Source organism: Mycobacterium sp. (genome assembly GCF_032159565.1).
Taxonomy (GTDB): domain Bacteria; phylum Actinomycetota; class Actinomycetes; order Mycobacteriales; family Mycobacteriaceae; genus Mycobacterium.
On sequence record NZ_JAVHWR010000097.1, the window covers coordinates 1 to 40598 of the forward strand.

39 protein-coding genes and 2 pseudogenes are annotated in these 40598 nt (G+C 66.8%); 22 read left to right on the plus strand and 19 right to left on the minus strand.

Annotated features, from left to right (window positions below; genetic code table 11):
• The first annotated feature begins 45 nt into the window (after positions 1 to 45).
• From QOC76_RS11890 to QOC76_RS11900, 3 genes are all read left to right on the plus strand, one after another.
• A complete protein-coding gene (locus QOC76_RS11890; protein ID WP_526357036.1) occupies positions 46 to 1398 on the plus strand; it encodes an aromatic ring-hydroxylating oxygenase subunit alpha in 1353 nt (450 codons plus the stop codon).
• Entirely contained in the window at positions 1395 to 2015 is a 621-nt protein-coding gene (locus tag QOC76_RS11895) for a TetR/AcrR family transcriptional regulator (protein WP_526357037.1), read from the plus strand. Before QOC76_RS11890 ends, QOC76_RS11895 begins: the two co-directional genes overlap by 4 nt.
• Before the next feature lie 94 nt (positions 2016 to 2109).
• Positions 2110 to 3720: a methyltransferase regulatory domain-containing protein gene (locus tag QOC76_RS11900; RefSeq protein ID WP_526357038.1), complete on the plus strand. Its 1611-nt coding sequence runs from the start codon at positions 2110 to 2112 to the stop codon at positions 3718 to 3720.
• 205 nt (positions 3721 to 3925) lie between these two features.
• Here QOC76_RS11900 and QOC76_RS11905 read toward each other — a convergent pair whose 3' ends face one another.
• The 4 genes from QOC76_RS11905 to QOC76_RS11920 all read right to left on the minus strand — a co-directional run bounded on the left by QOC76_RS11905 (position 3926) and on the right by QOC76_RS11920 (position 8929).
• The gene (locus tag QOC76_RS11905; RefSeq protein ID WP_526357039.1) at positions 3926 to 4297 is read right to left on the minus strand and encodes a hypothetical protein; all 372 of its coding nucleotides are present in this window, start codon (positions 4295 to 4297) and stop codon (positions 3926 to 3928) included.
• Between the two features lie 125 nt (positions 4298 to 4422).
• Positions 4423 to 5799: a pyridoxal phosphate-dependent decarboxylase family protein gene (locus tag QOC76_RS11910; protein ID WP_526357040.1), complete on the minus strand. Its 1377-nt coding sequence runs from the start codon at positions 5797 to 5799 to the stop codon at positions 4423 to 4425.
• A 26-nt stretch (positions 5800 to 5825) separates the two neighbouring features.
• Positions 5826 to 7010 carry an acyl-CoA dehydrogenase family protein gene (locus tag QOC76_RS11915; protein ID WP_526357041.1) on the minus strand — a complete coding sequence of 395 codons (1185 nt, stop codon included), beginning with the start codon at positions 7008 to 7010 and terminating at the stop codon, positions 5826 to 5828.
• Positions 7011 to 7093: 83 nt separating this feature from the next.
• The gene (locus QOC76_RS11920; RefSeq protein WP_526357042.1) at positions 7094 to 8929 is read right to left on the minus strand and encodes a fatty acyl-AMP ligase; all 1836 of its coding nucleotides are present in this window, start codon (positions 8927 to 8929) and stop codon (positions 7094 to 7096) included.
• A gap of 83 nt (positions 8930 to 9012) precedes the next feature.
• Here QOC76_RS11920 and QOC76_RS11925 point away from each other — a divergent pair.
• Positions 9013 to 10577 (plus strand): annotated as a pseudogene (locus QOC76_RS11925) (class I adenylate-forming enzyme family protein).
• Here the strand turns inward: QOC76_RS11925 and proS are convergent.
• Together proS and ripD are read right to left on the minus strand one after the other, a co-directional pair.
• A complete protein-coding gene (proS, locus tag QOC76_RS11930; RefSeq protein WP_526357043.1) occupies positions 10571 to 11980 on the minus strand; it encodes a proline--tRNA ligase in 1410 nt (469 codons plus the stop codon). The pseudogene QOC76_RS11925 and the gene proS sit on opposite strands and share 7 nt — an antisense overlap.
• A gap of 162 nt (positions 11981 to 12142) precedes the next feature.
• Positions 12143 to 12682, minus strand: coding sequence for an NlpC/P60 family peptidoglycan-binding protein RipD (gene ripD / locus QOC76_RS11935; RefSeq protein WP_526357044.1), 540 nt, complete (start codon positions 12680 to 12682; stop codon positions 12143 to 12145).
• A 178-nt stretch (positions 12683 to 12860) separates the two neighbouring features.
• On the opposite strand from ripD, the gene QOC76_RS11940 reads away from it, so the two are divergent.
• The 5 genes from QOC76_RS11940 to QOC76_RS11960 all read left to right on the plus strand — a co-directional run bounded on the left by QOC76_RS11940 (position 12861) and on the right by QOC76_RS11960 (position 18052).
• On the plus strand, positions 12861 to 13247 hold the full coding sequence (locus tag QOC76_RS11940; protein WP_526357045.1) for a hypothetical protein: 387 nt from the start codon (positions 12861 to 12863) through the stop codon (positions 13245 to 13247).
• A gap of 55 nt (positions 13248 to 13302) precedes the next feature.
• Entirely contained in the window at positions 13303 to 14025 is a 723-nt protein-coding gene (locus QOC76_RS11945; RefSeq protein WP_526357046.1) for an SDR family NAD(P)-dependent oxidoreductase, read from the plus strand.
• 59 nt (positions 14026 to 14084) lie between these two features.
• Complete coding sequence (aceA, locus tag QOC76_RS11950) at positions 14085 to 16379, plus strand: isocitrate lyase ICL2 (RefSeq protein WP_526357047.1); 2295 nt, start codon at positions 14085 to 14087, stop codon at positions 16377 to 16379.
• 69 nt (positions 16380 to 16448) lie between these two features.
• On the plus strand, positions 16449 to 17276 hold the full coding sequence (locus tag QOC76_RS11955) for a hypothetical protein (protein ID WP_526357048.1): 828 nt from the start codon (positions 16449 to 16451) through the stop codon (positions 17274 to 17276).
• A 20-nt stretch (positions 17277 to 17296) separates the two neighbouring features.
• Entirely contained in the window at positions 17297 to 18052 is a 756-nt protein-coding gene (locus QOC76_RS11960; RefSeq protein ID WP_526357049.1) for a glutamine amidotransferase, read from the plus strand.
• 9 nt (positions 18053 to 18061) lie between these two features.
• Here QOC76_RS11960 and QOC76_RS11965 read toward each other — a convergent pair whose 3' ends face one another.
• The 3 genes from QOC76_RS11965 to QOC76_RS11975 form a co-directional block, all read right to left on the minus strand.
• Positions 18062 to 19744 carry an NAD-dependent malic enzyme gene (locus QOC76_RS11965; RefSeq protein WP_526357050.1) on the minus strand — a complete coding sequence of 561 codons (1683 nt, stop codon included), beginning with the start codon at positions 19742 to 19744 and terminating at the stop codon, positions 18062 to 18064.
• A 61-nt stretch (positions 19745 to 19805) separates the two neighbouring features.
• On the minus strand, positions 19806 to 21173 hold the full coding sequence (locus QOC76_RS11970; protein WP_526357051.1) for a phenylacetate--CoA ligase family protein: 1368 nt from the start codon (positions 21171 to 21173) through the stop codon (positions 19806 to 19808).
• Complete coding sequence (locus QOC76_RS11975; protein ID WP_526357052.1) at positions 21170 to 21721, minus strand: hypothetical protein; 552 nt, start codon at positions 21719 to 21721, stop codon at positions 21170 to 21172. The genes QOC76_RS11970 and QOC76_RS11975 overlap by 4 nt, the downstream gene beginning before the upstream one ends.
• 108 nt (positions 21722 to 21829) lie before the next feature.
• On the opposite strand from QOC76_RS11975, the gene QOC76_RS11980 reads away from it, so the two are divergent.
• Positions 21830 to 22504: an alpha/beta hydrolase gene (locus QOC76_RS11980; RefSeq protein ID WP_526357053.1), complete on the plus strand. Its 675-nt coding sequence runs from the start codon at positions 21830 to 21832 to the stop codon at positions 22502 to 22504.
• A gap of 6 nt (positions 22505 to 22510) precedes the next feature.
• On the opposite strand, the gene QOC76_RS11985 is transcribed toward QOC76_RS11980, so the two are convergent.
• Positions 22511 to 23095 (minus strand): M15 family metallopeptidase, encoded by a 585-nt coding sequence (locus QOC76_RS11985; RefSeq protein ID WP_526357054.1) that lies wholly within the window; start codon positions 23093 to 23095, stop codon positions 22511 to 22513.
• A 28-nt stretch (positions 23096 to 23123) separates the two neighbouring features.
• On the opposite strand from QOC76_RS11985, the gene QOC76_RS11990 reads away from it, so the two are divergent.
• Positions 23124 to 24260, plus strand: a complete 1137-nt coding sequence (locus tag QOC76_RS11990; RefSeq protein WP_526357055.1) for an alkaline phosphatase family protein — start codon at positions 23124 to 23126, stop codon at positions 24258 to 24260.
• Between the two features lie 50 nt (positions 24261 to 24310).
• Here QOC76_RS11990 and QOC76_RS11995 read toward each other — a convergent pair.
• A pseudogene (locus QOC76_RS11995) lies at positions 24311 to 24568 on the minus strand (ArsR/SmtB family transcription factor); the annotation flags it as partial.
• A 388-nt stretch (positions 24569 to 24956) separates the two neighbouring features.
• On the opposite strand from QOC76_RS11995, the gene QOC76_RS12000 reads away from it, so the two are divergent.
• Positions 24957 to 25601 carry a peptidoglycan endopeptidase gene (locus QOC76_RS12000; RefSeq protein ID WP_526357056.1) on the plus strand — a complete coding sequence of 215 codons (645 nt, stop codon included), beginning with the start codon at positions 24957 to 24959 and terminating at the stop codon, positions 25599 to 25601.
• A 48-nt stretch (positions 25602 to 25649) separates the two neighbouring features.
• On the opposite strand, the gene QOC76_RS12005 is transcribed toward QOC76_RS12000, so the two are convergent.
• Positions 25650 to 25940, minus strand: a complete 291-nt coding sequence (locus tag QOC76_RS12005) for a DUF4333 domain-containing protein (RefSeq protein ID WP_526357057.1) — start codon at positions 25938 to 25940, stop codon at positions 25650 to 25652.
• A gap of 62 nt (positions 25941 to 26002) precedes the next feature.
• Here QOC76_RS12005 and QOC76_RS12010 point away from each other — a divergent pair, with 62 nt between their 5' ends.
• Positions 26003 to 26197, plus strand: coding sequence for a hypothetical protein (locus tag QOC76_RS12010; protein WP_526357058.1), 195 nt, complete (start codon positions 26003 to 26005; stop codon positions 26195 to 26197).
• A gap of 30 nt (positions 26198 to 26227) precedes the next feature.
• The gene (locus tag QOC76_RS12015; protein ID WP_526357059.1) at positions 26228 to 26602 is read left to right on the plus strand and encodes an ACT domain-containing protein; all 375 of its coding nucleotides are present in this window, start codon (positions 26228 to 26230) and stop codon (positions 26600 to 26602) included.
• A 1-nt stretch (position 26603) separates the two neighbouring features.
• On the opposite strand, the gene QOC76_RS12020 is transcribed toward QOC76_RS12015, so the two are convergent.
• Positions 26604 to 27443 (minus strand): hypothetical protein, encoded by an 840-nt coding sequence (locus QOC76_RS12020; protein WP_526357060.1) that lies wholly within the window; start codon positions 27441 to 27443, stop codon positions 26604 to 26606.
• Positions 27444 to 27512: 69 nt separating this feature from the next.
• On the opposite strand from QOC76_RS12020, the gene QOC76_RS12025 reads away from it, so the two are divergent.
• Positions 27513 to 28430 (plus strand): alpha/beta fold hydrolase, encoded by a 918-nt coding sequence (locus QOC76_RS12025; RefSeq protein ID WP_526357061.1) that lies wholly within the window; start codon positions 27513 to 27515, stop codon positions 28428 to 28430.
• Between the two features lie 3 nt (positions 28431 to 28433).
• Positions 28434 to 28832 (plus strand): DUF6941 family protein, encoded by a 399-nt coding sequence (locus tag QOC76_RS12030; protein ID WP_526357062.1) that lies wholly within the window; start codon positions 28434 to 28436, stop codon positions 28830 to 28832.
• A gap of 2 nt (positions 28833 to 28834) precedes the next feature.
• Here the strand turns inward: QOC76_RS12030 and QOC76_RS12035 are convergent, their stop codons facing one another.
• Genes QOC76_RS12035 through QOC76_RS12050 form a run of 4 tightly spaced genes read right to left on the minus strand, consistent with a single transcriptional unit; the run spans position 28835 to position 32794 of the window.
• Positions 28835 to 30124, minus strand: a complete 1290-nt coding sequence (locus tag QOC76_RS12035; protein ID WP_526357063.1) for a competence/damage-inducible protein A — start codon at positions 30122 to 30124, stop codon at positions 28835 to 28837.
• Positions 30121 to 31494, minus strand: a complete 1374-nt coding sequence (locus QOC76_RS12040) for a cytochrome P450 (RefSeq protein ID WP_526357064.1) — start codon at positions 31492 to 31494, stop codon at positions 30121 to 30123. The genes QOC76_RS12035 and QOC76_RS12040 overlap by 4 nt, the downstream gene beginning before the upstream one ends.
• Before the next feature lie 39 nt (positions 31495 to 31533).
• The gene (locus QOC76_RS12045) at positions 31534 to 32013 is read right to left on the minus strand and encodes an MSMEG_6728 family protein (protein WP_526357065.1); all 480 of its coding nucleotides are present in this window, start codon (positions 32011 to 32013) and stop codon (positions 31534 to 31536) included.
• A gap of 55 nt (positions 32014 to 32068) precedes the next feature.
• Positions 32069 to 32794 (minus strand): 2OG-Fe dioxygenase family protein, encoded by a 726-nt coding sequence (locus tag QOC76_RS12050; protein WP_526357066.1) that lies wholly within the window; start codon positions 32792 to 32794, stop codon positions 32069 to 32071.
• 37 nt (positions 32795 to 32831) lie between these two features.
• Here QOC76_RS12050 and QOC76_RS12055 point away from each other — a divergent pair, with 37 nt between their 5' ends.
• A complete protein-coding gene (locus QOC76_RS12055) occupies positions 32832 to 33224 on the plus strand; it encodes a PaaI family thioesterase (protein WP_526357067.1) in 393 nt (130 codons plus the stop codon).
• A 27-nt stretch (positions 33225 to 33251) separates the two neighbouring features.
• Positions 33252 to 34118, plus strand: a complete 867-nt coding sequence (locus tag QOC76_RS12060) for an LLM class F420-dependent oxidoreductase (RefSeq protein WP_526357068.1) — start codon at positions 33252 to 33254, stop codon at positions 34116 to 34118.
• 4 nt (positions 34119 to 34122) lie between these two features.
• Here the strand turns inward: QOC76_RS12060 and QOC76_RS12065 are convergent, their stop codons facing one another.
• Positions 34123 to 35466, minus strand: a complete 1344-nt coding sequence (locus tag QOC76_RS12065) for a pyridoxal phosphate-dependent decarboxylase family protein (RefSeq protein ID WP_526357069.1) — start codon at positions 35464 to 35466, stop codon at positions 34123 to 34125.
• A 12-nt stretch (positions 35467 to 35478) separates the two neighbouring features.
• Entirely contained in the window at positions 35479 to 38094 is a 2616-nt protein-coding gene (locus QOC76_RS12070) for a glycoside hydrolase family 2 protein (RefSeq protein WP_526357070.1), read from the minus strand.
• Between the two features lie 236 nt (positions 38095 to 38330).
• Here QOC76_RS12070 and QOC76_RS12075 point away from each other — a divergent pair, with 236 nt between their 5' ends.
• The 4 genes from QOC76_RS12075 to QOC76_RS12090 all read left to right on the plus strand — a co-directional run bounded on the left by QOC76_RS12075 (position 38331) and on the right by QOC76_RS12090 (position 40482).
• On the plus strand, positions 38331 to 39047 hold the full coding sequence (locus QOC76_RS12075) for an HAD family hydrolase (RefSeq protein WP_526357071.1): 717 nt from the start codon (positions 38331 to 38333) through the stop codon (positions 39045 to 39047).
• Positions 39044 to 39505 carry a hypothetical protein gene (locus QOC76_RS12080; protein WP_526357072.1) on the plus strand — a complete coding sequence of 154 codons (462 nt, stop codon included), beginning with the start codon at positions 39044 to 39046 and terminating at the stop codon, positions 39503 to 39505. The genes QOC76_RS12075 and QOC76_RS12080 overlap by 4 nt, the downstream gene beginning before the upstream one ends.
• A gap of 91 nt (positions 39506 to 39596) precedes the next feature.
• The gene (locus QOC76_RS12085) at positions 39597 to 39929 is read left to right on the plus strand and encodes an aminopeptidase (protein WP_526357073.1); all 333 of its coding nucleotides are present in this window, start codon (positions 39597 to 39599) and stop codon (positions 39927 to 39929) included.
• 64 nt (positions 39930 to 39993) lie between these two features.
• Entirely contained in the window at positions 39994 to 40482 is a 489-nt protein-coding gene (locus QOC76_RS12090; RefSeq protein WP_526357074.1) for a hypothetical protein, read from the plus strand.
• Positions 40483 to 40598 lie beyond the last annotated feature (116 nt).

Consider the following 40598-nt stretch of genomic DNA (forward strand, 5'->3'; position numbering starts at 1 on the left):
TAACACCGTTACAGAGTCGTGGCGACGGATCAAAAGGGGTTGATCGTGACACACGCAGCGCAGGTGAAGCCCGCGGTCGCCGACCTCATCGACGCCAAGCAGGAAGACGCGATCGGCACACCTCCGAAGCGCCCCACCCTGGTGCCTGCGGAGCGGTACTACTCCGCGGCGTTCGCGCAGCTTGAGGCCGAACGGATGTGGCCGAAGGTGTGGCAAGTCGCCTGCACGGTCGACCACGTGGCCGAGCCCGGTGACTTCTTCGAGTACCGGTGCGGGCCGTACTCCGTGCTGGTTGTCCACGGCGACGACGGTGAGCTTCGCGCGTTCCAGAACGTGTGTCGTCACCGCGGCAACTCGTTGTGCTCCGGCGCCGGCTCCGAATTGCGCGAGCTGAAGTGCGGATATCACGGCTGGACGTGGGATCTCACCGGTGCGCTCAAGCGAGTGCCCAACCGCAAGGGGTTCGGCTCGCTTCGGATGTTTGAATTCCCGTTGATAGCGGCGAGATTGGAAACGTGGGAGCGGCTCGTATTCGTCAACCTCGACGCCGACGCGATGCCGCTGCGCGACTTCCTTGAAGCGGTGCCACGAGACATCGCATGGTGCGGGCTCGGCGACTTCCGTTGCTATGCCACCATCACCGTGGACGTGGACGCCAACTGGAAGACCGTCGCCGACGGCTTCAGCGAGACCTATCACATCCAGACGCTGCATCCAGAACTCCACAGGTGCATGGACGATGTGTATGCGCCGCAAATCATTTGGGGACACACCGGCAAGTCCGAACAGGTTTACGGTGTGCCGAGCCCGCAGATCAAGGAGCCGCTGACCGACGCCGACGTGTGGGACGCATACGCGACCACCCAAGGCGCGCTGATGGGTGTTGCCGACGGCACCCCTTTCCCGGCCGATCAACGGCGGCCGGACAAGTCGGTTTCCGATATGATCGCCGAGCGCACAAAGGCTTTCGCCGCCGAGCGCGGTGTGGATCTGGGCTGGGCGTCTACCGACCAGGTCATGCGGCTACACCAGTACAACGTCTTCCCCAACATGTCGCTTCTGGTCAACGCCGATCACCTGACGGTGCTGGCCTCACGTCCTGGGCCCGACCCCGACCACAGCGAGCTGGTGATGATCCTGTGGACGCGGATGAGTCCCGGTGCGCCACGGATCAAGCCTGCCGATATGCGCATGACAACCGATGAGGCACAACCCGGCCTGGTGTTGAGTCAAGACATCGCGGTGCTCGCCGGCCTGCAGCGCGGTCTGCACCAACCCGGCCTGACCCACCTGACACTCTCCAACGAGGAACGACGCGTCATCAACACCCACCGAAACCTGGAACGCTATCTGGACCTGCCGCAGCCCGAGCGGATGACAGGAGGTGAAACACCTTGAAAGAAGCGGTCGATGCCGAGGCGATCCTCGACGCCGCGGCTCGCTTGATCGAGCTGGACGGGGTGGATGCCTTCACCATGCGCGGTCTCGCCGAAAGCCTCGGCGTTGCGGTCACCTCGATCTACTGGCATATCGGAGGCCGGGACAAGCTGTTCGACAGCCTGGTCGATCGGTTGCTGAGCCAGATGGCGCACCTACCGGTCGACGGTGAGCGCCCCGTTGACCGCATCGCGTCTCTGGCCCGCGCCCAGCGCACGATGCTGATCGAGCGACAACACCTGCTCGCCATCGCACACGAACGTGACCGAACGCCCCTGTTGTTCCTCCCGATCCAGCAGACGCTGGCCGCGCAGCTGGCGGAGGTGGGTGTCACCGGAACCGATGCGGCGCTCATTCTGCGAGCGATACAGGTTCACGTGATCTCCTCTGCCGTCATGCAATTCTCGGCAGTCCGTGGTGCCAAACACGACGAAGAAGATCCTTCGCTGTGGACCGACGGCTGGCCGGACCGTGCACTCGTCGAGGCGCTCCAATCCCCGACCGACTACGACGCCGTATTCGAATACGGGCTCAACGCTCTTCTGGCGCCGTTGCGAAGTCGCGCCTGCGGCGGGTAGCGCCCATAGCCCTCGCCGATTCCCACGACCGCGGGGTTCGCGCTATACACCCTGGCGACACGTACCGTTAACCCTCTGCGACTGTGATCGATCGGTGACGACCACCAACGACGCCATCGAACAGTTACGCGCCGACTATGACGCGACGCCGTATACCTCGGATGCGTTTCCACAGTCCGCGCCCGGCCAGCTGGCCGCGATCGCGCACCTGTTCGGGCTCGAATCGCGCGATGTGGCCGATGCGCGCGTACTCGAAATCGGTTGTGCGGCAGCGGGCAACATCATCCCCTTCGCCGTCACACATCCGAACGCGCGCGCAGTTGGCATCGACCTCTCGCAGGTCCAGATCGACATCGGACGCGCGCGCGCCGAAGCGCTGGGCATCGAGAACCTGCAGCTTGCCGTCGGGGATATCGCGCGCATGGACCTGGCGGCATTGGGTCAGTTCGACTACATCATCGCCCATGGCGTGTACAGCTGGGTGCCGGAGAACGTGCAGGATGCGATCCTGTCCGCCTTCCGAACGCTGTTGGCGCCCGAGGGAGTCGCCTACGTCAGCTACAACACCTACCCGGGCTGGAAGACCAAGGAGGTGCTGCGCGACGCCATGCTGCTGGCGAGCGGCGGCAGCACGTCGCCGGACGACAAGGCCCGCGCCGCACGCGGCATGGCCGATTTCCTCGGTGAGGTAGCGCCGGCCGGTGGCGTGCTGTCACGAGTGATAGCCGAATCGCGGGTGTTCTCCGAGAGTTTCGGAGACTCTTACCTGCTGCATGACGAACTCGAGATGTACAACGCGCCGTGTTACTTCTACGAGATGCTGCAGCGCGCGGGCAGCCACGGCCTCGCGTTCCTCGGAGAGGCGCACCCGGAGTCGATGTTCCCCGGCAATCACGGGACCAAGGTTGCCGAGTATGTGAAGGAGAAGTCCTCGGGCGTCCAGGTGCTGATCGAGCAGTACCTGGATTTCGTGACGAACCGCATGTTTCGCGAATCGCTGCTTGTCCACGCCGAACGCACGCCCCAGATCTCCTATAACTTGCACGGCGGCCGTTACGCGCAGCTGCATTTCGCTGCATCGGTGCCGCCGGTAGACGGGCCGACGCGGATGGACAACTCGCGCCAGGAGTACGAAGAGTCCGACGGCTCGAAGTTGTTCACAAACGATCCGGGTATCAAGGCGGCGTTGGACGCGCTCAGTGCGCGCTGGCCTTGGACCCTGTCACGGCGGGAGTTGATCGCCGACGCACGAGGGCGGATGGAATCGGCGGGATTGAATCCGAGCGCCGAGCTCGAACGCAACATCGACAACCTCATCCAGGTCCTGGTGCTACAGGGGCAGGCGCGCTTCCGCCTGGATCCCGTGTTGCCGGAGCCTTCGTCCGCACCCCTGCATCTCTTCGAGCCGATCAGGCGAATGGCGGAGATGACCCGTGAGGAAAGCGGAGCGTCGATCTTCAATCTCTGGCACGAGACGCTCCTGCTTTCACCGGTCGACCGTCACCTGCTCCCTCTCTTGGACGGCACTCGTGATCGTGACGCCCTGCTCGATGCGCTACTTGCCTGCGACCGCGATACGCCCATCGACCTAGAGCGCGACGGCGAGCCGGTGACGGGCGACGCCGAACGGCGAGAAGCTTTGGCGGATCACGTCGACGCGTTGCCTGCGCACGTGGCGGAGCTGAAGCTCATGCGTATTGAGTGAGCTCGATCAGTCGAAGTTGTTGCCCGGGCAGTCCACGTCGACGTAGACGGTGGCATTCGGCTGCTGGGAAGGGGGCGGGCCGTCAGGATTGTGGATCCCCTACCCGCCAAACCGGTTTCGGCCACAGCGACTGGCGGGATCGCGAGCGCCGCGAAGTGGCGCCGAAGCCACAACTGATTCGCACTTAACTCGGAGGTCCTTTGTTCTAGACCGCGCCCGCGGGTTCGCCGCCGTCCTGCAGGCCGGGGCCGGACGGGGTGTCCGCGGGCGCCGACGGGCCCGGATCGATACCGGTGCCGCCGGCGCGCAATCCAAGGTCCGAGGAATCCACACCGGCCTGGTCGGGGATGCCTGGGATGTCAGGGGCGGTCTGGGGCCCTGGGTCAATTCCCGTGCCGCCGGCAGGCTCGCCGTCGTTCCATAGTGAGTCGTCGCTCGCAGCGGCGGTGGCGACAATCTGCTGGTGTGCAGCCGGAGTCGCCGCGACGGCCGGCGCGGCGCCAACAAGCGCGATGGCCGCAATTGCGAGAGGTGCGAACGCCACAGAAGTGAGCCTCGCTGCCTTTGTGCTTGTCATGGTGTGCTCCCGGTCGACGCGGACGGCGCCCGATCGCCGCATGCCTTAAACGATCGCGCTCAGCGCCCGCAAAGTCGTCACTGCAGACACCAAAGCCGACCTCCTGCTAGCCGGAAATCTCAGCCCTACACGGCAGCGGCGGCACGGGCGATCGCGTCGGCGGACCGGTCTATGTCGACGTCGGTCGTCGCCCAGTTCGAGACCGAGACCCGGAGCAGATACCGGTTGTTCCAGGTGGTGCCGCCGAGCCAGCAGACGCCGTCGCGCTGAACGGCGGCCACCGCGGCCCTGTTGGCGTCATCGCCGCCCGGCAGGGCCACCAGCACCTGGTTCAGCACGACGTCGTTGACGATCCGCGCGCCGGGGATCTCCGCAAGCCGTTCGGCCATTCGGCGCGCCTGAGCGCAATTGCGTTCGATCAGTTCGGCGACCCCGGCCCGGCCCAGCGACCTCAGGGCCGCATAGATCGGTATCACGCGCGCACGCCGCGAACTCTCGGGCGCATAGTTCGTGCCGTCGCGTTGCCCCGGATCGGCGACGAGATACGGACCCGCAAGGCCCATCGCGGCGACGTGGGCGTTTGAGTCGGCGACGATGGCCATCGCGCCGTCGTAGGGCACGTTCAGCCACTTGTGGGCGTCGACGGCCCACGAGTCGGCGCGTTCGACTCCCTTCGTCAGGTGCCGCAACGCAGGCGCGGCGGCGGCCCACAGCCCGAACGCGCCGTCGACGTGTAACCAGGCGTCATGGTCGGCGCAGGCATCGGCGATCGCCTCGAAGGCGTCGAAGGCTCCGGTGGCCACGTTGCCCGCCTGGGCACAGACGATTGCCGGGCCCGCCGATGTTGCCAGCGCGTCGCGCAGCGCGTCCGGCCGCATCCGGCCCTGGTCGTCGGCGGCGACGGCGATGGCCGTGTTGGCGCCGAGTCCGAGCTGGCGCAGCGCGGTGTAGATCGTCGCGTGGGCCGCCTCACCGCACAGGATGCGTACCGGCGGCGCACCGATGAGCCCCTCGTCTTCGACATTCCAGCCGGCCGCCGCGAGCACCGCGTGGCGGGCGGCGGCCAGACAGGTTGTGTTCGCGCCCTGCCCGCCGGTGACGAAGCCGACAGAGGCATCGCCGGGCAGCCCGAACAGGTCGAGTGTCCACGCGGAGGTGACCTCTTCGATGGCCGCAGCCGCGGGCGACAGCGCGTGGAAGGCGGCGTTCTGGTCCCAGGCCGAGACCAGCCAGTCCGCGGCCAGTGCGGCGGGCAGCGCACCGCCGACGACGAAGCCGAAGTGGCGCGGGCCTGCGGTGCCCACCAGACCGGGGTCGGCGCCCGCGGCGAGCGCGCCGATGACGGCGTCGACGTCCTCCCCGTGCTCAGGAAGCGGGCCGCCGAGCGCGTCGCGCACCCCCGCGGCGTCGACGCGGGCGGCCACCGGGCGGTCGTCCAGACCGTTGAGGAATTCGTGAGCATGCCGCGCGGCGACGGACAGGCCCGCGGTGCGATCGCGCATGAATAAACCCTATCGGCGCTCGCCGCTCACAGGCCGAATTGGTCCTCGATGACGCCGAGCCAGATCTGCGCCGCGTCGATCGCCACCTTCTCGCTGATGAAGGCGTGCTGGGTGCCGGTGTAGATGTCGCGGAACGCCCGCTCGAGCCGGCTGCCCTCGCGTATCGAGCTGGTGCCCGCGACGAGGTGCGCCCATTCGGCGCATTCGCGTGCCACGTCTGTGGCATAGACGGCGGCGGCCCGCATGTCGGCGCGCAGCATCGGGCTCAGGTCTTGGCCTGTCGCGACACCGGATTCAGCGGTGGTGAACGCGTCCAGTACCAGGAGGCGGGCTGCCCGCCACGCCGAGACGTGCTGCGCGAGGCCTTTCTGGAAGGTGGGGCGACTGGCCAGCGATGCCATATCGCTCATCCGGTATTTCGTGGCGGCCAACTCCTGGACATCGTCGAGCATGCTCTTGGCAACGCCGAGCGCCCACGATGCGTGACCGGCGGCGGTGACGGGCATCAGTCCCATGCGGGTGGCCGGTGAACTTCCCCGCAACGGTTCGCGGGAGAACAGGGCGAAGGTGCGGTGCGCGGGAACGAAGACATCGTCGGCGCTGTAGTCGTAGGAGCCGGTTCCCTTGAGGCCCTGCACGAACCAGCCGTCGTTGAACGAGATCTCCTCTCGCGGCACGACGGCGACCTGCATATCGGGCACACCTTCGCTGATCCAGCGCATCTCTGAATCGTCCATCGGAAAGAAGCCCGCGGCGACGTATTGGGAATGGCCGGTGCCCGAACCGAAGCTCCATGATCCGGTCAGCCGGTAGCCACCATCGACGACCCTGCCCTGGCCGTTCGGGAAGAACTGTCCTCCCATCGTGACGCGGTTGTCGTGAGCGGTGAACACTTCGGCGAAGCCGTCGTCGGGGAGATACGCCGCGGCCGCGAACGACGACGGCATGTTCGCGATACCGATCCAGCCGAATGAGCCGTCCTGCCAAGCCATTTCGATCCAGGTCTCGATCATCTCCCGAAAGGCCGGTTCGACACCGCCCGCCGCACGTGGGTTGAACGCGGACATCAGACCGGATGTCCACATCTCCTTCACGACCGCCGGGGTCAGGGTTCGGTTGCGTTCGGATTCCGCGGCTTCCGCCCGCACGAGGTCCCGCATTCCGCGCGCCAACCCGACAACTCGGTCAGCCGCTTCGGTCATCGACGTCATTCGGCTGACCCTAGCCGCGCGCTGTTGGGCGGACGGCTGTCTTCCGCAGACTTCGCACGATCCGGATCGGCGACGCCGTCGAGCTACTTCCCGAACTCGCCTCCTAGGTATGTGGTACGGCAAGCCCGTCGGGCCAGTTTGCCGCTCGTGGTGCGCGGGATCGCCCCTGCGGGAACGAACCTGACGTCGCCGACGGACAGCCCGTGGTGTCGTGACACCTCCGCGCGGATGGCGTCGACCGCCGGTGCGGGGTCGGCGCGCCGCGTGCCCGACGCGCGTTCGGCGACGATCACCAGTTGCTCGCCCGCGCCGGACGGCACGGTGAACGCGGCCGCATAGCCGCGGCGCACGATCGGCGACGCGTCCGCGACGGTGGCCTCGACGTCCTCTGGGTAGAGCAGGCGGTCGCCGACGGTGATCACATCCGCGATGCGGCCGGTGACGTAGAGCTCGCCGTCTAGGTAGAACCCCAGATCCCCGGTTCGCAGCCAGGTCGCATCGGCCGGGGCGCCGCACGCGTGGCTGCCCTCGGTGGTATCCGACAGCAGAGTGATACCGAACGTCTGGTGTGTTTCTTCGGGCCGCCCCCAGTAGCCACGGCCGACATTGTCGCCATGCAGCCAGATCTCGCCGACGCGGCCGTCGGAAAGCTCGGTGCGGGCTTCGGGATCCACGATGACGCACCATTGGCTGCGAGCTATCTGTCCGCAGGACACATGTTCTGCGGCGTCGGGACTGTCCGCTGCGACACGCACCGCCTCACCCTTTTCCAACATCCCGCGATCCAGGTGGGCGACGGTAGGCGCGGCGGCGGGGGCGATGGTGGAGACGAACAGGGTCGCCTCGGCGATGCCGTATGACGGCTTGATCGCGGTGGTCGGCAGCCCGTATGGTCCGAACGCTGCGTTGAAGACGTCGATGGCCCTCCTGCTCACCGGTTCCGAACCGAGGATCAGCACGACGTTGCTCAGGTCGATGTCATCGCCCGCCGCGGGGAGGCCGCGCTGCGCGGCGTACTCGCAAGCGAAGTTGGGCGCGGCGGTGACGACGCGGCCCTGCCGGCAGCCGGCCGCCAACGCCCGGATCCAACGCTCGGGCCGTCGAACGAACGCGGCCGGTGACATCAGCGTCGAGTGGCCGCCGTAGACGGTGGGAAAGCCGATCATCGAAAGACCCATGTCATGGTAGAGCGGTAACCAACTGCAGCCGTGGGTATTTCGGTCGAGGAGGTCGATGGACAGGATCATCTGCGTCAAGTTGGTACCCACCGCCCGGTGGGTGATCTCGACGCCGACAGGATCCCGCGTGGATCCCGACGTGTACTGCAGATGCGAGATGTCGCCGGCGTCGAGGTGAACGGGAACCAACCCGTCGCCTAGCGAGTCCGGAACATCGTCGATGGTGATGACGTGCGGTCTGGGCGTGAGACCGATCTCATCCAACGCCGCCTCGACGGCGGCCGATGCCGCGGACGTCGTCAGGACGACGGTGGGGCGTGAGTCGTGAAGTGCGACTGCGAGGCGCTCGGCATGACCCTGCAACTCCGGCGCGAACAGTGGTACCGCAACGGTGCCCGCCTTGATGGCGGCGAAGAACCCGGCGACGTAATCCAGACCCTGCGGGGCGAGAACCGCGACCCGGTCCCCTCGGGACGCGGCCCGTTGCACCTGCGCGCCGATGGCCCGAATCCGGATGCCGAGTCGGTTCCAGGTCAGTTCGTGGGCGAACCCACCCTCTGAACGGGTGTAGTCCAGGTAGCGGTACGCCACGGTGTCGCCGACGTTCGCGATGTTGCGCTCGATCAGCGAGATCAGCGTGACGTCGGGCGGCAGCGCGATATTTCCCTCTGCGTCGAGGACGTCCTCGATTCGCCACAGACCCTGGGGAACGGCGGGAGTGAGCCGCGAGCCGACCGTCATAACCATAGGATAATTTACTGTTACGCTCGGTTGCACTAACTGTGGCTGTGGTCATGGTCACGCTGATCGGAGAGGATCGGCGGATGACCGAACCCATGCCGACCCTGCCGGCACTGTTGCAGCGAAGCGTGCGCGAGTTCGGCGGCGAGACCTACATCGTGAGTCCCACCGACCGGCTGACCTATGAGGGTGCCGAAAACGATCGGCGCATATCGCACGCTGGCTGCTGAACCAGGGCGTCGGCAAGGGCACCCGGGTCGGTCTCTTCTTCGCCAACGGTGTCGAGTGGGTCGTCTGGTGGCTCGCGGTGTCGCGGATCGGTGCGCTCGCCGTGCCGCTCAGCACGATGTACGCGCCCGCAGAACTCGGCAAGGTGCTGCGGCTGGCCGACATCGGGATGTTGGTCGCGCCGGGCCGGGTACTCGGCATCGATGTCCCCGAGCGACTGGAAGCCGCCGTGCCGGGGCTGACGAGCCAGCCGAACGGCCGACTTTCCGTGTCTGCGGTGCCCTACCTGCGTCGCATCGTGCTGACCGCCGATACGGACCGGCGCTGGGCGACGCGATTTGGTGATGACGCCGATGTGCTTGTGCCGCAGGACATTCTGGCCGCTGTCGAGGACGAGGTCTGTCCCGCCGATCTGGCCGTCATGGTGCACACCTCCGGATCCACCGCGGACCCGAAGGGCGTCGTGCACACCCACGGCACCTTGGTCCGGCAGACGTCGACATGGCCCGGCGCCATCCGAACGGTCACCGGCTCGGGGCCATCGGCCACCATCCTCTGCGCCATGCCCTTTTTCTGGGTCGGCGGGCTGCTCGCCACGACCGGGGCGCTGCACGAACCCGTCACGCTGTTGGTGCTCCCCCGGCTCGACGCTTCGACCGCGCTGGACCTGATCGAGCGTGAGCGGGCGACGGGAATCGTAGGGTGGCCGGCGTTCACCCAGCGACTGCGCGAGGATCCGTCGTTCGCGACCCGTGACCTTTCCAGCGCCCCGATGCTGCGCGATGGGCCGTTGGACATCGCGATGACCGACGTGCCCGACGGATTTCCGGTGCACCGCACCATGTCCGAGACGGCGGGCGGGTTCGCTTTCACGCAGATGCGCATCGTCGATGACAACGGCGACCCGGTCACCGACGGGACCGTGGGCGAGTTGCTCATCCGGGGCGTCGGGGTGATGTCGGGATACAACAAGCGTGAGCGTTCGGAGACGTTCGACGACGACGGCTGGTACCACACCGGCGACCGGGTCTACCGAAAAAAGGACGACCCGCGGCTGTTTTACGTGGGCCGCACCACCGAACTCATCAAAGCCGCAGGAGCGAACGTGTCACCTCTGGAAGTCGAGGGGGTGATCGAACAGTTCACCGAGGTGGCACAGTGCGTGGTCGTCGGCATCGATGATCCTGTTCGGGGCGAGGAGGTGTGCGCCGTCGTCGTCCCTGCCGTCGCCGAGATCGACCTCGACTCAGTGGCCGCGCGTGCGCGTGACCTGTTGTCAGCCTACAAGGTTCCGACGCGTTGGATACTGGCGGCAAGCGACCGGATACCGGTCCTGCCAAGCGGAAAGTTGAACCGAAAAGGGCTGCGCGCCCTTGTCGGTGACGGGGATCTGGCAGCGGTCCGGACCGTGAGTCAGTAAGCCCGCGCGATGTACGCGATCGCATCCGTGTCGTCGTCGGTGTCGGGAAGTCCTCCGTCAACGCGCTGCAGGCACCGCACCGTGACGCCGTCGGCGGCCAGGCGCTGTTCACCGGAGACACCGACCGATACCCACGGCACGCGGGCGACGCCGGTCTGCGCAACGTCGGCCACCTGCTCGATGGTGGTGCACTCGACGATGAAGGCGTCGCGTCGCGTCGTTGCGGCGCTGAGCATGTCGGTCTGTATGCGCCGGATCAGCCGATGTACTTCGTCGACAACCGAATCCAGTGCCACCGTGGCCTTGTCGCGGGTGTCGCGCCGGTAGAGGAGGGCGCAGCCGTCGGCGACGTCTCGCGGGCCGATCTCCACCCGTATCGGCACGCCCCGGAGGTCCCATTCGGTGGCGCGCCAGCCGAAACCCTGATCGGTGTTGTGGTCGAGCCGTGCCCGCACGCCGCGCCGTGCCAACTCCTCGAGCACTTTCGATGCCGCGCGGGTGACCGAGCCATCGATGTCCTTCACCACCATCACGATCGCCTGGATCGGTGCCAGTGCCGGCGGCAGGACGAGCCCGAAGTCGTCGCCGTGGCACATGATCAGCCCACCGAGCATGCGGGTCGACGACCCCCACGACGTCGTCCAGCAGCAGAACTCCCTTGCGCCTTCGGCATTCAGGTAGCTGATGTCGAAGGCACGGCTGAAGCGCTGGCCCAGTTCGTGTGACGTGCCCATCTGCAGCGCCTTGCCGTCACGCATGATGCCTTCGCACGTCATCGTATTGGCGGCGCCCGCGAAGCGCTCGCTCGCGGTCTTGCGGCCGACGACGACGGGCATGGCGAGCACGCTGCGCATGAAATCCTGGTAGACATCGTGCAGGATTAGGCGCGCATACCGCCGCGCGTCGGACTGCGTCGCATGCGCGGTGTGGCCCTCCTGCCACAGGAATTCGGTGATGCGCAGAAAGATTCGCGGACGCATCTCCCATCGCACGACATTGGCCCACTGGTTGAGAAGCAGCGGCAGATCACGGTAGCTGTCGACCCATTTGGCCATGTATTCGCCGACGACCGTCTCGCTCGTCGGACGAATGGCGAGCGGTTCGGCCAGCTCCTTGCCTCCGCCGTGCGTCACCACAGCCAACTCCGGACTGAATCCCTCGACATGTTCGGCTTCGCGCTCGAAGAAACTCATCGGCATCAGCAACGGGAAGTACGCGTTATCGGCCCCTGCGGCCTTGATCCGCCTGTCGACCTCATCGGCCACCCGCTCCCAGATGGCGTAGCCGTTCGGCCGGATCACCATGGTCCCGCGGGCAGGGCCGCTCTCGGCGAGCTTCGCCTTGGTCAGCACGTCCTGATACCACCGTGGGAAGTCCTGTTGCGCAGGAGTCAGCACTGCCATCTGCGCGACGTTACTGATGCCGTCGCGCCGAAGTCGCGCGGTTTTATATCGTCGATGGGAATCCGGTGCGACCGAGCGCTCGGGTTCGTACAGATTTCCGAGCCGAAACCGTACCTAGCTGAGCCCTCGCGGGACGGCGCCTGGGGTCGGCCTTACGTCAGCTCACGCGATGACCCGCACCAGGTACGGCGCCATGTTGCTGGTCCGAACGGGCGAGACGGTGACGACCGGGTCGCCTGCCTCCAGCATCTGCCCGTTGCCAAGGAACATCGCCACGCTCTGGTTTCCGTTCGGGCCGTAGAAGATCAGATCGCCGGGGACCGCCTGCTGCGGCAGAATCTTGCGGCCGGCGTTGTACTGGGCCCCCGACGAACGCGGCAGCTTGATTCCGACACCGGCATAGGAGTACAGCATCAGGCCGGAGGCGTCGAAACCCACGGTGCTTGCCATCGGATCCAGTCCGACGACGCGCCCCTGGTGGTCCAGGCCGACGGCATTGTCCGCCGGGCCACTGCCGCGGGTCGGGCCGTTGGAATCGCCGCCACCGAACGAGAACGGCACACCGCGCTGGGAGAGACCGCGCGCGATCACATACTGGATGGCCTGCTGGCTGCTGAGTGGACGGGTGATGTCGGCGTTCGCCAAACCCGGCGTCGCCACCAACACGGCAAGACCGACCACCAAGGCGTAAATGCGTTTCATGTCGAGCGTTCACTTTCTTTCATTTCACCGCGACCACAATGGGTGACCCGTTGGTGGACGGATGTCACCACAGCTACTTCTACAACCCCGCGCGGTCAGGGGCCATGCGCCGCACGGCACATCGCCAATGAGTGGCCGTAACGTGACGCAACGGTGACCGTTGTGCTTGCATGAGGCGGTGAGCGAGTTCTTTCCGTACCGCTTCGACGGGCGGTTCGTGCCGATGTGGCTCGGCGCCGGTGCGCTGCCGTGGCGGGACGGCGTCACGCTCACCGACGACGGCCGGTTCGTCGCGACCTTCGGCCTGCTCCGGTTGGACACCCCGCTGGAGAACATCTCGGACGCGCATGTCGCCGGTCCCTACCGCTGGTGGACCGCGCTCGGCGCGCGTCTGTCGTTCGCCGACGACGGGCTGACGTTCGGAACGAATCCGCAGGCGGGCCTGTGCGTACATTTCCGCGACAAGGTCAAGCGCGTCATCGGGTTCCGTGACCACTCCGCGCTGACCGTCACCGTCGCAGATCCGCACGCGCTGGAAGCCCGGTTGCGCAGCGGTCGGAAATAGCATCGTCGGTGAGCGCGCAGTTGTCGCGGCCGCGTCGGGCCGCCACACTTCGATGGTGACAGCGTTGCGCGGACAAACCGTCGTACTCATCGGCGGTAGTGCCGGGATCGGGCTCGAGACGGCTCGGCGCGCCAGGCTGGAGGGCGCCGAGGTGATCCTCACCGGCCGCAGCCCGGATCGGCTCCAACAGGCCGCATCGGAAGTGGATGCGCTGAGCACCGCGGCGTTCGACGCCACCGACACGGCCTCCTTGCAGAAGTTCTTCAGAGACCTGGTCGCCCCGATCGATCATGTGATGGTGACGGCCGGTGGCCCCAGCTACGTCCCGCTCCTCGACATGACCGCAGAGCAGGTGCGCGATGCGCTCAGCGATCACGTGGTGCTCGACCTCGAGGTGGCCCGTGCCGCTGCCGGTTCCATGCGGCCCGACGGCAGCCTGGTCTTCATGGGCGGTACCGGCGGCAGGCGCGTCGACCACCGGGTCGGCATCGTCTCAGCGGCGACCGCGGCGCTGCCGCCGTTCACCGCGGCCCTGGCGCTCGAACTGGCCCCGACCCGCGTCAACCTGATAGCCGCGGGTTTCGTCGACACCCCGCTGTCGGCCAACCTGCTCGGTGACGCGCTCGAGGATCGACGTAACGAGTTGCGGACCACCCTGCCGATTCGTCGCGTGGTGACGGCAGAAGACGTGGCGGCGCTCGCCGTACATCTCATGGTCAATACCGCCCTCACTGGCGCTACCTACGACATCGACGGCGGTCAGCAGTTCACGCCGTAGCGAACTCAGGCAGTGTGAAATCCGCACTATCGTCCAAACGTGCGCCGTAGTGTTGGGCTATGGCCATCGTCGAAGCTGATGCAGCGCCCCAGACCCCGTTCGAGCAGGATGTCGCCGCCGTGCAGCGGTATTTCGACAGCCCCCGGTTCGACGGGATCACCCGCCTCTATTCGGCCCGCCAGGTCGTAGAGCAGCGCGGGACGATCCCCACCGACTACCCGGTCGCGCGCCTGGCGGCGGCAGCCTTCTACGACCGCCTGCGCGAACTGTTCGCCCAGCGCAAGAGCATCACCACCTTCGGGCCGTACTCGCCGGGTCAGGCGGTGACGATGAAGCGGATGGGCATCGAGGGGATCTACCTCGGTGGCTGGGCGACCTCCGCAAAGGGGTCCACCAGCGAGGACCCCGGTCCCGACCTCGCCAGCTATCCGCTGAGCCAGGTACCGGACGAGGCCGCCGGGTTGGTGCGCGCGCTGCTCACCGCCGACCGCAACCAGCAGTACCTGCGGCTGCGCATGACCGACGACCAGCGCGCCGCAACGCCTGCCGTCGACTACCGCCCGTTCATCATCGCCGACGCAGACACCGGCCACGGCGGAGATCCGCACGTGCGCAATCTGATTCGCCGCTTCGTCGAGGCGGGCGTGCCCGGTTTCCACATCGAGGACCAACGGCCCGGCACCAAGAAGTGTGGACATCAGGGCGGCAAGGTACTGGTTCCTTCGGACGAACAGATCAAGCGCCTCAACACCGCCCGCTTCCAGCTGGACATCATGGGGGTGCCGGGCATCATCGTCGCGCGCACCGACGCGGAGGCGGCCAACCTTATCGACAGCCGCGCCGACGAACGCGACCAGCCGTTCCTGCTGGGCGCGACCAACCTCAGAATCCCGTCTTACAGGTCCTGTTTCCTGGCGCTGGTGCGCAGCTTCTACGAGTCGGGGCTGACGCACCTCAACGGTCATCTGCTGTATGCGCTGCCCGAGGGTGAGTACGCAGCGGCGACCAGTTGGCTTGACCGGCAAGGCATCCTGGCTCTCGTCGCGGAAGCGGTGTCGACCTGGCGGCAGGACGGCGACGAAGCCGTCGACGCCCTGTTCGACAAGGTCGAGTCACGCTTCGTCGAAGCTTGGCAGAATGATGCGGGCCTCGAGACCTACGGCGAGGCGGTCGCCGATCTTCTCGAGTTCCGTGAGCGCGAGGGCGAATCGCTCGACATGAGCGCCGCGGAATGGCGAACGTTCGCGGAGAGGGCGTCGCTTTATGAGGCACGTGAGAAGGCGAAGGAGCTAGGCGCCGACGCCGGCTGGGACTGCGAGCGGGTGAAGACCCCGGAGGGCTACTACCAGCTGCGCGGCGGTATCCCGTACGCGATCGCCAAATCGCTTGCCGCAGCGCCGTTCGCGGACATCCTGTGGATGGAGACGAAGACTGCGGATCTCTCCGACGCCAAACAGTTCGCCGACGCCGTGCACGCCGTGTATCCCGACAAGATGCTCGCCTACAACCTCTCCCCGTCGTTCAACTGGGACACCACCGGGATGAGCGACGACGAGATGCGCCGGTTCCCAGAGGAAATCGGCAAGATGGGCTTCGTCTTCAACTTCATGACCTATGGCGGACACCAGATCGACGGCGTCGCCGCAGAAGAGTTCGCCGGCGCGCTCAAGCAGGACGGGATGCTGTCGCTGGCGCGCCTGCAGCGCAAGATGCGCCTGGTGGAGTCGCCCTACCGCACGCCGCAAACCCTGGTAGGCGGGCCGCGCAGCGACGCCGCGCTGGCGGCATCCTCCGGCCGCACGGCCACCACCAAGTCCATGGGCGAGGGCTCGACTCAGCATCAGCATCTCGTGCAGACCGAGGTGCCGAAGAAGCTGCTGGAGGAATGGCTGGCACTGTGGAGCGAGCACTACGACCTCGGCGAGAAGCTGCGCGTCGATTTCCGTCCGTTGCGCCCAGGTGGCGAAGTGCTCGAGCTCGGCATCCACGGCGGCGAAGGTGGCGACGAGAAGCTGGCCAATGTGCTCGTCGATCCCATCAAGGACAGGAACGGCCGAAGCATCCTCACGGTGCGCGACCAGAACACGTTCGGAGAGCAGCTGCGCCAAAAGCGCCTGATGACTTTGATCCACCTGTGGCTGATCCATCGGTTCAAGGCCGACGCGGTGTACTACATCAAGCCGACTGAAGACAACATCTATCAAACCGAGAAGATGAAGTCGCACGGCATCTTCCGCGACGTCAACAAGGACGTCGGCGAGGTCATCGTCGCCGATGTGAACCAGCCGCGCATCGAGGAACTGCTCGCACCCGATCGCGCCGCTCTGATGCGTTTGATCCGCAAAGAGGACTGACTCGACGGCTGGACGCCATTTCATATCAGGCGTGCGCGGCATGGTTGCCGCCCCATTAGGCTTGTCTGTATGGGGCGTGTGAATCGGCTGATGGAACGGCGTGCCCTCCGGCGCGCCGCCGACATGGCGCTAGTGACGTCCCTGGGCAACGCGACACCCGGCCGGGCGGGCGGCGCAGCCGACCAAGACTTCCACTACAGCCGGTCGGAACCGGCCGGGCCCGCCGCGCCGGCCTACGTCGATGACCCGGTGACCGAGCCGATTCAGGTAACCGGCGTCGCCGAGCTCCTGCCCGATCCGACCGATGATTACGGGTGGGTCGAAAGTGACCCGCCGCCGCCTCCGGCGTTGGTTCAGCAGCCCCTGCGCGCGCACCCACTCGCCGCGACCACCTACGTCCAGCCCAACCTCGACTTCGCCGTGTCTGACTACCGGGAGCGGCACTGGTACCGGAGCAGGCCGGCGGCCGCCTTACTCGTCGCGGCCGTCATCGGCGCCGTGGTGTGTGGCGGTTGGCTCGTCTTCCGCAGCTCGGCCACCACGGTCGAGCAGTCGAGGACCGAATCGCCGACGAGCGCACCGCCCGTGTCGAGCAAGGCGCCGCCCGCGGCGGTGAGTGCTCACACGCCGCCCCCGGCTCCCGCGCCGCCCCCTCCCCCTCCCCCTCCACCACCGCCGCCTGCGGCCCAGCCCACCTATTCCGCACCGCAACAGCAGTATTCGCCGCGCTACAGCGAACCAACTCCCGCGCAGAAGCCAAGGGTCGACGTCACCAGGGCCCCGATGAGCGTCGCGCCGGTGCCGAAGCCGGTCCCCGGAAGTGACTCCAACACTCCCGGCGACGCACCCAAGGACAGCGGCGGCGGCAGGCGCCGCGGCTGTTTCGGTTTCTGCTGACAGGTCTCGACGAGACCAGAATGCCGACAGACGCCGAACACGCCCCGTTCCTGTTCCTCTCGATCCGCGGAGAGGACGCGGCGGCAGACGACGAATATCAGGCGATGATGCGCTTCGGCGGGCTCGACCAGAACGGGATGCAGCGAATCCGCCTGACGCACAGGTCTTTGGGGGCTGTCGACCTCGACGACTGGTCGGGCATCATCTTGGGCGGCGGACCCTACAATGCGAGCGATCCGCCCGATTCGAAGAGCTCGACCCAGCGGCGCGTCGAGGCCGAGCTGTTGTCTCTCATCGATCGCATCGTGGCGGCGGACTTCCCGTTTCTCGGGTGCTGTTACGGCGTGGGCATGCTCGGTTCGGTTATCGGCGCCACCGTGGATCGCAGCTACCCGGAACCGGTGGCCGCCGTCACCGTCACGCTGACCCCGGCCGGCCGGGAGGAGCCATTGTTCGCCGAGCTGCCCGACGTGTTCGACGCGTTCGGCGGTCACAAGGAGGCGGCCAGCGCGCTTCCCTCCGCTGCGGTGTGCCTTGCGTCCTCACCCGACTGCCCCGTCCAGGCCTTCCGTGTCGGCACCAATACCTACGCCACGCAGTTCCACCCCGAACTGGACCTACCGGGCATCCTCACCAGGATCGATGTCTACAAGACCTACGGCTACTTCGCGCCGGAGGCCGCCGAATCGCTGAAAACAGCGGCCAGGCAACGGCATATCGAGTACCCGCCGACGATCTTGAGGCGGTTCGTGCAACGGTACAGCCGGCCGCGGTAGACGATCGCCTCAGGCCGGATACTCAGGCGTCCAATGGACCTGCCTGATGCGGTCCGCCAGTTGCTCATCGCTGCGTGCGGGTGCGACTCCCTCCGCGATGGCCTGGCGACCGACGGCATGGGCGATGTCTTGAGCGATGTCGGGAACGTCCGACCACGCGGGCAGCAGCGGCGCAGCAGGATCCGACAAGGCTGGCGACGCACCTCCGAGCGTGGCGGCCGCAACCCGCATCATGTCGTCGGTGACCCGGGTGGCCTGGGCCGCGGTGACGGCCAGTCCCATCGCAGGGAAGATGTAGACGTTGTTGCACTGGGCGATCGGCCGTGCCACCCCGTCGCGCTGCAGTGGCGCGAACGGCGAACCGGTGGCGATAAGGGCGCGTCCGTCGGTCCATTGATCCAACTCGGCCGGGTGCGCTTCGGCGTGGCTGGTGGGGTTGGACAGCGGAAAGATGATGGGGCGCTCTGTCTTTCCCGCCAACTCGCGCACGATGCTCTCGGTGAAGGCGCCTGCCGCGGTGGACAATCCCATCATGATCCCGACATCGACGTTGTGCACGACGTCGGCGAGCTGGGCCGGCCTCGAGAGGCCCCAACCCGCGACGCGGCCCGCCGGCTGGGCGAACCTCCGCTGTGCCGGCGACAGGTCGGTCCTTTCGTCGGTGAGCAGGCCGACGACGTCGACAACCCAGATCCGTTCCGCTGCCTCGGCTTCCGACAAACCCTGCGCCACCATTTCGCGCTGCACCATTCCGAGCACGCCGATACCGGCCGAGCCGGCACCCAACATCACGACCTGCTGCTGCGACAGCGGGTGGCCTGCGACTTTGGACGCGCCGTGCAGCGCCCCGACCGTCACCGCCGCGGTGCCCTGGATGTCGTCGTTGAACGTGAGCAGTTTGTCTCGGTAGCGCGCGAGGATCGGTTCCGCGTGCGCGGTGGCGAAGTCCTCCCATTGCAGCAGCACGTCGGGTAGCTGCTCGTGCACCGCAGTTACGAAGCCGTCGATGAAGGCGTAGTACTCGTCGTCGCTGATCCGCCGGTGACGCCAGCCGAGGTATTGGGGGTCCTCGAGCAGTTCGACGTTGTCGGTACCCACGTCGAGGACGATCGGCAGGGTGCGGGCCGGATCGATTCCGCCGATGAGGACGTAGAGCGAAAGCTTGCCGATCGGGATGCCCATTCCGCCGATACCCTGATCGCCGAGGCCGAGGATGCGTTGGCCGTCGGTCACCACGATCACGTCCGGATCGCGGTGCGGACGGTTGTCGATCACCTCGGCGAGGCGGTCGCGATCCGGATACGACACGAAAAGTCCGCGCGGCCGCCGATAGATCTCGCTGAAACGTTGGCAGGCCACCCCGACCGTCGGGGTGTAGACGATGGGCATCGTCTCGGAGATGTGCTCACGCAGGACCCGGTAGAAGAGCGTTTCGTTTCGGTCTTGCAGCGCGCGCAGATAGATGTGCTTGTCGAGATCGTCTCGCCGCGTGGAGAACTCGTTCCAGCAGTGTTCGACCTGCTGGTCGAGCGTTTTCTCCGCAGTAGGCAGCAGACCGAGCAGCCCGTACCTGCGGCGCTCCTCGTGAGTGAACGCCGTGCCCTTGGTGCTCAGCGCGTCGAACAGCTTCGCTTGCCCCTGCAATTCCTCGGGCATGACTTCCCTTCTGCCGGTTCTCTGCGAGGATTTCACGCTAGCTGGGTGAACACGCGGAAACGTTTCGATGCGACGATCGTCCGGTCTGGTGGGATGTCTAGCCGAGCGGGACGAAGCGCTTCAGCTTTCCGGTCGACTCGTGGCGTTGCAGCCTCTCGACCACGCGGACGGCGACCATGGGGTCCGCCAGCCCGTGCCGGCTCAGCGCGGCGGTCAACGCGGACGCCAGCGCCTCCGGATCGGGATTCCCGACGGTGAGGACATCGGCGCCGCGAGCGGTCTGATGCACCTGGTACTCGGTGATGCGGGGATCCGTGCCGAGCACGTGGCGGAACACACTCGCCGGGATCGTGGCGGTGTCGTAGGTGAAGTCATCGTCGCGTCGGCCGCCGATGTCGGCCACCCGGCCGAATGCGCTTCCGCAACTGCATTGGCCGGGCAACCAATCGACTTGGTCTCCAAGGTCATAACGAATGAACGGAAAGGTGCGATTGGCAAGCCCGGTGGCCAGCGTTCTGGCGGCCGGCTCGTCCGGGCCGACGGGTGCACCGCTCTCGTCGACGCGTTCGAGCACGACCTCGTCCTCGCACACGTGAAGTCCCTCTCCGCGTGCACAACCCACCGCCTGCACGCCGATCTCCGTCGATCCCCACAGGTTGTGCACCGGCGCATCCCAGGCCTCGCGGATCGCCTTCCTGTCCTCGTCGAGGAGCGGCTCGGAGTTCGTGCTCACCCGCACCGGGCGGATGTCGAGACGGCCTGCCAGGGACGCGCGGGCGAGTTGCCCGACGACGGTGGCGTATCCGACGAGATGAGTCGGTTCGACCGCAGCGACCGCCGCGATGGTTTCGTCGATGGGAGCACCCGCCGGTATCACGACGGTTTCCATCCCCGGCGCCGTCGGCACATCGAACAACGGAGTGCTGGCATGCGGCGGCATGCCCGCCGCCAGAACGGCGAGACGCGCACGCGTATGGGGCGCACGCCGCTCTTCCCGAGCCTGCAGGCGCCACGCCACACAGGCGATCGACACGAAGAAATGCCAGTCCCACACATAGACGCCGCGCACGCCGCTGGACCCGCCGGAGCTGAAGATCTGTTGATCGCTCGGGGTGTAGGAAAACCATTGCTGGGAAACAAGGATCTGTTCGGCGTGCTCGCGCGAAAGGCCGGGAACGGTGACGATGTCGTCCCATTCGTGCTGGGCCTGGGCCTTCGTCATCATCGGCACGCCTGCCAGTCCGGCCGCCGTGACCGCGGACGGATCGATGCCACTCAGCCGTCGAGCATGAAACGGCGACCGTTCTCTGGCGTAAGCCAGCAACGAGCGCAGCCGCTCGGTCTGATGGTGTTCGATCTGTTTGCGCGACCAGTCAAGGCGGCCGATGTGATCGTCGAGCGATCCCTGTACGGCGTCCACGTGCGCGGTGCGGAGCCGCTCGTATGACGTGCGCGCGTGCGTCATAGCAGGCCGCCGCCTCCGAGCAGGCCGCCGCCTCCGTCCCCGCCGTGCGGCGGGGCCTGATTGGGGAACGGCGCGCGGGTTTCGGGTGCGACGCTGATCGGCGCCCTGGTCGCAGGCGTCTTCGCGGTCCGCGTCTGCGGCGCCCGGCTCGCGGTGGTCGGCTGTTGCGCGGACAGCTGTGCAGGCATCGAGTCGATGTTAGGTGGCGCCTCGATCGGCACATCCGCTGTCGTGGGCGGTAAAACGGGAGCCGCCAGGCTGGGCATGTCGGCGATCATCGTCGACAAGGGCGCCGGTGCAAGCGGGACACCGACCGGCTCGGGGGGCTCGGCCGGCTTTTGCAGGAGCAGGACGGCGATTACCGCCGCCACCCCGAGCGTGCCGAGGACGAAAGCCGCGAAAGCCGTCCTCACCGATGCCGTGCTGGGTCCCGGTATGCCGTCACCGGCAGAGGTCCCATGAGAACCGGCATCGTCGACCGGCTCCTCGACCTCGAGGGGCTCGAATAGATAGTCGAAACGACTAGAGAGGCTGTCCTCTCCCGGCATGGGGAGATGGTACAGGCGCTGGTACAAGCGCCCTGGATGCGTCGGGCGCCGTCTCCATGCCGTGGTTGTAGCGGCATCACGGACCCCTCGGCTACGTAACCTCGAGGCATGGACACCGTCGAGTACGCACCCGGCCGGCTGGCCGACGTTTTCGGTGAACCGACCCGACCGACGGTACTGATCTGGCACGGAATGCAAAGCGATGCCCGCACCGCCGTCAGGCCGCTCGCGGAGCGCGTCGCAGACCACGGGCTGTCGGTGGTGGCGCCCGATTGGGACTCGCACGCCGACGACTCGGGCCGCGGGGACCTCCTGCAGTCGGTCCACTTCGCGCAGCAGCGCGGTGGCCGGGACGACAGCCTCACCCTCGTGGGCTGGTCGATGGGCGGGCTCGCCGCTGCGGGGCTCACCGTTCACGCGTCCCACCACGATGTCCGCCTGCGACACACCGTCTGTCTGGCCGGCGCGTTCATGACAGCCGACCCGATCTCCGGTCGCGAGCCGGCCGCCGGCCTGGCGAACAGCGGCGGCCATCGGTCGCCGTTCACGCTGCTGCACGGAATCGCCGATGACGTCGTGCCGGCCTCGGCCAGCCGGCGGTTCGCGACTGATCTCGAACGACACGGCTGGCCCGTCGACCTCGTCGAGCTCGACGCCGACCACGGTTCTATCGCGGGCGCCCGCTATGACCGGGCTGCAGACCGCTACCACGCCGCAGCGGATCCCGGGACACTGGAAATCGCAGCGGATGTGGCGGCCCGGATCGCGGCCGTCTCGGGCTGAGACGAATCAGCCGGCCGCGTTCGGCCTCAACGGCGGGCAGGCACCATCCTTGTCGGCCGCCAACTCGAAGTGCCATATCTCGTTCGCATAGATCTGGCACAGGCCGAACCGAGAACCGTTGCGAATCATCCAGGTATCGGCTTCAACCGGACCCACGTCGACGGCCTTGCCGAGGACGTGCTGTGAGGTATCGGGCGAGGCGACGAACTGCTGTGCGGCCTCGACGCTTCCATACGTTCGCACACCGTCATCGAACAGCCGCTGCTGAAAACCCTTCGTCCGCCAGCCCGACGCGATCCGCACGTCTACCCCGTCGTCCTTGGCGCTGCGTGCTGCGTTCTGCACCGCCGCGAGCAACGACGGGTCGAGCCATGCGATCACCGGATTGGCCGCATCGAACGGCGACAGGGTCTGACCGTCGGGAAGGTATCCGCCGATCGAGTCCGTGGCGGCGGGGCCGATCGAGAACGCCCCGTCGTCGGGCACAGGCCCGTTCGTCAGTTGTGCGGCGGGCGCGGCCTGCGACCAGGTGCAGGCACCGAGCAGCAACGTGAGCCCGATGCCCGCGACCGTCCTCATCCGCAGCGGCATAGCGCAAAGAATATGGCAGGCTCGCGATGTGGACCTGCCGCAGCCGGACCCGCACACGCCTCACCTTGCCGACGTGGTGCCATCCGTGCTGGCGGCGATGGGTGTGGCCGAATTCGACGGCCGGATCGACCTGGCCGCCGAGGTGCGCGGTGCGTGCGTGCTGTTGATCGACGGGCTGGGTGCGGAGCTGCTGGACGCCTACGCCGACGACGCCCCGGTGATGGCGGCGCTGCGCGGCCGGACCCTGCAGGCGGGTTTCCCGTCGACGACCGTGGCCGGACTGGCCGCGATCGGCACCGGCTGCCGTTCCGGCGAGCACGGACTGGTCGGGCTGTCGTTCCGACTGCCAGGAGTCGGGTTGATCAACCCTCTGCGCTGGCGCCCGCACCCGCGGGGCGACGATCTGCGGGACACCGTGCCGCCCGAGCAGGTGCAGCCGATGGCGACGACCTTCGAACGGGCCGTCTCGGCGGGCGTCGCGGTGAGCGTCGTCTCCGGAGCGGAGTTCACCGGTTCGGGCCTGACCCGCGCGGTTCTGCGCGGAGGCCGCTACGTCGGGGTGCGGGCGCTCGGAGATCTCGCCGAGGGCGTCCGTGCCGCTGTCGCTGACGGCGGGTTCTGCTACGGCTACCACGGCGAGGTGGATCTGCTCGGGCATCTCTACGGTCCCGGTTCGGCCGCGTGGCGGATGCAGTTGCGGGAGGTCGACCGGCTGGTGGAATCCGTCGTCGAGGGTCTCCCGTCCGGCGCGCTGCTCGCGATAGTCGCCGACCACGGCATGGTGACGGTCGACGACGATGACGCCGTGGACATCGACAGTCGGGCCGCGCTGCTCGATGGCGTGCACGCCGTCGGTGGAGAGCCGCGGGCGCGGCACGTCTATGTCGACCACGGTGCGGCCGATTCGGTGCTCGCAGCGTGGCGGGAGACGCTCGCCGACAGTGCGTGGGTGGCATCGCGTAACGAAGCGATCGCGGCGGGCTGGTTCGGCGGATCGGTGCGCGACGAAGTCCGGATGCGTATCGGCGACATCGTCGCGGCCGCCCGCGGGTCGGCGACGATGGTCCGGCGCACCGTTGAGCCGATGGAGTCGTCACTGATCGGTCACCACGGCTCGCTCACGAGTGCCGAGCAGCGCATACCTCTATTACTGGCCTACGGCTGATCCAGAAGCTCGTGCCAGCTCGCCCACCGGTATCGCGGCCGAGAGGGCGCGTGCTCGTAGGTTTCGAGTAGGTGACCGGCGATCGCTTTGATCGGCTCGGCGTTGAGGAAGTGCAACTTCTCCCTACCCCGCCGCTCGGTGGCCACCAGCCGGGCCGCCTCGAGCACCGCCAGGTGCTTGCTCACCGACTGGCGCGCCAAGGAAAGGCTCGCGCACAGCTCGCGAAGGGTCTGACCGTTTCGCTCGTTGAGGCTGTCGAGAAGGTGACGCCGGCTCGGATCGGCCAGCGCCCGCAACACGTCGTCCATCCCGCAATTTTGGCACAATACGCAGCCGAGAGGTTACGTTTCGCCAATATGCAGCCAAACGGCTGCGCGCCGGTGGTCAGAGCGATTTATTTGCTAGATCTGCATGCCCGGTACCAGAATGATGCCGGAGGAACGTGGGCAACACTGGAACGGTCGCCGAATCGGCTCATCGACAATGGGTCTCATCGAATCCGATTAGCGCACAACGGAACACGATATTCCGAGTGACCGGAATGACGTTGCACACCTTAGCAACTGACCCTGAATAACATTGTGTGGCAGCACTGTTCATTTGGCGCACAGAGTGAAACAGCCCACTGCGCAGCCATATAGTGAAGGGCATCACAGAATTTGAGGGGTAATTGCATCTCTGTTACTGTCCGACGCCATGTTTGCTGTTGCTACCGCATCGCTGTTGACCGTCGTCCAGCAGCTGTCCGGCACGCCCTACATCTCCGGAGGAGATTCGGCTGCCGGCACAGACTGCTCGGGTCTCGTTTCCTTCGTGACCAACGCCGCGTCCGGTCGTCCGATCTACGGCGACCGGTTCAACACCGGCAATATCGAAGGCGCTCTCAAGGCCCGCGGCTTCCAGTACGGTTCCAAGCCCGGCGCCCTCAACGTCGGATGGAACCGCGGCCACACCGCCGCGACCCTGCCAGATGGAACGCCGGTCTCCTCCGGTGAGGGCGGCGGCGTGCGGGTCGGTGGCGGAGGCGCCGACCAGAAGCAGTTCTCCAGGCACATGTACCTCGAGATGGCGCCGGATGCGCCTGCGCCCGAGGATGCGCTGCCTCCGGGCGTGATGCCGCCTCCGCCGAATGCTCCGCTCCCGCCGGAGGGCGTCATCGTTCCCGTGGGGATGGAGGCTCCGCTGCCTCCGCCGGCGGGAGCGCCGTTGCCGCCTCCTCCTCCCGGTGCCGATCTACTGCCGCCGCCCCCCGGCGCCGAGCTCCCACCGCCGCCTCCTCCTGGTGCGGAACTGCCGCCGCCCCCGCCGGGTGCGCCGGAGCCCCCGCCGATTGTCGCCTAGGCGGCACTAGCGTCCGCGGCAATCGAGGTGCTTCGGTAATCGATTGGATCAGCTGGGCTTTGATTGGACGTAGAACTCAACGTTGTCGCCCTCGACCTTCGTCACCTTCATGTGCGCGGTGTACTCCGTGCCCTCGGGTCCGGTGAATTTGCAGTCGAATTCGGCTCCGACCACCGCGTTCACGCCAGATGGGCAGCTGACGTCCTTCGGCTTGAACTTCGTCTGACGCGAGACGACATCGACGACCGATTTGGCGGCGCCATCCGGATTGATCTTGGATCCGCATCCACTGACGAACACCGCCAGCACAGCGGCGATGATCAGCAATGCGCGTCGCATCGTCGCAGTATTACAGATCAGTAGAAACGCGACCATAGCCGGCGAACCGGCTACCTCCGGGCATGGGCCAGCCGGCGAGCCCGCGCACCGAGCAGGCGATGTCCGGTCCGGATCTCGCGGCGTTGATCACGGCGCCGAGACGCATTCGCGTCGGCGCCGACGGCTGTGATGATCGCGCTCGCCGTCGCCACCCCCGCGGTGTGCGTTGCACCCTGATTTCGGGAGGAGTCGGTTATGTCGTCGCCGTCGGAGGATGATCGTCGGTAGTCCGACGAAAGGAGCCGGTCATGGCAACCGACCTGACGCTCTATCTGGACGATCAACCCGGGGAGCTTGCCCGCCTCGGCGACGTGCTCGGCAAGGCGGGCGCCAACATCGCCGGTCTGTGCGCCGTGGCCAGCGGCGGTGGACAGGCCGAGGTGCACATCCTGATCGACGATGCGACGGCGGCGTTCGAGGCGTTGCACGATGCGGGCATCAGGATCGCCGCCGAGCAGGAGGTACTGGTTTTGGAAGTCGAAGACAGGCCCGGCGCACTCGGCGAAGTCGCCTGCGAACTCGGCACCGCCCGGGTGAACCTCACCCTGGTGTACCTCGCGACCAACACCCGGCTGGTGCTGGGCGCGGACAACCTCGCCGAGGCGCGGGCCGCCGTCCGCTGACCTATCGCGTGCGCTCGGACTGATTGAGCCGTGCCTTTGCCTTCTTGACCAGTTCGGCGGCGTCACGGCCGGCCTGCTTGGCCTCGCTGTAAGCCTTGTCGGCCGCGTCGAGGTTGCGCTCAGCCTCTTCGAGGCGCTGCCGCATCTCGTCACGACGTAACCGGGCGACCGCCAGATCCGTTTGCCGGTCCGACAATTCGTTGGCGGCGTCGTCTTTGGCCCGCTCGGCCACGGCCAACGCCGTCCTTGCTTCCTCCACCCGGCGCGCCGACGCGCGTTCGTCATCGCGCCGCTGCTCGCGAGGAGGCTCTTGGCTTGTCTGCTTGGTGTCCGACCCGCTCTTATCGCGGCGTGCTGTCGTGAAGACCGCTGTCGCTGAACCGAAATCACCGAAGCCGGACCATTGTTCGGCCTTGGCAAGGTGACCGAGCCGGCCGGCCACATCGGGGTCCGCGACGGCCGCCTGCAGCGTTCCGGTGACATCCTCACGAAGCGTTGCCGACGGATTCGTCACATCGACCCCTTCGAACGCGGCGCGGGCGAGTTCGTCGACCAGTGACCGTTGCTCGGAGGACAGCTCGCGGATGGCTGCACCATCCATCGCGGCGTGCGCCGCGCGAAGCCGCTCCCCCAGGTCGGTGAGCGAACGCTTGACGTCTTCATTGGCATGCACGAGCTGGTTGACGACCCATGCCGCGGTGGTCGGCTTGCGGGCCGCGGAGATCCGCTTCGCCGCAGCAGCGTCACCCCGCTTCTTGGCCGCGGCGGCGAGCTCGCTGCGACGGGCCGTGAACTCCTCGGGCCTGACGCCATAAAGTTCGTCGAGCTCGTCACCGGCCACAACGCAATGATGCGCCACGATGTCGGGAAGCCGGACAGGGACTCGAGAGCGGCATGCGAAACTTTCGGCATGGTTGTCGCAATCGATCGCCCGAAGCTCGAAGGAAACGTCGCCGTCGGCGAAGATCGCCAGATCGGCTTCGCCGAGTTCGGCGCACCGCAGGGCCGGGCCATCTTCTGGTTGCACGGCACCCCCGGCGCGCGCAGGCAGATCCCCACCGAGGCGCGGGCCTTCGCCGAAGAGGCGGACATCCGCCTCATCGGTGTCGACCGGCCGGGCATCGGTTCGTCCACGCCCCACCAATATGAGAACGTCTTCGAGTTCACCGACGACCTGCGGACCATCGCCGACACGCTGGGAATCGACAAGATGGCCGTCGTCGGCCTTTCCGGTGGTGGCCCCTACACGCTGGCATGTGCCGCGGCCATGCCCGAGCGTGTGGTGGCGGCCGGCGTCGTCGGAGGGGTCGCCCCTCCGACCGGACCAGACGCCATCGGGGGCGGCGTGATGGGCAACCTCGGAACGCGCGTCGCGCCACTCCTGCAGGTGGCGAAGGTGCCGATCGGCGTGCTGGCCACCACGCTGATCCGGTTCATCCGCCCGGTGGCGGGGCCTATGGCGGATCTGTACGGACTGGTGTCGCCGCCGGCCGACCGTGCGCTTCTGGCCCGACCGGAGATCAAGGCCATGTTCCTCGACGATCTGCTCAACGGCAGCCGTCGGCAGATGGCGGCGCCGTTCTACGACATCGTCGCCTTTGCGCGTGACTGGGGATTCCGGCTGGACGAGGTCAAGGTGCACGTGCGTTGGTGGCACGGCGACGCCGACCACATCGTTCCTTTCGCGCACGGACAGCATGTGGTGTCAAGGCTGCCCGACGCCGAGCTGTTGCCCATGCCGGGTGAGAGCCATCTCGGCGGGCTCGGACGCGCCGAAGAGATCCTGCGCTCGATGCTCGAGTTGTGGGACAGCGACGGCGCCGATTGACACATGAGAGCCATCGTGCTGCTCGCCCAGAGCGCCGCCCTGGACCAGGCGGGCACCCTTCACGCGCTCGGACTTGGCTGGACGGCCTCCTCGACACCCGTTCCGCAACATGCGCTGGTGATCTTCGTCGAAGTCGAATGGGCCGAGCTCAACAAGTCGTTCCCGATCCGCGCCGAGCTGGTCGACAGCGACGGTGTCCGGGTGGCGCACACCGAACACGGGGTCATCAAGGCCAAGCACAAACCCGTACACCCCGAGGGCACCCCGGTCACGATTCCCTTCACCGCCACCATCCCCCCGCTCAAGCTCACCGCCGGTCAGCGTTACCAGTGGCGGGTCTCGATCGACGACGAGATGCACGAGGACTGGCTGGCCGGCTTCACCGTGACCGAAGACGGCTGACGTCAGTCCTCAAGAAGCGCAGGGTTTTTCGCGCCAAGAAGGGCGCGACGGAGCAGGTGCATCGCAACGGTCGTCGAGCGCTCTCGGACATCGGAGCGGTTACCCGGCAGCAGAAGCGTCCTCGTCAGCTTCGGGCCGTCGGCGAGCATCACCGAGAAGCACACCGTCCCGACCGGTTTGTCCTCGGTGCCGCCGCCGGGCCCGGCTATGCCGGTGGTGGCGACCGCGGTGTCGGCGCCGAAGCGGTGCAACGCACCAAGGGCCATCGCTTCGGCCACCGGTTCGGACACCGCCCCGTGCGTCTCGATGAGCACCGGGTCCACGTCGAGCAGGTTCGACTTCGCCTCGTTGCTGTACGACACCACCCCGCCCGCGACGTATGCCGACGACCCGGGTATGTCGGTGAGCCGCGCCGCGACGAGCCCCGCCGTGCAGGACTCCGCCGTCGCGATGCGGCGGCCCGCCAGCAGAGCCGCCACCTGATCGTCGACGAGGGCACCGTCTTCTGAAAAGATCTCGCGGGCATGGTGTTTTCGCAATGCGTCCACCAACTCGAGATAGACCGGCGCGGCATCCGGCTCGTAGCGCGTCACGATCTCGAGCTCGCCCCGTCGCAGGCAGGTGGTGATCTCGAGCCTATCGAACCCGTCGATGCGCCCCTGCGCCTCGCGCAGCGTCTCGGCAAGGCCCGACTCGGGCAGCCCGAACATCCGCACCATGTCCTGCCGGTATTCCGTCCGGCCCGCGATCGCCTCCTGCAGCGCAGCGGTTTTCACCGCGGTGTGCCACATCGGCTGCAGCTCGCGCGGCGGGCCGGGCAGCACAAGAACCGTCGGCTTGCCCGGGACGACCACTCCGGGTGCGGTGCCGACGGGATCGAGGATCGTGGCACCGGCGGGCACCATGGCCTGCTTTCGGTTGGCCGCGCGCACCGCGTCGAAGTCGACGTCGGTGTATCGCGCTCGCAGCCGCTTGAGGATCGTCGCGATCGTCTCTTCGAGTTGGTCGTCGAGTACCAGTTCGCGCCCGCAGAACTCGGATACCACCGCGACCGTCATGTCGTCGGCGGTCGGGCCCAGTCCGCCACTGGTGACGATCAGGTCCACCCCCTCGTCGGCGAGGAAGCGCAGCGCTGCGGCGATGTCACCCGGCCGGTCACCGCAGATCGTGATGTGCGCCAGCTCGACGCCGAGTTCCAGGAGCCGGTCGGCGATCCACGGGCCGTTGCGATCCTGGACCCGTCCGGTCAGTACCTCTGTTCCCGTGACAACGATGCCGGCACGTGCGCTCACGAACTATGCATACACGACGACGTGTCGGCGGCAGCGGGAGCCGAGGCCGCAACGTTCCTGCGCGACCGGACGCGAATGCGCCCACCGCGGTGCGGTATCAGGATGACGTGTTTGACCTTCTGCCGTTCGCCTGCGGCCGTTGTGGTGCACAGCTCGACCCGGCGCAGCACCTCGCGGAGCACGACCCGCAACTCGACGGTCGCGAAGGTGGCCCCGAGGCATCGGCGGTTGCCTCCGCCGAACGGCAGCCACGTCGTGGGACCCGGTGTGGCGCCGACCATTCGGTCGGGGTCGAACCGGTCGGGCTGCGGGTACTGCTTGGAACTGCTGTGCACCAGCCCGATTCCGGGTGCGACGATGACGCCCGCAGGCAGCCGGTAGCCCGCCAGCTCGACCGGTTCCTTGAGCACGCGGCCCACGTCGAAGACGACCGGTCGGATGCGCAGTGTCTCCTTCGCGACCGCGTCGAGGAACTCGTCGCCTGCGGCATCGCCCGCCTCGGCGGCCCGCACCGCCTTCTCCAGGATCGAGGGATGTCTTGTCAGCCGCTCCAAGGCCCAGGACAGTCCGGTCGCCGTCGTGTCGTGCCCGGCGACGAGCAGGGTGATGAGCTGATCGCGCAGTTCATCGTCCGTCATGGTGGCGCCGTCACCATCGGATGCGCGTACCAGCATCGCCAGCGCGTCGGTGCGCGTCGCGAGGTCGGGATCGGCACGGCGGTCGGCGATCTCGGCGTACAGCAGGCGGTTGGCCTCCTGGGCCTTGCGACGCAACGACCGGCCCAGCCCCAGCCGCTGCAGTTTCGAACTCGCCATCGCCAGCGACGACCACAGGCTCACGTTGAGCATTTCGGGCATCGCTGTCCGCAGCGCCGCGAGCCGAGCCGGATCGGAGGCGCCGATGACGGTCCGCAGGATCACCTCGAGCGTGATCTCCGACATTTTCGGGGCGACCGGAAACTCCGTGCCGACGGGCCACGTCGCGATGTTGGCCGCCGCGATCTCGGCCATCACGGCGGTTTGGCGCGCGACCGCATCACGGTGGAATGCAGGCAGCATCTGCCGCCTGCGCTCCCGGTGCACGTCGTCGTCGATCACCAACACCGAGTTGTCGCCGAGGAGGCCGGCCAGCATGGAGTTCGCCTCACCCGCGTGATAGACGCTGGGACTGCCGGCGAACACCTTCTTGATCTCGGCCGGGTCGTCCAGATACACCAGCGTTCCCATGGTGGCGACCCGCATCGTGAACACGCTGCCGTACCGGCGCCTGCACGCGGAGATGAATCGCGGCCAGTAGCGGGCCATCAGTGCGGCTTGGACCGGGGCGGGCAGTCGCGGTCCAGGCGGTAGCGCTACGCCAGGCTCACTCATGCCCCGAGCATACGAGCCGCACTGCGGGTAGAAGCGAGATCAAACCGGTATGCGACGGGCCCGATCCGATTCCGGCCACTGGTACGGCAGATCGTCGGGTACGTCGGGAAAGAACCGGCGGTAGTACTCCGGGTCCTTCTGCACCAATGCCGACTGGTGGCTGAGGTGAAACGCGGGGTCACCGAGCCAGGGTGGGAGCTCACCGGCGGCCGCGAGTTCGGCCTGGCTGCGTATCGACCGCTGCCCGACTGTTTGCGCCAGATCCTCGACGAGGGTCGCGGCGCAGGTGTCTGCGTGACCGCTTTCGCACCAGACGGCGCACAGCTCGAGCCCGTATCGAACGAGCGCCTCCTCGTAGCCCGCCCACATCGCGGCGGCGGGATGATGCCGCCATCCGTACCCCGCAACGGTGAGCGCACGCAGCACTTGGATCGTCTCGACGCGCTGCTTGCCGAGACGCCGCTTGTCGAGCACCCGCGCGGAGTCCGCGAATCCAGGGCACGGCAGGAAGGTCTGCATCGCGGGCCGGGTACCCGGCGACCGAGGCGGGCACACAGTCACGATGGCAACAAGCTCATCGGGGTGCGCGACGATCCGAGCGCTGGTGCGAAGCGAAAGTGATGACGAGGACGTCCCGACGTGCGGGGCGGGCCGGGTCCAGGGGCCGGATCGGCGTCACGCAGTGCAATGTGTTTCGGTCGTCTCCCAGCAGCATGGTGCCCGGTTCGCTGAGCACGGTGGCCAGCAGTCGATTGCCGGCGAAATCGTCGACGCTGCTCTCGCCTCCCACCGCGTTGTCCCTTCCGATCAGCAGGGAGGTGACGAGGGTGACGCCGTCGCGATGCAGCCCTTCTGGAGTCGGGTCGCCTACGTGGCCGGCGGATGCGAGGACTCGGAACGGCGTCACCTTGGCGCTCCAGTCGGCGACGTCGTCGAGAGCGGTCGCCACGTCACCCAGCAGCCTCAGCACGCCGCGCAGCAACGCGTCGTCGATGAAGCTCGCGGTGAGCGGTTCGAAGTCGCGATCTCGGTCGAGGTAGAGCGGGTTGGAATCTTCGGGTTGGGCGAACGTGTCGTGCGGCATAAGCCGGAAGCGGCGATCGGCAGGCGTGAAGATGAAGTGGCCGTATCGCCGAAGCCGCGTCGTGCCGCACTCGGCCGCATAGCTGTCGGGCTTCAGGTCGTCCCAGTGCGAAGAGAACCGTTGCCACGCCGCCTCGTCCACACCGAGACAACGAAACAGTTGGTGCCCGGGCAGCACGCACGGCAACTGCGACTCAAGCCGGTCAGCCAGGGTCATCAGGCGCGAGTACCCGCCTGCCGTAAGGTCATTCCCCGTGACGGCGCCGAAATCCCTGCGGGAGCTGTTCGACCAGATCGGGCTGCGGGAGGTGCCGTCGACCGACGGCACCGTCGTCATGGAGATGCCCGTCGACGAGCGGGTGACGAACACCGCCGGTGGCCTGCAAGGCGGGCTGATCGCCACGATGGCCGATGTGACGGCCGGACAGCTGGCCGCCCGCAGCACGCCGTTCGGCCACGCCGTCGCCACCACGGATCTCTTCATCCGCTATCTGCGGCCGATCAAGGAGCGCAACGGTCCGGCGCGAGCGGTCGCCCGGATTCTGCGTACCGGCAAGCGGTCCGTCGTCATCCAGGTCGACATCTACCGCGGTGACGACGGCGAACTCGGTGCGACGGCAACCGTCAACTTCGCGGCCGTCGGATAGTTCGGATAGGCGGAACAGGAGACAAACATGGATCTTTCGGGCGTTGGCATCTGGAGTCATCAGCTGAGATACGGCGACAAAGCGCAATCCGCCGATGCCGCAGCGGAATTGGAAGAGTTAGGTTACTCGGCGCTCTGGATACCCGACGTCGGCGGCCGGACACCGGTGCTGGCGTCGGTGGAGCACCTGCTTTCGGCGACGAACGACATCGTGATCGCGACGGGAATCCTCAACCTCTGGATGAACGACCCCGTCGACGTGGCGGCGTCCTACGCGTCACTGACCGCCGCTCACGGCGAGCGGTTCCTGATGGGCATCGGAGTCAGCCACGCGCCACTCATCGACTCGACCGAGCCCGGACGGTATCGCAAGCCGCTGGCCGCGACCGCGTCGTTCCTCGACGCGCTCGACAGCGCCGCGCCACCCGTACCGGTCGAAGCCAGGGTGCTGGCGGCGCTGGGGCCGAAGATGCTGAGACTTGCGGCGGACCGGTCCCGTGGCGCCCACCCGTACCTCGTCACGCCGGAGCACACGCGTCAGGCGCGCGAGGTGCTGGGTGAGGGCCCCCTGCTGCTGCCCGAACAGACGGTCATCCTGACAGCCGACGCCGCCGAGGCCCGTGCCATCGGAACCCGTTGGGTCAAGAACTATTTGGCGATGCCCAACTACAGGAACAGCTTGCTGCGCCTCGGCTTCTCCTCCGATGACGTCGCGTCGGTCAGCGACAGGTTGCTCGATGCGATCATCGCGTGGGGCGACGAAGGCGCCGTGATCGCCCGGGTGAACGAGCATCTGTCCGCTGGCGCCGACCACGTCTGCGTGCAGGTGCTCACTGCCAACCCGAACGAGTATCCGCGCGAGGAGTGGCGGCGTATCGCCGCCGCGCTTGGTTAGTCGCTCACTCCGTTCTGGCCAGCACCTCGCGAACCAGCTCCAGGTGAGTGTGCGGGTGCAGGAACGCGAACCGGCCGACGGTTTCTCCCTCCCACTTCGTCGGCGGGATGAACGCGACCTGGTCCTCATGCAGCCGCTGCGCCCACGCGTCGTAGTCCTCGGGTTTCCAGCCGAGCCTGCGGAACAAGACCACGCCGAGGTCGGGCTCCCTAATCAACTCCAGCTGCGGTGCGGCCTTGATCAGTTCGGCTGTCTCGTGCGCCAGGGTGACGGCGACCTCGATGGCGGCGCGGTAGGCCTCGATGCCGTGCACCGCGAGGGAGAACCACAACGGCAGGCCACGCGCGCGGCGGGTCAGATGGTAGGCGTAATCGGACGGGTTCCACTCGCCCTCCCCGCTGTGGATGACGTCGAGATACGACGCGTCCTGAGTGTGCGTCGCGCGAGCGAGTTCTGGTTCCCGGTACAGCAACGCGCAACAGTCGAAGGGGGTGAAGAGCCACTTGTGCGGGTCGAGGATGAACGAGTCGGCCTGTTCCAGCCCGGCGTACTTCGGTCGCAGCGAGCGAGCGAAGACCCCGGAGCCTCCGTACGCGCCGTCGACGTGGAACCACCAGTCCCGCTGTCGTGCCAGGGCGCCCACCCCTGCCAGGTCGTCGATGATGCCTGCGTTGGTGGTGCCAGACGTACACACCACCGCCGCGATGCCGGCCGCGTCGGGCGGCACCGCGTCGCGGACGGTTTGGGCGGTGAGCCGGTGATCCGGTGTCTCGACCACCAGAGCGTCCATCTCCAGCAGCCGCAGGGTATTGGTGATCGACGAGTGCGCATCGGAGCCGACCACCACCCGTAAACGGCCGGTGGCGCCGTGCCGCTTGGCGGTCTCGCGAGCGGCCGCCAGCGCGGACAGATTGCCCGCGGACCCGCCTGACACGAAGCAGCCGCCGCAGGTTTGGGGGAGGCCGGCCTCGTGAGCGATCACCCGCAGCACGCTGTTCTCGGCGGCGATGGCGCCGGACGCCTCGAGCCACGAGATGCCCTGGATCGACGCGCACGACACCAGCATGTCGAACAGCAGGCTGGCCTTCGTCGGTGCCGCCGGGATGAAGCCGAGGAAGCGCGGGCTGTCCGCCGAGATGACGCTCGGTGCGATCACCGAGGTGTACACGCCGAGCACCTCGTCGGGTTGGCGCGGTGCGTCGCGGATCAGGCCGTCGAGCCGCTCGTACAAGTCTTCGGCGGGCAGCACTCCCTTGTCCAGCGGCACGGGGTCCATCCGCAACCGGTTCTCCGCGTAGGCCAAGACGCTGCGCACCATCTGTTCGGTGTTCTGGTCAACCTCGTGCACGGCACCTCACCTCTATTCGATCGGCACCACCACTGGTGGCGAGTTGTATCCGCCGACCCGTACCCAGTTGGCGACCGTGCGGTCGGTGGGCACGACACCGTGCACCTCGACGGTCTCGCCGGGAAACACCGTCACGTAGTTGTCGCTGTACTCGATGGGCAGGATCTCGTCTCCGTCGCGCGTGCCGAGGATTTCGGCCCGCTCGAAGAAGGCCACCCGCGAAGTGGGGTTCTGCAGGCGGATGGTGACACCGTTCTCCCCCGCCGCATCGGATCGCTTCGCGCTCACCTGCAACGGGACCTTCGGCATCCAGTTCAGCGCGGTCATGTCCGCCCAACTCACCTGCCTCAGTTCGAACGCCCAGTCGTTCGCCGGATCACCAAGATCGTCTCGCTGCTGCGACTGCCAGTACACGTTTTCGGCAAGAACGCTTCCGTCGCCGTCGACCACTTCGCAGCGTACGAAAAAGACGCCGGAGTCGCGGGCCACCCTGGGCAACGTCATCGCCTCGACGCTTCCGCCCGAGGCGACGTTCAGGTCGTCGGTCATCCGGTCCTCGCGCATCTTGCCCTGCAGGTCGTACACGCGGACGCGCACCCGCAGGTCTGACCGGTCGTTTGGCGTCTGGTTGACCAGGGTGACGTTCGCCTTCGTGTGATCGCCCGTTGCGTAGGAGTCGAACACCACCGACAGCGGCTGGAGGCCCTTCTTGGCGCCGTAGTAGGCGCCGCCAGGGCGCAGGTAGTAGTCGAAGATGTTGCCGAAGAACGATGGCCAGTGGTTGTTCAGCATCCAGTAGATGGTCATCTTGTGGCTCGCCCACCCGTTGGCGGCGAACGCCTCGAACTGGGCCCGCGTCGACTCGTAGTGTGCCAGTTGGGCTTTGCGGCTGAACTCCTCGGCATCGTCGGACGGGCCGTAGCGCCGGTCGACCGCGCGCTTGATGCTCTGCAATGTGGCGTTCTTCGGATTGGAGCCTGCGTGGAAGTACCAGGTGTCGTTGATCGGCCACAGCTTGTCGGGCGGGATGAATTTCTTCAGGCTCTCGAACGGCGGAATGTGCTCGTTGTCGCCCTGTTCGGCGGTGGACCCCCTGGTGGCGCCGTAGCGCCCGCTGAACCAATAGCCCGGTGGTCGCCAGCTGTACGGCCCCGCCATGTTGATGCCGTCCCAGTCGCGCTCACCCGTCGCATCCCTTGCCAGGGAGGAGACAGTGTCGACGGTGGCATTCTGCCAATGCGAATCATCAAGGATGGCATGGTATTTCGCGAGTACGTCGGGCGGCGGCTTGCCGTCGCTGCCGTTCGCCCAGATGAACGCCGACGGATGGGAGCGCAGCATCAGGATCTGTGACCGCAGGCTGTCCTGGGCCACCTGCCGGTCTTCGTCGTCCCACTGCGACCACTTCTCCCACTGGTTGCAGCACATCCACCCGAACATCAGCGGGATCCCGAGTTCGTCCGCCTCCTCGACGATGTGCTCTCCCGGGAACTTGCCTTCCAGCCGCACCATGTTGAGGCCGAGGTCCTTGACGTACCGCAGGATCGCGTCCTCACGATCCGGGTCGTAGGCGAACAGAAGGTCGGGTGTGTAGGCCGCACCGCGGACCAGGAAGTCGCGTCCGTTGACCGTCAGATAGAAGTTGCCGCCCTTGCCCAGATCGGGGAAGTCGCCGTCGTCGTCGCGGTGTTGGGTGACGGTGCGGATCCCGAACCGGAGATTCGATGTATCGGACACCTGTCCGAACTGGTTGAACTCCAGCCGTAGGTCGTAGAGGTTGGGCTGCCCGAGGGTGTAGGGCCACCACAAGTCGGGATCGGCCACCGTCAGGCCGCCGAAGTCATTGGCGCCGAACGTTACTTCGCGCTGCTCGCCCGGAAGCAGGGTCACCGGCTGCTCGACGTCGATGCTCGGTTTGCCCGGGCGGCTGATCGTTGCCTTGAGCACTCCCCGGACCTGTTGAGTCGAGTAGTTGTGGACGGAGGTGTTGATGGTCAGCTGCGCGGAATCCGTTCGCGGCAAAGGCAACTCGGTCGTGACCGCGGCGGGACCGAGCGCCACGTCGCCTGCGAACTTGAGATACACCGGCTTCCAGATGCCCGCATTGCGGTCGGAGACAAACGAATTGCCGCGGTCGGGATTCTTACCCGGACCCTGGTATCCCAGATAGTTCCAGTTGATCCAGTCCCACCAACTGTCTGCGAGCTCGACGCCGTTGATGTCCTGCAGCGCCCGCTCGGGTGTGACCTTGATGGCGAGGGTGTTGGGCAAGCCTGGCCGGATCCAGCGCGCAACGTCGAGCTCATGTGCGCTGAACATGCCGACGATCTGTTTGTTGTCGGCGACCAGGCGGCCGTTGAGCCAGACCTCGGCGCGGTAGTTGATACCGGGCAACTCGAGCAGATAGGTGGTGTGACCCGCCGGCGCCGTGAACGTCGTACGGTACCACCAGTCCTGCTTGTAGAGGTCCTGCGGAACCTCGTCGAGCAGGTTCTTGCCGTAGTACAGGTCGGGGTAGGTGCCGTCGTCCTGCAACGCCTGCAGGACGGTCGCGGGCATGCGGCGGATGTTGTGCCAACCCGGCGTCTGGTAGTCGGGACGCGACACCGTCGCGCCATCGCTGCTCATTCCGGTGGCCGACGAGAGCTGCCAGCCGTCAGCGAGTTCGACCCGCTCGGGCGGCTGCTGAGGGCGCGCGAAGGTCGGCAGCGAACCGGTGCAGACCAGGAGTAACAGGACGATGATTACGACGGAGAGTGTCTTGCGACGCCGGGGCGATATGGCACTCTCCTTTCGGTTTGAGTCGACACTACGGTTGATGACGCAATCCGGCTGACTGTGATCAAGAACCGTAGTCTCGGGACATGATCGCGGAGCCGTCGGGGCGGGTCGCCGAGATCGCCGCAAGCTTGCCGGGCCCCGAGGTAGGCGCGTTCTTCGACTTGGACGGCACCTTGGTTTCCGGATTCACGGCGACGGCCCACGCCGGCGATCGGATCCGGCGCAGGCAAGCGCGGATCGGCGAGGTTCTCGGGGTCCTGGAAGCCTCGATCCGGTACCGGCTCGGCCGCATGCAGTTCGAGCGGCTCATCGTGCGGGCCGCGGGGTATCTGAAGGGCGAGTCGCTGCGCGAACTAGACGAGCTGGGCGAGACGCTCTTCGTCCGGCGCATCGCGTCGCGGGTGTACCCGCACATGTGTGAGGTCGTGGCGGCCCACCGAGAGCGCGGCCATACTGTCGCGCTGTGCTCGTCGGCGCTGACCATCCATGCCGAACCCGTGGCCCGCGCACTGGGAATCACCCGGCTGCTCTGCAATCACTTCGAAGTCGACGGCAACGGCGTGCTGACCGGCGACGTCGAGAGGCCGATCATCTGGGGGGCCAGGAAAGTCGATGCGGCACAGCGCTTCTGCGAAGACCATGGCGTGGACATGCAACGCAGTTATTTCTACGCCGACGGTGACGAAGACGTGCCGCTGATGTCGGTGGTCGGCCATCCCCGACCGGTGAACCCGCGCTCGGGCCTCGCTGCGGCGGCGGCGGCCAACGGCTGGCCGGTGCTGCGCGTCGCCGTGCGATGAGCGTTTCAGAAGACCTTCTTCTCGCCTGTAGCGGCTTCCTGCTCGCGGTGTTGTGGATGGACCTGATCTTCGACACCCAGGCCCGCGGCGCCCGGAATGCGCAGTTGCCCGACCCGGTGCTCGCGTCGATCTCGGCCTACTACCGGCGCGCGACGACGACGTCGCGTCCGATGAGCCGCCTGATCGCCGCGGTGATGGTCGTTCTTCTCGCAGCGTTGGCCTTTCGCGCCGTGCGCGGACACGACCCCGCCTGGCTCGCCGCCGCTTCGGCTGTGCTCGCCGCGGCGCCCATCCTGCTCGCCGGGATCAGAACGGTGCCGAACGCGGTTCGGCTCGGCGGTCGAGGCGACGGGGCGGCCGAACAGTCACGGCTCGCGCGGTCGCTTTATCGGGATCACCTCGTGTGCTTCGCGTGCATGGCCACGTTTCTGGTGCTCCGGCTGGTTGCTGTTTGGTGATCACGTCGGCGGGCAATCCCTGACCGGGCTCGGGAACGCCGAGTTCACCACCCGGGCTTGTCTTCCGGCCGCAGAAACGAGGAGCCTAACTATGAATGCACGACGCTTGATCCTGCTGGTTGGTGCGGCACTCCTGGTCGCCGGTGTGATCGCCTTGTTGGTTCCGGTATCGATCACCGGAAACGGCAAGTCGATCGGCTGCGGCAATGCCGTGGCCGCGGATTCGTCTCAGGCCGAGGCCGCCAACGGCCAGACCGTTGCAGACGTGCCGATTCTCAACCAGATCGTTCCGCACACCGACTACGTCGCCGAGTGCAACCACGCCGTGTCGAGCAGGCGGTCCTGGGCCATTCCGCTGGCCGTGGTTGGCCTGCTGGTGGCGGCCGGCTCCCTAGTCGTGCCGAGAACCCGGACTGTTTCGTAAATCACACTTTCGGGCAGTCCTAGAAGCACGAAACCGCTAGAGACCTTTAGACCGAGGGGACGCCGTGGCAAACGAAGACCAACAGACGGAAGACAAGGACAGTCAGCAGCAGGAGGATCGGCCGCTGACCGAGAAGCCCGAGGTCAAAGACGAGCACAAAGAGAAGGCCAAGGAAATGCGGAAGGAGTACGTGGAGGAACGTGCCACGGTGATCATGCCGGGCAGCGGTGGCACCGTGGCGGGGACGGCCGTCAACGAGTGGCTCGATGACGATGGGAACCCGAAGTTTGGGGAGGAATCGGAGTCAGAGGGCGGCAAGTCGGACGGCGACGACTCGGACCGCGGCGGCTCAGATGACGACAAGTCACTTGGCAAGAGGGTGGAGGAGGACAAGGCAAGAAACGAGAGGATCGTCAAGGCGCACGACGAGGCAGCCAACGACGAGGGACAGAACGACGAGGCGGGGAACGACCAGGCTCGGGACGACGAGGCAGAGGACGACGAGGCAGCGGACGACGGAGCACAGAGGGACGAGGCAAAGAACGACGGTTAGGCGACCCCGTGGTGGTCGCGGCGCCGGTGGGTACTAAACTAGAACACGTTTCAGTTCGCCCACTGCTTAGGAGCCGGCATGCACACGGCCATCTGCGACGACCTCGGCATCGAGTT

What these genes read in the sequence shown, in the direction of transcription:
- QOC76_RS11905 (WP_526357039.1), bottom strand. Translation starts at nt 4,297, where the DNA reads ATGACAAGCACAAAGGCAGCGAGGCTCACTTCTGTGGCGTTCGCACCT.
- QOC76_RS11910 (WP_526357040.1), bottom strand. Translation starts at nt 5,799, where the DNA reads ATGCGCGATCGCACCGCGGGCCTGTCCGTCGCCGCGCGGCATGCTCAC.
- QOC76_RS11915 (WP_526357041.1), bottom strand. Translation starts at nt 7,010, where the DNA reads ATGACGTCGATGACCGAAGCGGCTGACCGAGTTGTCGGGTTGGCGCGC.
- QOC76_RS11920 (WP_526357042.1), bottom strand. Translation starts at nt 8,929, where the DNA reads ATGACGGTCGGCTCGCGGCTCACTCCCGCCGTTCCCCAGGGTCTGTGG.
- proS (WP_526357043.1), bottom strand. Translation starts at nt 11,980, where the DNA reads ATGGCAGTGCTGACTCCTGCGCAACAGGACTTCCCACGGTGGTATCAG.
- ripD (WP_526357044.1), bottom strand. Translation starts at nt 12,682, where the DNA reads ATGAAACGCATTTACGCCTTGGTGGTCGGTCTTGCCGTGTTGGTGGCG.
- aceA (WP_526357047.1), top strand. Translation starts at nt 14,085, where the DNA reads ATGGCCATCGTCGAAGCTGATGCAGCGCCCCAGACCCCGTTCGAGCAG.
- QOC76_RS11955 (WP_526357048.1), top strand. Translation starts at nt 16,449, where the DNA reads ATGGGGCGTGTGAATCGGCTGATGGAACGGCGTGCCCTCCGGCGCGCC.
- QOC76_RS11960 (WP_526357049.1), top strand. Translation starts at nt 17,297, where the DNA reads ATGCCGACAGACGCCGAACACGCCCCGTTCCTGTTCCTCTCGATCCGC.
- QOC76_RS11970 (WP_526357051.1), bottom strand. Translation starts at nt 21,173, where the DNA reads ATGACGCACGCGCGCACGTCATACGAGCGGCTCCGCACCGCGCACGTG.
- QOC76_RS11975 (WP_526357052.1), bottom strand. Translation starts at nt 21,721, where the DNA reads ATGCCGGGAGAGGACAGCCTCTCTAGTCGTTTCGACTATCTATTCGAG.
- QOC76_RS11980 (WP_526357053.1), top strand. Translation starts at nt 21,830, where the DNA reads ATGGACACCGTCGAGTACGCACCCGGCCGGCTGGCCGACGTTTTCGGT.
- QOC76_RS11985 (WP_526357054.1), bottom strand. Translation starts at nt 23,095, where the DNA reads ATGCCGCTGCGGATGAGGACGGTCGCGGGCATCGGGCTCACGTTGCTG.
- QOC76_RS12000 (WP_526357056.1), top strand. Translation starts at nt 24,957, where the DNA reads ATGTTTGCTGTTGCTACCGCATCGCTGTTGACCGTCGTCCAGCAGCTG.
- QOC76_RS12005 (WP_526357057.1), bottom strand. Translation starts at nt 25,940, where the DNA reads ATGCGACGCGCATTGCTGATCATCGCCGCTGTGCTGGCGGTGTTCGTC.
- QOC76_RS12010 (WP_526357058.1), top strand. Translation starts at nt 26,003, where the DNA reads ATGGGCCAGCCGGCGAGCCCGCGCACCGAGCAGGCGATGTCCGGTCCG.
- QOC76_RS12015 (WP_526357059.1), top strand. Translation starts at nt 26,228, where the DNA reads ATGGCAACCGACCTGACGCTCTATCTGGACGATCAACCCGGGGAGCTT.
- QOC76_RS12025 (WP_526357061.1), top strand. Translation starts at nt 27,513, where the DNA reads ATGGTTGTCGCAATCGATCGCCCGAAGCTCGAAGGAAACGTCGCCGTC.
- QOC76_RS12030 (WP_526357062.1), top strand. Translation starts at nt 28,434, where the DNA reads ATGAGAGCCATCGTGCTGCTCGCCCAGAGCGCCGCCCTGGACCAGGCG.
- QOC76_RS12040 (WP_526357064.1), bottom strand. Translation starts at nt 31,494, where the DNA reads ATGAGTGAGCCTGGCGTAGCGCTACCGCCTGGACCGCGACTGCCCGCC.
- QOC76_RS12045 (WP_526357065.1), bottom strand. Translation starts at nt 32,013, where the DNA reads ATGCAGACCTTCCTGCCGTGCCCTGGATTCGCGGACTCCGCGCGGGTG.
- QOC76_RS12050 (WP_526357066.1), bottom strand. Translation starts at nt 32,794, where the DNA reads ATGACCCTGGCTGACCGGCTTGAGTCGCAGTTGCCGTGCGTGCTGCCC.
- QOC76_RS12060 (WP_526357068.1), top strand. Translation starts at nt 33,252, where the DNA reads ATGGATCTTTCGGGCGTTGGCATCTGGAGTCATCAGCTGAGATACGGC.
- QOC76_RS12070 (WP_526357070.1), bottom strand. Translation starts at nt 38,094, where the DNA reads ATGAGCAGCGATGGCGCGACGGTGTCGCGTCCCGACTACCAGACGCCG.
- QOC76_RS12075 (WP_526357071.1), top strand. Translation starts at nt 38,331, where the DNA reads ATGATCGCGGAGCCGTCGGGGCGGGTCGCCGAGATCGCCGCAAGCTTG.
- QOC76_RS12080 (WP_526357072.1), top strand. Translation starts at nt 39,044, where the DNA reads ATGAGCGTTTCAGAAGACCTTCTTCTCGCCTGTAGCGGCTTCCTGCTC.
- QOC76_RS12085 (WP_526357073.1), top strand. Translation starts at nt 39,597, where the DNA reads ATGAATGCACGACGCTTGATCCTGCTGGTTGGTGCGGCACTCCTGGTC.